Annotated in this window: 27 protein-coding genes and 3 pseudogenes; 14 read left to right on the top strand and 16 right to left on the bottom strand. The window is 40.5% G+C overall.

Features of this window, described 5'->3' with window-relative positions; translation table 11 throughout:
* Nucleotides 1–62 precede the first annotated feature (62 nt).
* From I593_RS21095 to I593_RS19465, 4 genes are all read left to right on the top strand, one after another.
* On the top strand, nucleotides 63–8,879 hold the full coding sequence (locus tag I593_RS21095) for a DUF5801 repeats-in-toxin domain-containing protein (RefSeq protein ID WP_228130598.1): 8,817 nt from the start codon (nucleotides 63–65) through the stop codon (nucleotides 8,877–8,879).
* Between the two features lie 214 nt (nucleotides 8,880–9,093).
* The gene (locus I593_RS19455; protein ID WP_026441216.1) at nucleotides 9,094–10,551 is read left to right on the top strand and encodes a TolC family protein; all 1,458 of its coding nucleotides are present in this window, start codon (nucleotides 9,094–9,096) and stop codon (nucleotides 10,549–10,551) included.
* Nucleotides 10,548–12,680 carry a type I secretion system permease/ATPase gene (locus I593_RS19460; protein ID WP_016165547.1) on the top strand — a complete coding sequence of 711 codons (2,133 nt, stop codon included), beginning with the start codon at nucleotides 10,548–10,550 and terminating at the stop codon, nucleotides 12,678–12,680. Before I593_RS19455 ends, I593_RS19460 begins: the two co-directional genes overlap by 4 nt.
* Nucleotides 12,680–13,870, top strand: a complete 1,191-nt coding sequence (locus I593_RS19465; protein ID WP_001005358.1) for a beta-barrel domain-containing protein — start codon at nucleotides 12,680–12,682, stop codon at nucleotides 13,868–13,870. The genes I593_RS19460 and I593_RS19465 overlap by 1 nt, the downstream gene beginning before the upstream one ends.
* Nucleotides 13,871–14,065: 195 nt before the next feature.
* On the opposite strand, the gene tnpC is transcribed toward I593_RS19465, so the two are convergent.
* The 3 genes from tnpC to tnpA form a co-directional block, all read right to left on the bottom strand.
* On the bottom strand, nucleotides 14,066–15,655 hold the full coding sequence (tnpC, locus tag I593_RS19470) for an IS66 family transposase (RefSeq protein ID WP_016165548.1): 1,590 nt from the start codon (nucleotides 15,653–15,655) through the stop codon (nucleotides 14,066–14,068).
* A gap of 74 nt (nucleotides 15,656–15,729) precedes the next feature.
* Nucleotides 15,730–16,065 carry an IS66 family insertion sequence element accessory protein TnpB gene (gene tnpB / locus I593_RS19475; RefSeq protein WP_016165549.1) on the bottom strand — a complete coding sequence of 112 codons (336 nt, stop codon included), beginning with the start codon at nucleotides 16,063–16,065 and terminating at the stop codon, nucleotides 15,730–15,732.
* Entirely contained in the window at nucleotides 16,062–16,445 is a 384-nt protein-coding gene (tnpA, locus tag I593_RS19480) for an IS66-like element accessory protein TnpA (RefSeq protein ID WP_016165550.1), read from the bottom strand. The genes tnpB and tnpA overlap by 4 nt, the downstream gene beginning before the upstream one ends.
* Before the next feature lie 436 nt (nucleotides 16,446–16,881).
* Between tnpA and I593_RS19485 the strand changes: the two genes are divergently transcribed.
* A complete protein-coding gene (locus tag I593_RS19485; RefSeq protein WP_016165551.1) occupies nucleotides 16,882–17,814 on the top strand; it encodes an IS5 family transposase in 933 nt (310 codons plus the stop codon).
* A gap of 856 nt (nucleotides 17,815–18,670) precedes the next feature.
* Here the strand turns inward: I593_RS19485 and I593_RS19495 are convergent.
* Both I593_RS19495 and I593_RS19500 read right to left on the bottom strand, forming a co-directional pair.
* Entirely contained in the window at nucleotides 18,671–19,666 is a 996-nt protein-coding gene (locus I593_RS19495; RefSeq protein WP_016165553.1) for an AraC family transcriptional regulator, read from the bottom strand.
* Between the two features lie 46 nt (nucleotides 19,667–19,712).
* Nucleotides 19,713–20,543 carry an oxidoreductase gene (locus I593_RS19500; protein ID WP_016165554.1) on the bottom strand — a complete coding sequence of 277 codons (831 nt, stop codon included), beginning with the start codon at nucleotides 20,541–20,543 and terminating at the stop codon, nucleotides 19,713–19,715.
* Nucleotides 20,544–20,847: 304 nt separating this feature from the next.
* Here I593_RS19500 and I593_RS19505 point away from each other — a divergent pair, with 304 nt between their 5' ends.
* The gene (locus I593_RS19505; protein ID WP_081401269.1) at nucleotides 20,848–22,173 is read left to right on the top strand and encodes an ISNCY family transposase; all 1,326 of its coding nucleotides are present in this window, start codon (nucleotides 20,848–20,850) and stop codon (nucleotides 22,171–22,173) included.
* Nucleotides 22,174–22,319: 146 nt separating this feature from the next.
* Entirely contained in the window at nucleotides 22,320–23,654 is a 1,335-nt protein-coding gene (locus I593_RS19510; RefSeq protein ID WP_035310121.1) for an ISNCY family transposase, read from the top strand.
* 222 nt (nucleotides 23,655–23,876) lie between these two features.
* On the opposite strand, the pseudogene I593_RS19515 reads toward I593_RS19510, so the two are convergent.
* A pseudogene (locus tag I593_RS19515) lies at nucleotides 23,877–24,290 on the bottom strand (recombinase family protein); the annotation flags it as partial.
* 58 nt (nucleotides 24,291–24,348) lie between these two features.
* Between I593_RS19515 and I593_RS19520 the strand changes: the two are divergent.
* The 3 genes and pseudogenes from I593_RS19520 (at nucleotide 24,349) to I593_RS20550 (ending at nucleotide 26,151) form a co-directional block, all read left to right on the top strand.
* A complete protein-coding gene (locus tag I593_RS19520; protein ID WP_001067783.1) occupies nucleotides 24,349–25,053 on the top strand; it encodes an IS6-like element IS1008 family transposase in 705 nt (234 codons plus the stop codon).
* A 56-nt stretch (nucleotides 25,054–25,109) separates the two neighbouring features.
* Nucleotides 25,110–25,901, top strand: a pseudogene (locus I593_RS19525) (HAD-IC family P-type ATPase); the annotation flags it as partial.
* Nucleotides 25,902–26,058: 157 nt separating this feature from the next.
* Entirely contained in the window at nucleotides 26,059–26,151 is a 93-nt protein-coding gene (locus I593_RS20550; RefSeq protein ID WP_151809984.1) for a YHYH domain-containing protein, read from the top strand.
* 155 nt (nucleotides 26,152–26,306) lie between these two features.
* On the opposite strand, the gene I593_RS19530 is transcribed toward I593_RS20550, so the two are convergent.
* The 7 genes from I593_RS19530 to cadR form a co-directional block, all read right to left on the bottom strand.
* Nucleotides 26,307–27,011 carry an IS6-like element IS1006 family transposase gene (locus tag I593_RS19530; protein ID WP_001067784.1) on the bottom strand — a complete coding sequence of 235 codons (705 nt, stop codon included), beginning with the start codon at nucleotides 27,009–27,011 and terminating at the stop codon, nucleotides 26,307–26,309.
* Between the two features lie 81 nt (nucleotides 27,012–27,092).
* Complete coding sequence (locus I593_RS19535; RefSeq protein ID WP_016165559.1) at nucleotides 27,093–27,992, bottom strand: cation diffusion facilitator family transporter; 900 nt, start codon at nucleotides 27,990–27,992, stop codon at nucleotides 27,093–27,095.
* Nucleotides 27,993–28,077: 85 nt separating this feature from the next.
* On the bottom strand, nucleotides 28,078–31,236 hold the full coding sequence (locus I593_RS19540) for an efflux RND transporter permease subunit (RefSeq protein WP_016165560.1): 3,159 nt from the start codon (nucleotides 31,234–31,236) through the stop codon (nucleotides 28,078–28,080).
* Nucleotides 31,226–32,461, bottom strand: a complete 1,236-nt coding sequence (locus I593_RS19545; protein WP_016165561.1) for an efflux RND transporter periplasmic adaptor subunit — start codon at nucleotides 32,459–32,461, stop codon at nucleotides 31,226–31,228. The genes I593_RS19540 and I593_RS19545 overlap by 11 nt, the downstream gene beginning before the upstream one ends.
* A gap of 1 nt (nucleotide 32,462) precedes the next feature.
* Nucleotides 32,463–33,830, bottom strand: a complete 1,368-nt coding sequence (locus I593_RS19550; RefSeq protein WP_004781067.1) for a TolC family protein — start codon at nucleotides 33,828–33,830, stop codon at nucleotides 32,463–32,465.
* 49 nt (nucleotides 33,831–33,879) lie between these two features.
* Complete coding sequence (locus I593_RS19555) at nucleotides 33,880–34,290, bottom strand: hypothetical protein (protein ID WP_004733191.1); 411 nt, start codon at nucleotides 34,288–34,290, stop codon at nucleotides 33,880–33,882.
* A gap of 141 nt (nucleotides 34,291–34,431) precedes the next feature.
* Nucleotides 34,432–34,824 (bottom strand): Cd(II)/Pb(II)-responsive transcriptional regulator, encoded by a 393-nt coding sequence (cadR, locus tag I593_RS19560; RefSeq protein ID WP_004281856.1) that lies wholly within the window; start codon nucleotides 34,822–34,824, stop codon nucleotides 34,432–34,434.
* 89 nt (nucleotides 34,825–34,913) lie between these two features.
* On the opposite strand from cadR, the gene I593_RS19565 reads away from it, so the two are divergent.
* From I593_RS19565 to feoB, 3 genes are read left to right on the top strand one after another with little or no spacing between them, the layout of a single operon-like run.
* Nucleotides 34,914–36,194 (top strand): cation efflux transmembrane domain-containing protein, encoded by a 1,281-nt coding sequence (locus I593_RS19565; protein WP_010700353.1) that lies wholly within the window; start codon nucleotides 34,914–34,916, stop codon nucleotides 36,192–36,194.
* An 11-nt stretch (nucleotides 36,195–36,205) separates the two neighbouring features.
* Nucleotides 36,206–36,466: a FeoA family protein gene (locus tag I593_RS19570; RefSeq protein ID WP_004665962.1), complete on the top strand. Its 261-nt coding sequence runs from the start codon at nucleotides 36,206–36,208 to the stop codon at nucleotides 36,464–36,466.
* A complete protein-coding gene (feoB, locus tag I593_RS19575) occupies nucleotides 36,456–38,285 on the top strand; it encodes a ferrous iron transporter B (RefSeq protein ID WP_004281858.1) in 1,830 nt (609 codons plus the stop codon). The genes I593_RS19570 and feoB overlap by 11 nt, the downstream gene beginning before the upstream one ends.
* 122 nt (nucleotides 38,286–38,407) lie before the next feature.
* Here feoB and I593_RS19580 read toward each other — a convergent pair whose 3' ends face one another.
* The 3 genes from I593_RS19580 to I593_RS19590 form a co-directional block, all read right to left on the bottom strand.
* On the bottom strand, nucleotides 38,408–39,364 hold the full coding sequence (locus I593_RS19580) for an arsenic resistance protein (RefSeq protein WP_004665958.1): 957 nt from the start codon (nucleotides 39,362–39,364) through the stop codon (nucleotides 38,408–38,410).
* 10 nt (nucleotides 39,365–39,374) lie between these two features.
* Nucleotides 39,375–39,941, bottom strand: a complete 567-nt coding sequence (locus I593_RS19585) for a recombinase family protein (RefSeq protein WP_004758168.1) — start codon at nucleotides 39,939–39,941, stop codon at nucleotides 39,375–39,377.
* Between the two features lie 545 nt (nucleotides 39,942–40,486).
* Complete coding sequence (locus tag I593_RS19590) at nucleotides 40,487–41,464, bottom strand: TerC family protein (RefSeq protein WP_004761028.1); 978 nt, start codon at nucleotides 41,462–41,464, stop codon at nucleotides 40,487–40,489.
* Nucleotides 41,465–41,607: 143 nt separating this feature from the next.
* Here I593_RS19590 and I593_RS20290 point away from each other — a divergent pair.
* Nucleotides 41,608–41,759: pseudogene (locus tag I593_RS20290) on the top strand (IS4-like element ISAba33 family transposase); the annotation flags it as partial.

Below are 41,759 nucleotides of genomic sequence, written 5' to 3' on the forward strand. Positions count from 1 at the left end.
TACTTCTGAGTGGCATTCCACTGAGTGTCACAGATGCAGGAGGGGTAACCACAACAGGTAGTCTGGTTGTACAAGTGATTGATGATGTTCCAACTGCTGTGAATGATAGCAATAGCATTCCTGTAGGTAGTTTGGCAGTAGTTACTGGTAATGTGGTCAGCAATGACACGAAAGGTGCAGATGGCGCACGAGTAACTACAGTAAAAGCAGATACTGCTAATGGGTTAGATGTCACGATTGATCCAGTTGGTAACTATCCGGTTGTTGGTAAATATGGCACATTAACGATCCATTCTGATGGTAGTTATAGTTATGCACGTAATGCAGGTTCAGCTGGTGGTGTAAGTGACGTATTTACTTATACTTTAACGGATGGCGATAACGACACATCAACAGCACAATTGACAATCAACATTGCTGATGCAACCCCGACCAGCGCAATACCAACGGCTGGTGGTGCAACAACGACAGTCTATGAATCTGGTTTAAATGATGGTACAGAAGCTTCAACCAATAAAGAAACCACCAGTGGCACAATTAGCTTTACCTCTCCAGACGGTCTGGCAGTCAGTGATGCAATCAAGCTGGGTGGGCATACTTTAACTACCACGAATCAGACCTTTTCAGATGGTCTAACTGCGCGTTATGAATACAATGCAGCAACTGGAACGGGGACGATTTATTATAGTTATACCTTGCCTGCAAAAACGAGTGGCGATAATACAACAGCTACTTTCGCTGTTGAAATCAAGGATGCTGATGGAGATAGTGCAACAGCAGGGAATTTGGTCATCAATATTGTTGATGATGCACCAATCACCGTAGCGGATACAGGAAGTGTTACAGAAGGCGCGCTTTTGACCAAAGATGCAGCCAGTGGTGTACTTTCTAACGACCAGTCAGGCGCAGATGGTTGGGCTATTGGTGGCGGTGTAGTCGGTGTTGCTAAAGGCAATACAGGTACAACTTCGAGTACTGGAGTAGGAACAAGCATCACAGGTGATTATGGTACGCTTACATTAAATGCCAATGGTAGTTATAGCTATAAAGCGGATCCAAACAAAATAACAGCCAATGTACAGGATGTATTTACTTATACAGTGCGTGATGCTGATGGTGACTTAAAAACATCTACCCTTACCATTAATGTGCAGGATGTTACAGTCAATCCATTAACTACAGTGGGTAGCGTACGTGAGGATGGGATCGATGCCAATGGTACTCAGCCTGCGGGAACAGAGGCGAGTAGTTCTAGCAATATTATTAATGGTGATTTGAATCTACAGACGGGTTGGACAGCACAAGCAAAAACAGGCACTACAGCAAATGGAACGTATACCGTCAATTCAGATGGTACTTATAGCTTTACTTTAACTTCAGCAACCAAAGATTTAGCAGGCAATGAAACCAATAGCTTCACTTACACTGCTGTAGACCAATATGGCAATACGGTCACTAATACCATAACTATTAGCATTGTTGACGATAAACCTAAAATCAGTGAGAACGATGCAAATGTTGGTCGTGTAACTGTTGATGAAACTAATTTTGTCTCAGGTTCTGTTTCTGCAACAGATGCTAATTTTGTCAAAGATGTATTCACCCCTGTGTATGGTGCAGATGGTCAAGCTACAAGTAATGCGTTGATTTATGCACTTAACATTAGTTCCAATGGTGTGGATAGCGGATTAGATACCACCAGCGGCCAAAATGTCTTGCTGTATAAAGTAGGTAATCAGATTGAAGGATGTGCGGGTAGTGCATCAGGCGATGTGGTATTTCGTATCTCCATTGATCCGACCACGGGTGCTGTTACCTTAACTCAATCAGAAGCACTTAAACATCCCGTGGGCGGTTCTTCTTATGATGAAAGTCTTTCTATCAGCAATGCAGGTTTAATTACCCTAACTGCAACTGCTACAGATGGTGATGGTGATGCGGTCACCAGTGATCCTGTTGCGGTAGGTGATCGTTTTATCTTTAAGGATGATGGGCCATCAATTGGTTCTGCGCCAGCAGTAACTTCTGTAGATGAAAAAGGTCTAGCGACAGGAAGTGAACCAAACATATCGTTACTCACCGCAGAAGGCAATTTGAGTGTGAGTTATGGTCAGGACGGTTCAGGTAATGGCGGTGGTTTAAGCTTTGCTGCAAATCAAACTGCTTTAAAGGCAGTGCTAGATAGTACAGGTAATAGCGGTATAAGCTTTAGTATTAATGCGGCAGGTAACGTACTGACAGCCACGCGTGGCGGCAGTGATGTGTTCAAAGTCACTTTGGATACGACTACAGGCAAATATACCTTTGAACTATTGGGTTCATTAAACCATCCAAGCCATACTACACCATTGAATCTGAATTTTGACTTTATTGCCAAAGATGGTGATGGCGATACGGCATCTGGTAGTTTCGTTGTTCAAGTGATTGATGATGCACCAAAAACTGAGATTGTGATCACGATGGATGAGGATCATAGTTATGGTCCGTTCACCACCTCAGCTGATTCACGACTTGAGAATATTACCATTCAGGATGCGAATGGTAATACCATTGCTGGAACAGATAACGGTAATGGAAGCAAAAGTTTCAGTGTTGCACATGGCACTGTGACTGTAGATGAGGCTGGTCGAATTACTTATAAACCTGCCGATAACTATAGTAACTATGATGGAAGCTCTTCGACCAGTCCCGATACATTTAAAGTACTAGTTACTGATGACAGTGGGCAAACCACAACAACCAATGTGACTGTAAATGTAAATCCAGTCGCAGATGCACCAAATTTAGCCGGAACAACGGGTGTGGGTGGTAATGTAACACTAGCAAATGTGACTACGAATGAAGATACGGCTGTTATATTGGGTCTGAAAGCACCACGTGTAATCGATGCTATTGATCAAAATGGCAATACAACAACGGGTGATAGCCCAGAACGTCTAGGCGTGATTACCTTAAGCGGTATTCCTGCTGGCGCAGCGCTCTTATCTGGTACTGATGCTACATTATTCACATCGAATGGCGGCAATATCTCCATTTGGTTAACCGATGTTAATCATCCGACTGATGAAACCAAACCAGCAAATGCTTTGGAGATGACGTCTGCTGAGTTTGAAGCATTAAAGGTTTTACCACCTGCGGAAAGTCATGCCAACTTTACCGTAACGGTAAGTGTAACCAGTTATGAAGTTAACGATAGCGGTACTAAAGTTTCTGGTGTTAACGGTGCAACCAGTACTGCAACAGTCGTGGTCAATGTTCAGGCGGTTACGGACGGTATCGATCTGAAAATTTCAGATGGCAATAGTTTTGTTGATACAAGCAGTGCAGCACCTGTGGTTCAAACCATTGCGGAAGATACTGCACTTAATTTGACTAATTTGTTGAAAGTGACATTAGCGACTACTGGCGATAACAACACGACTGCTGACATCGACGGTAGTGAGCAACGCTGGATGACCATTACGGGGCTACCAGAAGGTACAACCTTAACTGTAGGTGGACAGCCTCACACCATTACTGCAACAGAATCGTCGGATGGCTATCGAATAGACATCCCAAATAATTACAATGGCGTTTCACCAAGCTTACCATCGATTACAGTGACACCACCAAAAGACTTTAGTGGTGACATTAACAATATCCAGATCACGCTACATGCGCAGGACCAAGATAGTGATGGTGCAGGTAATGGGCCGACTACTGGAACTGAAATTACTGACAGTGTTTATTTAAATCTACATGTTACGCCAGTAGCAGGTGATGTCGCAGCAGGTGATGTTTTTACCAATGAAGACACAGCAGTTGCTTTCCTGCAAAATGTAAGAGTGACGGATACGGGTACTGGTACAGAAGTCATTACACAAGTCGCATTTGAAATTCCTACAGGCTGGCTAGTGACTGCTCCAAGTAATAATGGAGGGTGGAGTGTAAGTGGAGATGGTTCGAGTGGATCTCCATATACCATCACTTTTGACAATACCTTGAATGAAGTGCAACGTGAGGCTATCTTGGACAGTTTCACAATCTTGCCGCCAGCCAATAGCAGTAAAGATGCAACGATTCAACTTAATATTACATCAACAGATACTAATGGTTCTGATACAAATACCCAGACTAAACCACTTGATGTAAAAGTCACTGTAAATCCTGTTGCTGAAATCATTGGTAATATTCCTGGTTCAGGTGATTCTGACAACGATGGTACAGCTGACCTGACCATGACAGGTGGTCACACTTACACGACAGCAGGTGCAGAAGACACATGGTATACACTGGGTACTGAGAGTGGATTTAACCTTGCCAATGGCTGGACGAATCAGGACGCAGATGAACTGACTTATGCACATTTAACTCCTGAGTTAGTTTCAGGGGATAGCTATGCGACAGTCATCGGATCACAATTCAAATGGACAGTTTCTGGTGTTGACTATACTGCAACTTATACAGGCACACCAATTGATGTACCTGTTAGTGCATTGTCAACATTACAGTTCTTGGCTCCTGAAAATGTATCGGGTACCTTTAAAATCAAAGTTGAAGCTTATACAGTAGACTATGATGATGACAATGAAGGGACGGGTACACCAGCGACAGCAGTATCAGGTGAAGCTTGGTTAGAAGGTATTATCATCGCACCTGTTGCTGATGGTATTAATACCTTGTCATTAAATGGTCGTGCGATTGGTTTGGAAGATACGCCAATCCCACTGTCTATTACGCCAAGAAGTTCTGATCCATCAGAAACCTTTAATATCACCATTTCAGATATTCCTGCTGGTGCAAAAATTATCTATGGCGGCGTAGAACAAACGATTACTAACGGTTCAGTCACGATCTCTAACTTTAGTACATCTACGCCACTGACGATTACTCCACCTTTTAACAGCAATGTAAACTTTACCTTAAGTGTTACTGCGACGGCGACGGATGGTAGCGTCATATCTGCTTCATCTAGTCCGCTCTCTATACCTGTTACAGTTTATGGTGTAGCAGATACACCGACAATTACCTTAAAAGATTATGACAGTAATCAGTCTGGTGTACAGTCTTATACAACCACTGAAGCTAATCTGGATGGTACTGCCCAGCATAAAGTGTCACTCTCTAATTTGATTGAAAATGTTTCATCGATTGATAATACAGATGGCTCAGAAAGCTTTACCCTTCGTATCACTGGCTTAGCCAAAGATTTCAATCTGGGTGGACGAGCCACTGTTTTGGTCACTGGCACAGGTGAAGAACGTGTCTGGGTGATTAAACCAACAGATTTAAATAATGTATTTATCACAGTACCAGAGAATTACAGTGGCAATGTGAATTTCAAAGTTGCAGGCGTTTCTACTGAAAATGATGGTGATTCCAAAACTGGTGCATTAACTGACGTTAATTTCACAGTGACACCTTCTGCCGAAGCAGAAGCAACGACCAGTGCGACACTGGTTGAAGATGAAATTACGACCCTGAATTTTGGCATTGTTCATGTAAATGGTGACAATGACGAAACTTTGGGACATGTTTGGATTGCACAGAATCAGGCGGCAGGTGCAAACTATACTTTATATCTAGGTACAGGCACATCGGCTGTTCTCTTAAGTAATGCAGGCTTACCAATCAAAACCATTGATGGGGTGGACTACTACGAATTGACTGCTGAACAAGCTCAAACCTTGGCAGCTAAAGGTGGTGATCAGCTTGATGGTGATCAGGGCTTCTTCACTTATAAATATGAAGTGACCGATAATCATTATGGTTCGGTGCAAACCTCACCAGCGGACACGGTGGTTAAAGATGGAGAATTAAAATTAACGGCGAGTGCAGTTACCGATGCTGTTGAGTTATCTGTTACTGGTATTTCTGGAATAAGCAATACCACTTCATCATCAGATCAACATGCAAATGATGATGCTACTCCAGACACCGCAACACTGACTGCAACGGATACTGTGACCGTTAATCTGAACGTCGCTTCGATTGACCATGATGGCAGTGAACACGTGGTTCGTATCTTGATCGAAAATGTGCCAGAGGGTGTAACTGTACAAGGTGCAAATGTTCAACAGATAGGTGTTGGTACATGGGTACTGGTCTATCAGGCAAATAATGCACCTTCAATCAACGCACAGGGTGGTATTGATGTACCAGTCACTTTCAAGATTGGTTCCGACGCGGGTGGCTTAACAGACCATCCGATTAAGATAACTGTACAGACACAAGATCTAGGGTCTGATTTGACTGCTATAACAGACATCAAATCTGATTCAGTGACATGGTATCTAAATACAGATTTTGCTGAGGCTCCAGGCAGTAAAGCACCGCTTATTGACCAATGGCAATATAATGATGCATCTGCTACGGAAGATACACCATTTAAATTAAGCGATGTGGTAGATCAAGCCATTACCATTCAGGATAATTCGGCAAGCAACTTGTTTACTGTCACCTTGAAAGATTTACCAGCAGGTACAATCGTCAATGGTATGGTACAAACCATGATCGATACAAATAATGATGGTAACCCTGATACCCCAGTATGGACAGCAAGTGTTACGGTAGATCCGAATGCCACTGATGCCGAAGCCGAAGCTGCTTTGCAAAATCTGTTAGACAGTATTGTGATCACGCCACCAGCAGACTGGAATGATAATGGTCAATCTGGACAGTTCCATTTCGATGCGACACTTACGACTTCGGTCTTGGGTGGCGCTACCAAAGAGGCAACGATTCAAGACATGACGATTCCAATCGCTCCTGTGACGGATAATCCGATATTCACCATGTCTGGAGATAGTATGGTGGGTGAGGGTGCGACAGCAATCACAAGTTCTATTACACTCGACCCTGCCGATGGAAGTTTTGGTAAGGTTGTCGATGGTAAAATGTATGTGCAAGTCAATGCTGCTGATACAACCGATGCCATGGAAGGTGGTCAGCTATACATCACGGGTAGTACAACACCACTTGTTTTACAAAGTGTAGATATTGATGGTGATGGTACAACTGATGGTGATTTCTACGTCATTGACATTGGTGAAAATGGCGGAACAGTAGACTTAACGTATACCATGCCAAATGGTGAGAAAACTGTACCAGGTAATGTATCATTTACTGCTTATGCAAACGTACAAGAAGACGGTGCAGATGTTAAAGCAGTCAGTGTCACGGGTTCTGTGGAAGTTCAACTGATCAATAATGGTGTAAATGTTGTTTCACAAAACTTTATTGGTATTGAGTCAGAACTGGCAACTAAAGCCAATGCAATTGAGCTGACTGGTGCAGGTGGACTAAGCGTGAGTTTGAACGATTCAGATGGTTCAGAGTCTTATGGTGCAATTTTGCTATCTGATGTTCCAAATGGCTTCTTGGTTTATGTCGGAAATGATGCGGCATCCGCAACGCTTGCAAGTAATGCAGGTGGTGATGGCACAACCAACACTTGGGTACTCTCAGAAAGTGGTGGACTACCAGCTTATGTTGCGATATTACCGCCGATACACTGGAGTGGTACTGTTGAAAACTTACAGTTGGTTGTAACTTCTGGTGAAAGTAGCTTATCTCCTTTAACTGAAACCAAAGACATTGGAGATTTGGTGGTTAATGCCGTAGCCAATGGCGTTGATATCAAACCGACTCAAACTTTCGGTAAAGAAAATGAGATTATTCCACTTAACCTGAATGCATCGATGCATGATCCAAAAGTTTCAGAAGTTGCAAATGACAGCAGTACTGAAACTATGACCATTAAACTCACAGGTCTGGGTCAATATGCCTCTTTTTATATCGATGGTGTACAGATTTCATCTAGTCAAATTACAGTAAGTGGAACTGGATCAAGTACTACTTATACCATTACAGGTTTAACCCAAAGCAATATAGATAAGTTAGGCTTTAAACAGGCGAAAGCAGCTTTAACTGATCAGGATTCAGCGACTACAGGTACACAAATCGGGGTAGAAGCATGGACAGTTGAAAGTGGTGCTGGAAATAGTGCATCTGCTCATGTTTCTACGAACATTACTGTAAATATGACGGCCCAACAGGCTACAATAGGTAATGATACCTTGCTATATACAGCAAGTAGTATTAATGCTGGAGCAGGTACAGATACGATTCAGCTCCGTTCTGGTGAAACTGTATCAGGTGCTACTTTGGCAGCAAATCTGAAGAATGTTGAAGTGCTGGATTTGTCTGTAAATGGAGCAAATAATATCACTAGCCTGACAGCATCACATGTATTGACCATGACTGATGCGGCACATACCTTGAAGATCAATGGTACTGCTGAGGATACTGTTGGACTTGGTTCAGGCTGGACACAAAGTGCAACCAATAATGGTTATGTGACATACACCAGTACCGTATCGGGTACGGCTGTCACTTTGCTGGTGAGTGAAAATGTTCATACCCAATCTGGAGTAAATCCATTATCAGCGAGAAGCTTCAGCGTAGCTGAAACCAGTTCGGATGATGTGATTGTGGCCAAAGCGGGTAACGATACCATTACGACGGGTCAGGGTCACGATACATTGATTTATAATGTGCTAGATGCGAGTGATGCCAAAGCGGGGCATGGTATTGATCATTGGACAGATTTCGGTTTTGGTTCTACCGCAACAGATAGCAATGCCGAAACGATTCAATTCTCATCAGAATTCTTTAATGATTTGCTTAGTGATAGTGATTTGACATCATCTCATCTTTCACAAGTCGAAAAATTCATTAAGGTTGACTATGATGCAGCAACTGAATCTGCAACCGTGAAAGTAGATCGTGATGGTGAAGCAAATGGTTCAAATTATCAGGATCTTTTGGTCTTAGAACATCAAACTTCGAATGTAACGCTTGCAGAGCTGTTAAATAATCATCAAATTACGATTGGCTAACTTATCGTGTTGATGGATAAAAGTTGCCCCATCCGTGGGGCAATTTTTATGCTAGATGTGAATAATTTCGCTAAATCATTTAATGGCAAAACAAAATTCCAGTACAATGCTTGAGTTTTGATTTTCCTCATCATTATTATAGTCGTGAAACAATATCATGAATAAACGGGATGTATTAATAAAGACGAGTTTATGTTCACTTCTTAGCCTTTATATGCCTTTACTTTATGCAGCGTCTGGTCAGGAAATTGCAACTTCGTTAAAAGATAATTTACAAGGTGTATTTACCCCAAAATCGGATGATCATTTTAATAAAGTAGATCTTAAACAGCTCTCAAATTTTGATGTCGATACCTCAAATTTTGATGAACTTCCTGTTATCGGTTCAACACATTCCAATACGGTCAATACTGCGGGATTGAGCTTGGTAAGCCCCACTTCAAGAACGCTTGATATTTCTGAGGCAGTGAAAATTGCGGTTCAGCGACATCCTGAAATTAGTCAAAATATTGCGAGTCTTGCTTCTCAAAATGCCAATATTGATGTGGCTAAAGCTGCATATTATCCTCAATTATCGGGTGGTATTTCGACTGGAGATATGACTTCTGGCGAACGCGGTCGGCAGTTATTAAGTCTTAATGCGACACAGATGGTCTATGATTTTGGTAAGGTCAAATCCAGTGTGGATATTCAAAAAGCCAGATTAGCATTGCAGCAGGCGCAAGTGCTGGTCAAGATTGATGAGGTTGCACTTGAGGTTGCAAGTGCAATCGTGAATCTAAAACGCTATGAGGAAGTCTGTCGCATTGCACAGCAGCAAGTAGATGGGATTGCACGTATTGCTGAGATTGCCAATTTGCGTGCAAATGCTGGCATTAGCAGTCAGGCAGATCCCGTGCAGGCGAAGTCGTATCTTGAAGCTTCCCAATCAAATTTAATTGCTCAACAAACACAATTAAGACTGTATCAACAAAAATTACGGACTTTACTGGGCTTTGATATCAGTCGGATCAACTGGAAAATACCTGAAAATGTAGTCACTGAATCAAAGATTTTTGAAGCACCTAAAATCAATACGATTCCTACGATTATGTCTGCTCAAGCAGAAGTAAATGTCGCAAAAGCACAGAAAACTCAGACAGATCTCAGTCGTTACCCTACTTTAAATTTAGTTGGAACGCTAAGTCAGGCACTGAATGGTGTCAATCCAAACAATAACAAGGATGACGGATTTGATAGTTCAATTAAATTTGAAGCAAGCAGTAACTTCTTTCAGGGTGGATCAGTGGGGGCGCAAAGTCGCGCTGCAAGTTATGCAGAAGAAGCTGCCAAAGCCAAAGTACAAAATAGTTATATGGATATTCTGGAACAGATTCGCATGACTGAGGAACAAGTCACAAATAAACAACGGCAGATGCAGGTTTTGGTTGCCAGACAATCAACCACCACCAGAACAAAAGAATTATATCAGGAGCAATATAAGCTTGGTACGCGGACAGTAGTGGACTTACTTAATGCTGAACAAGCCATTCATAGTGCAAATATGGAAATTGAAAATAATCGTTATGATATTTATGCAAATCTAGTCCAACTTATCTCGACTACAGGTCAATCACGAGATGTTTATCATCTTAATCGTCTATCCATTCAGGGGGTTAAGGTTCAGCCATGAGTACGATGAATTACCAGCCATATCTTCAGGCAATTTTATTGATTGCCAAACATTATCGTATCGAAACCTCTGAAGAACGTATCCGTTTGCAGATGGATTGGGCAGGGGCTAGTGCAGCAGATGAGGTCGTGAAAACGATTGCACGTCAGATTGGCTTAAGTGTACGTAAAAGTAAATTTTCAAAAGAGATGCTTAATCCATGGCGTTTACCAGTCATCGTGGTATTCAAGGATGGTCAAGTTGGTGTGGTTGATCAGGCAGATGTCGATCATAATGTCAGTATCCAGATGAGTGGTGATCAGGGGCTTGCGCAAAGTTTTGTTGCTTCTGACCTTCAACATGAAATTGAAAGTGTTTATATCCTGCGACCTGAAAAATCAGTTGCAGATGCGCGTATTGATGAATATATCAAACCTTATGAGAGTAGTTGGTTCTGGTCGATCGTGTTACGTGACTGGAAACGATATATCGATATTATGTTTGCATCATTAATTGCAAATATTCTGGCACTGGCAACCATTATATTTTCAATGCAAGTCTATGATCGAGTCGTGCCTTCTCAGTCAATTCCTACGTTATGGGTGTTGGCAGGTGGTGTATTGATTGCGGCAATTTTTGAATTTGTTTTACGTGTAGCGCGTATCTATTTATCAGATATTATTGGTAAACGAGCAGACTTGCGTATTTCAGATCGGGTTTTTGGTCATACGCTCAGAATTAAAAATAGTGAGCGTTCCAAATCAACAGGTACTTTTATTTCCCAAATTCGGGAGTTGGAAGGGGTGCGGGAGCTAGTCACCTCAACGACGATTAGCGCCATTGCCGACTTGCCATTTTTCTTTTTATTTTTGGTTATATTCTGGATCATTGGCGGCAATCTTTTCTGGGTCATGGTACTTGTTGTACCGCTTATGATTATTCCAGCCATATTGGCACAAAGACCACTGGCTAAACTTGCCAGAGAGGGAATGCGTGAGTCTTCGATTCGTAATGCAATATTGGTGGAATCAGTGCAAGGCATAGAGGACATTAAGCTGTTACGCGCTGAATCCAGATTCCAGAATCAATGGAATCATATGAATGAAATGTCTGCCGATATTAGTATGAAGCAGCGTAAAATAGTGGGCGTGATGACTGCATGGACGCAAAAAGTCCAAGGTCTGACTTATGCTCTTGTGGTACTTGTTGGCTGTTTTGCCGTGATTAGTGGAGAAATGACCACAGGTGCATTGGTTGCATGCTCAATTTTATCTTCACGAATGTTGGCACCAATTGCACAAATTACGGGTGTTTTGGGACGTTTACAGCAAGCCAAAGTCGCAAAAAGTAGTCTTGATGAGTTAATGAAAAAGCCAGTTGACCAACCTGATCGGGCGCATTTGATCCATCGCTCAGTATTGTTGGGTGATTATCAATTGAATGGCACTTTATTTAAATATAATCAAGATGATGCAAAACCCAATCTAGCGATTGCTCAACTAGCAATTCGGGCGGGAGAGAAAATTGCAATTTTAGGCCGAAATGGCGCGGGGAAATCCACATTATTGCAATTATTATCAGGCATGCAAATGCCGCAGCAAGGTAATATTTATCTTGATGGTCTTGATTTATCACTGATTGATCCTGCTGATATTCGTCGTGATACAGGGTTACTTAATCAGAGTGCGCATTTGTTTTATGGCACAATCAGGGAAAACCTAACTTTAGGCGCACCTTTAGCCTCAGATGATGACTTGATTCAGGCGCTCAAAATGACAGGAGCTTGGTCATTTGTACAAGATAAAAAAGAAGGTCTTGATCATCTTGTACTTGAGGGTGGCTTAGGTTTCTCTGGTGGACAACGGCAGGCTTTGTTGCTGTCACGCTTGCTTATTCGCCAACCTAATATTGTATTGTTAGATGAGCCAACAGCGTCGATTGATGATGTAGCAGAAAAACAACTTATTGATCATCTAATGAATTGGATGGGGCATCGGACTTTAATAGTTGCAACTCATCGGCGAGCTGTTTTGGCATTAGTTGATCGAATTATTGTCATGAATGAGGGGAAAATTGTGATGGATGGTCCACGCGATCAGATTTTGAGTCAATCAAATAATCAAACTCATCCATCCAGTGGGGCACAATAATGAATGAACAACCACAACAAACAAAACGTCCTGCTAAAGCTTCATTTCATGAACCACCTTTACCTAAATCGAGTATGGTCATCTGGATTATTGGCTTAGGACTTTTGGTGTTCTTTATATGGGCTGCTTTATTTAAATTGGAAGAAGTTTCTACAGGTACGGGTAAAGTTATTCCATCTTCTAAAGAGCAAATTATTCAGTCATTAGAGGGTGGTATTTTGACCAAACTCGATGTTAAAGAAGGTGATATTGTAGAAAAAGGCACCATATTGGCACAACTTGATCCGACTCGCTTTGCATCTAATGTAGGTGAATCGCAGTCTTTGCTCGTTTCTTCATTGGCCACTTCGGCACGTTTACGGGCAGAAGTAAATGGAACTGCATTACAATTTCCCGAGATAGTTCAAAAAGATTCGCAATTGGTTCGTGAAGAAACACAGTTGTATAATACACGACGGATAAATTTAGAAGAGTCAATATCAGATCTAACGACTTCTTTAACATTGGTACAGCAAGAGCTAAGAATGACTGAGCCGTTAGTTGCTAAAGGAGCTGCAAGTGAGGTAGAGGTTTTAAGGTTAAAACGTCAAGCTTCTGATTTACAAAAGCAAATTAATGATACACGTAGTCAGTATTATGTAAAAGCAAGGGAAGAATTATCCAAAGCCAATACCGACGTAGAAACACAACGGCAGATTGTGAAAGGAAAATCAGATACATTAAATCGTACAGTCTTTAGAGCGCCTGTTCGCGGTGTGGTAAAAGAAATCGATGTAATGACTTTAGGTGGCGTAATTCCTCCTAATGGCAAGATTATGACGATTGTGCCGTTAGATGAACAGCTTCTGATCGAAGCTAGAATTTCGCCAAGAGATATTGCCTTTATTCGTCCAAACCAACAAGCTTTAGTCAAAATTACAGCGTACGATTATGCGATATATGGCGGATTACATGGCAAAGTGACCGTGATATCTCCTGATACGATTCGAGATGAAGTTAAACAGGATCAATTTTACTATCGGGTTTATATTCGCACTGATTCAGATAAGCTGCGAAATAAACAGGGTAAGACTTTTGCGATTACGCCTGGAATGGTGGCGACAGTTGATATTCGCACTGGACAGAAAACAGTGCTGGACTATTTGATTAAGCCATTCAATAAAGCCAGAGAAGCGTTAAGAGAAAGATAAAGTCTTAAATTTTATGGATTTTGTAGTGATACAAAATCCTTTTTTTAATTTTAGATATCTCATTACCGCGCACGAACCACAAGCCGATAATACCCAATCAATAAAAAAATACCTGTCGCACAGCTCAAAAATATGAGTTTAGTTAAAACCAGATAAGTTTGAGTGTAAGCGTCCGCTGAACCCCATGCCTATTTTTTAATTTGAGTTGGATTTCCAGCGATGTGTCAGTAATTCTTCTATTTGGGTCGCTTTATGCGTCGGCAGCCTTTTCAGCACATCACTTAAATAGGCATACGGATCCAAGCCATTCAGCTTTGCTGACTGGATTAATGTCATGATATTGGCTGCTCGCTGACCGCTGCGCAGCGAACCTGCAAATAGCCAATTCTTACGTCCCAACGCCCAAGGTCGCATCTGGTTTTCCACCCAATTATTATCTATAGGTAGATTGCCATCATCCAGATAGCGGCTTAAAGCTGGCCAACGCTTCAGAGTGTAATTGATGGCCTTGGCGGTTGGAGAACTCGATGGCACAGTCAGTTGATGTTGGTTAAGCCATTCATACAGTTGTTGCATCACCGGTTGACTATGCTGTTGTCGGTATTCGCGGCGCTGTTCTGCCGTACCATCGGTCTTTTTCCTGAGTTCTGCTTCTATCGCATACAGTTTCTGAATCAGCACCAATGCCTGTTCAGCGACCTGACTTTTCCCGGTCACATGCAGTTCATGGAATTTACGACGTGCATGGGCCATGCAGCCCACCTCAATGACCTGACCTGATTTAAAGCGTGCTTTATAACCACTGTAATCATCACAGACTAGATTGCCCTGCCAGCCATTCAGGAACTCTGCAGCATGCTGGCCTGAACGACTATCCTGAAAGTCATAGATCACCGCCTGAACTGGATTGTACTGTGTAGTGGCATAGGCCCAGACATAACCTTTCTTCGGTTTTTTATCATTCTCACCCATCCGCATGATGGTGACCGGTGTTTCATCTGCATGCAGCACCACCTCTTTTAAGGCATTGGCCAGAGGTTCCAGTTCTACACCGCAGCGACCTATCCAGTCAGATAAAGTTGATCTAGAAAGTTCGATTCCCGCCCGCTGATAGATCAGACGTTGACGGTACAGCGGCAAATGATCGGCATATTTCGATACCAGCACATGGCTGAGCAGTTCAGGTGAAGCAATGCCTTTATCAATCACATAGGCAGGCATCGCTTGCTGAGTCAGGGTGTCACACTGATCACAGACCCATTTGCCACGGACATGCTGTTCCTTGTAGAACTGTGCCGGTCTGAAATGCAGTTTTTCACTGATATCTTCGCCGATACGACGTAACTGGCAGCCACAACTGCATTGGGTTGATGCAGGTTCATGCTCAATACGGATGGTGTGTAGATGATCTGGCAGCAGTCGACGTTTAGGTTTGTTGACTGTGGCTTTCTGTGTCCCTGCATCGGTTTTATCTGCATTTAATCGTTCTAATTCCAGATCAACGGCTGCGATATCTTCTTCGACCGCTTCGTCCCATAGATGGATTTGTTTTGCGGTGAGATGTTCGTTTTTACTGCCGAATTTATGCTTTTTAAACAGCGCCAGTTCATGCTCGTATTTTTGATTGAGAATAGAAAGATGCTGAACTTTGGCATCCAATTGCTGGTTTGATTTTTCTAATTCTTGATTTGATTGTGCCAGAGACTGATGCTGCATCGCCAACTGCCGGGTAAATTCCAGCAGTTGTTCATGGGTCAGTTGGCTTAAGTCAGGCAGCGTATTCATGACCGCAGTATGCCTGAGGTCATGACGCAGAGGAAATAGAACGTTTGGAGAATAGCAGAATAGCCGAGCTTGGTTTAGAGCATTGTTACCACTTGCTGTCGTCCAATGCGCTGCCAGGGCAAACCCTGGATTAATGCCTGTAACTGTTCCGGGCTGAGGGCCACGGTTTCACCTTGGTGAACTTGAGCCCAGTGGAATTTTCCCTGTTCCAGCCGCCTGGCACACAGCCAGATGCCCAGTCCATCATGTACCAGCACTTTCATACGATGGCCACGTTTATTACAGAACAGGTAGGCGCAATGCGGTTTGATTGAGCCAAAGGCTTTCATAATCTGCGCCATGACCGTATCCATCCCTGCTCGCATATCCAGAGGTTGGGTGGAGAGCCAGATTTCATCAATGCAGATCATGTTGCAAGTACCTTGAGTAATTCTGCTAAAGCAGATATTTCTGATACTTGCCATTTCAAGCCAATTTCTGCTTTTGAGTGGGGTAAAGTAATTTGAACCGTTAACATGTCAGTAGGAGTAGGATCTAATGGTGCAGAGCAAGATAAGGCAATAAATGTAGGTTTATTCGGTAGTGGTGAGCGATCATTCCCTGGCTTAGCATCAATTAAGCGAATCCATTTGGATACAAGATTTGTATTCAATCCATGTTGCAAAGCGACTGAAGCAATTGAAACGTCCGGTGCTTTACAAGCCTGAACGATCTGCTGTTTAAATTCAGCACTGTATGTTCTTCGTTTTTTCGCAAGAGATGCGATGGATGTCTGATTATTTGTAGTCATAAATTTAAGTCCCCACTTGTTTCTAAGTGGGGACTAAATTAGGGCTTATAGGATGAATTCATAAGGTGTGTTCAGCGGACGCTTACATTTTTTAAGCTGTATACATCAACGGATGATGGATACCTCCAAAGATTTGAGATAACACCCTATGAGCAATCAGAAGAATACCCAAAATTTAAAAAATCTAAAGAATCAGCACTTAGTATTTTAGAGTTATTGCTGTACATGGTAGAAAACCATGATAGATATCTTGAGCGTGTAGAATATTCTATTAATGAGAATATATCTTTCCCTATGTATCTAGATACTCTACATCCTAAAAATAGATTGGAAACGTATAAACTTTTAGGATTTTCTTCGTTTGATAATTTTAGCTCAGCTTGGCTTTGTTGCACAAACCTATCTCTAAAGGCTTATTCCACAATATAATTTTCAAATGAATAAGCCTACACCCAAAATTTATCGTACAATCAATTGGTCTTCATATAACCGAGCACTCATTAATCGTGGAAATATTGCCATTTGGTTTGATCCTACTACGCAATGGTATGCCCCATCAAAAGGCAAACAAGGACGAAATCAAACTTACTCCGATGCAGCTATCCAATGCTGCCTAATGATTAAATCTCTTTTTCGATTGTCTTTACGTATGGTCACTGGCTTTGTTCAAAGTCTCATCCATCTTTGTGGGTTAAATTGGATAGCGCCAGACTACACTACAATTTGTAGACGACAACAGCATATTGATATTGCGATTAGCTATCAAAGAAGTTGTGATGGACTGCATCTACTCGTTGACTCTACTGGTTTAAAGTTTATAGGTGAAGGCGAATGGAAGCGTAAAAAACATCAGCCTGAATATCGTCGACAATGGCGCAAACTTCATATTGGTATAGATGCTGAAACACTTCAAATACGGGCAGTTCAGCTCACAACCAACAATGTGAGTGATTCACAGGTGCTTGGTCATTTACTTGCTCAGATTCCAGAAGATGAGAGAGTTGACTCCGTCTATACCGATGGAGCTTATGATACCAAACAGTGCCGAAAGGTCATTGTGGATCGGCAAGCACAAGCAGTGATTCCACCAAGAAAAAATGCGAAGCCATGGAAAGATAAAAAGATGGGCTCACTAGAACGCAATGAGTTGCTTCGAACAGTTAAGCGTTTAGGAAGAACTATTTGGAAGAAATGGTCAGGCTATCATCAGCGAAGTTTGGTTGAAACTAAGATGCATTGCATCAAATTATTAGGGGATAAACTCAGTGCGAGAAATTTTCAAAGCCAAGTCAATGAGATTCATGCACGTGTGGCAGTATTAAATAAATTTACAGACTTAGGCAGACCACATACCCGAGTTGTCACTTAAATTAGAGTAGATATGAGAAATCCTAACTTTTAAATCTTTGTGCAACAAAGCCTCTTTCGATTCTTAGCCTCATCCCATTCAAAATACTGTTTTATAAAAAACATTCAAATTTGTATATACAATAGTGTATCATAAATTTGTATTACTCAAGCTAAATAGAGTTTTTTTGGTCAATTTTATTGGCTGAAAGTGACAAATCTGTTCAATAAAAAGCCGACTTGTTTCAAAGTCGGCTTTTTTTGCATTTTTTGGCTAGAGATAAATTTTTAAGTCATTTATTTTTAAATTAATATACAAGTGTATTGTGTATAATCACCATTATGCTAAATGGATCAATTTAAAACCTTTTATCTCTCCAGTACCTAATATCGGTTCTTGACCCAACTCTCAATTTCTTTGTGTATATGGTCCAAATAAACCTGAGCGCGTGCTTTTGAAAAATAATCTATGACCAATCCAGAAAAGCAAAACAATAGAATGACAAAGCAAAGATAGTGAATCGATACGCTCTCAACAAATATCCATGTGAACAGTGCAAGAGCAGAAATGATGATTAATGCCCATGCTGTTTTCGGATACCAACGCATAAATTCATCGGTACGTTTCTTTTCACTTTTTATAAACTCGATAGGATTTTCTAAAAATGAGTGAACCTCCAACCATAAGAAAAATCAAAGCACTCAGTAACAAAGGAATGATCAAAAACTTAGAGTTGGATAGATGTGTCATAGGGAGGATAAAAATACTCAAAATCATTAATGTTAGTGCGTAGATCACGATGATTTTGCCTTCGAGAATTTCGCCCTGACACCAAGCAATTGTATGTTCTATAAAGCTCATTAAATTCACTCCAATATCAAGAATACTGGTGTCTATAGGTATTTGGTGTTGCTCCAGTCCAGTGCTTAAAAGCTCTAGAAAAAGAGTTCACTTCCTGAAAACCTAGTAAGAATGAGATCTCACTCGTACTAATCGAGGATTGTTTTAAATAATATTCAGCCAATGCCTTACGGGTATCATCCAGTATGGTTTTGAAATTGGTATTTTCGTCTTCAAGTAACCTTTGTAATGTGCGTTTACTTAGAGCCAGTCTTTTTGCTACTTCATCAATATTGCCCAATCCAGCAGGTAAACTTTCCAAGAGGATCGCTTTGACCTTTTCTTTGGTTGCAACACTGTGATCAAGTTCTGCTAGGCTTTGTTTTAAGTTGGGTTCAAAAAAAGACCACATTGTTGAGTTGGATGTTAAAAAAGCGCGCTCACTGTCTGTTTTTGAAAACTGAATGGATATACCGTGACTTTCTTGCGGAGCTACTCCAAAAAATTCCTGATATTTTTCAATCTCATTTGGTAATTCTGGCAAATAAATGGCTTTAGGAATGATTTGAGCACGAGTACAAATCCGTGCAAGTTGTGTAAAAAATATCAGTTCCGTCAGTATTAAACTCTTTGGAATTTCTGTATCTACTTCATAAAACTCAATATCTAAACTCAGCACATTTTCATCGACTTTGGGGTGCAATGCGATTGGACCAATTAAGCGTTTAAAGTGTGATAAGCGTTGCAGTGCAATCGTGAGATTAGGACTACAGATGCAAGCAAATATTGCAGGATCAAATAATTCTACTGTAATCATTTGTCCTATCTTTAAGGGAAGATTTTCGACGCCAGATACAGTCTCTATCGCGTTCCAGAAGTCAAAATATTGCGTGGCTGTCACATAAAACTCTTTACGATTAAAGGCATCGAGAGGTAAAGAGGCTAAGCGCAAAACATCTTCTGGTTGTACACCTAAGTCGATTAGAAAGAGTTTCCAACTCGGTTGTAGCATAAACTTTGAAGCATATTTCATGGTAATCCTCCTTTCCTCGCATGACTTTATTTTGATTTTTAGGAAATTACTTAACGACAGACATGACCATTTTGTCGAAGATGCGATCACCAAACCACTTTCTAACAAAAATCATGAGTTTAGCGTATTTTCCACCAACATAACGTGTTTTGGGAGTGTTGGCATGTACCGCTTGCATTAGCATATCTACCACCACTTGCACATTGGATAAATCGCCTTTCTGGACGGATTCCTGTGTAGCATTAGCGACAGCATTTGCCATGTTACTGTAAGGTCCTGTCCCTGATCGTTGTACTAATGGCTTGACCATGACATCGGCAAATTCGGTTGCAATCGCACCTGGTTCAATCACCACGACATCAATGTTAAAAGGTTTAAGTTCTAAACGAAGGCAATCTGACCAACCTTCTACCGCATGTTTACTGGCATGGTACCAACTGCCCATTGGGGTATAAATTTTCCCGCCCATTGAGAAAATATTAATAATGCGACCTTTATTTTTTTGGCGCATCGAAGGCAGCACTTTTTGAGTCAAATATGCCATGCCGAATAAGTTCACTTCAAATTGATAACGAGCATCTTCAATCGAAGTATCTTCCATTGCACCATATAGACCAAAACCAGCACAGTTAATCAGAATATCCACGCCTTTACTGTGTTTTTCAATGTGCTGAATGACTTCATCTACTTCGTGTTGCTGAGTAATATCCATCTTTAAAGTACGTGCACCAAGTGCTTTTAAATCCTCCATTGCATCAATACGACGCGCTACGGAATAAACAGTCAAACCTTGCTTCAGAAGCGCTTTTGTAAAAGCTTTCCCCATACCAGAGGAAGCGCCTGTAACGAGTACAACTTGATCTTGAACTTTCTTCATTTTGATTACCTTTATTGACTATGCTCAACATTCATTAAAGGCATTTTAGAAATTATACGCTTTCAACAGTAAATCGGATCGTGCCAAATGATATGCAAATCACGATAAATAGCTAAATAGTTACTATGTGATAAGAACTTTTTTATAGTTTTAGTTTTCCTAAAATTAACATAATGCACGTTATGCGAAGTAACAATTGTAAGCCCAAAATAGAAATGTCCGGTTTCTCCAAAGTAAAAATGTCCGCTTTTAGAATATGTGTATTTGCAATTTTCTTAGCGGACTGTTTGATATGTTGGTGTCTATGTCGGATAAAGAACTTAAACGATTGTCGGTCTTGCAAGAAATTTGTGATCAACGCATTAGCCAGTCTCAGGCTGCTCAGCTACTTCATATTTCAGAGCGTCAAATCAGACGCTTATTGCAAAAATACAAAGCTCAAGGTCCAGCTGCGTTAGCCCATGCGGCACGTGGCCAAACCAGCAACTCTAAGATTCCTGAAGAACTCAGACTGAAGTGCCTCAATATTGTCTCTGATCAATTTCATGGTTTCGGACCCACCTTAGCCCATGAAAAGCTGACCAGCATTCATGGCTTTGATATTTCCGTGGAAACATTGCGTTCCTGGATGATTGCAGCCAATTTGTGGATTCCTCGCTCTAAACGCCTGAAACGACCCTATCGGCCTCGATATAACCGAGATTGTTATGGTGAACTGATCCAAATTGATGGCTCACACCATGACTGGTTCGAAGGACGTGCTCCTAAATGCTGTCTACTGGTGTTTATCGATGATGCCACAGGAAGCTTACAGCACCTACGTTTCTGTGAATCAGAATCAACCTTTGACTATATGCTTTCAACTAGAGCCTATATTGAACAACACGGTAAACCATTGGCATTTTACAGTGACAAACATTCAGTCTTTAGAGTGAATCAAAGCAGTAAGAAAGACACCAAGATTACGCAATTTGGGCGCGTACTCAACACGCTCAATATCGACATCATCTTCGCCAACTCACCACAGGCCAAAGGCCGTGTAGAACGCGCCAATAGAACACTACAGGATCGTTTGATCAAAGAGATGCGACTGGAAGGGATCTGTTCAATTGAGCAAGCCAATGCATGGCTACCCCGCTTTATTGAGCAGTTCAATCTAAAATTTGCGAAGACAGCCTTTAATCCCAAGGATCTACACCGAAGTGTCACTGAAACCCCTGAGAAATTAGATGATATTTTTACTTGGCGTGAGCCACGTAGAGTCACCAACAGCCTGACCATTACGTATGATAAATGCGTATATATTCTGGAAACCACTGAAGAAAATCAAAGGTTGGTTGGCAAATATGTTGAGTTTCTAGAATATCCAGACGGAACTGTAGCGATTGAATATCAAGGGAGAAAAGTCACTTACAGCATCTTTGATAAATTAAGTCAGCTGAACCAACGAGAGATTGTTGAGAATAAACGTTTGGGTTCTGTGCTAGCCCATATCCAGCAACAACATGAAGAATTAGAACAGCATAACCAACGAAATCGTTCTCAAAAGATGCCAAGCAGACGAGCACAGAAAGCTGCAATTCAACAGAGAAATCTGAATCCTGTGCTTGACTTGGAAATGTCTGTATAGGACATTTCTATTTAGTTATTAGGTAGGACATTTCTACTTGGGAATAACAAACAATGTTAGAACCCATTTAAAGTGTCTATATTCTCACCAATAAAAATGTCTGGTCTATGATGCACATCAACATCATGGACTGGATAAAACTTGAGATGCTGATCACTATGTCTGACAAGGAAATACAACGTCTTGCAGTCCTGCAAGATGTTCGAGATCAACGTATTACACAAGTCCGTGCTGCTGAAATTCTGAATCTTTCAACCCGTCAAATTACCCGGTTATTGCAGAAGCTAAAGAAAGACGGTGTTTCAGGCCTGACACATGCCAGTCGTGGTCAACCTGGCCATCGTCGCCATGATGAAGCCGTAAAGTCTGAATGCCTTTCCATTATTTCTGAACATCTGCTGGGCTTTGGTCCAACCTTGGCTCATGAGAAGCTCAGCAGCATATTCGGTCTGAATATTCCTGTAGAAACGGTTCGACGCTGGATGACAGCCAATGAACTCTGGATTCCGCGATCCAAGCGTCTGAAACGGCCATATCAGCCTCGATATAAGCGGGATTGCTTCGGTGAGCTGATCCAGATTGATGGTTCATATCATGACTGGTTTGAAGGTCGAGCTGCCAGATGCTGCTTGCTGGTCTATATTGATGATGCCACTGGAAAGCTGCTGCATCTGCGCTTTTGTGAGGCTGAAACCACCTTTGACTATATGCTTTCCACCCGAGCCTACATTGAACAATACGGCAAGCCGCTGGCCTTTTATAGTGACAAACATTCGGTATTCAGAGTGAACCAGAAATCCAGTCAGGACAGTCAGATCACACAATTTGGCAGGATTCTGAATGAGTTAAACATTGATATTATCTTTGCCAACTCACCACAGGCCAAAGGGCGTGTGGAACGAGCGAATAGAACACTACAAGACCGTTTGATTAAGGAAATGCGCCTGGAAGGCATCAGTTCGATTGCGGAAGCAAACGCATGGTTACCCAGCTTTATTGAGCAGTTTAACCAGAAGTTCGCCAAGTGTGCGAGAAACTCAAAGAATTTGCATCGTCCCTTAATAGAGTCTGATGCTGAGCTGGATGATGTGTTTACCTGGCAGGAGCCGCGTAAGGTCACGAGGAGCCTGACCATTACTTATGACAAATGTATTTATCTGCTTGAGCCAACAGCGCTGAATCATAAGCTCGTTGGGCAATACATTACTTTCATGGAATATCCAGATGGTACTGTGGCGATAACGCATGAAGGACAGAAGATCAACTACAGTATTTTTAACAAGTTGTCTGGATTACAGCAGAATGAAGTGGTTGAGAATAAAAGATTAGGCTCAGTTCTGGCCCATATTCAGCAACAACATGAAGAGTTGGAAAAACAGAATAAACGTTCCCGTCTCAAGAAAAGTATGCCGAGCCGTAAAGCTCAGAAAGCTGTGATTGAACAAAGAAATTTAAATCCTGTGCTTGACTGTTGTAATTAAAAACAGGACATTTTAAATGGTTTATCGCATAGACATTTTAATTGGTGAATAACAAACAACTTGATATTTATCATTAAATTTCAGTATATTAGATCAAGCCGTTGTGGGGCATAGGGTACCAGAGCGGCTTTTTATTGATTATTTATGTTCCACGCTTAAAATTCGAACAATGTTTCATGATTTTTATAAGTTAAACTAAATTTAGTTGCCAATCCCAATAAGCTATTCACTAACTTGTAAATATCGGTATACCGCCTGACGACTAATCCCAAAAGCTTTTCCTAATGCCATTTTTGATGGATACTTCCCTTCCCTCCATGCTTGTCGTAAAGCTTCAGCTTGGTCAGGCTTTAGTTTATGCACCCGACCTTTGTACTTCCCCTGAGCAGAGGCGAGTTTTATTCCTTCCTTTTGCCGCTCTAAAATGATCTCACGTTCGAACTGTGCAAAAGCACCCATCAATTGCAGCATCAAATTATCCATCGGGGTGGATTCGGCCGTAAAAGTAATATTTTCTTTTACAAACTGGATGGCAATCCCTCGTTTGACCAGTTTATCTACTTCAGTGACCAAATCTTTCAGGCTTCGCGCAAAACGATCCATGGAATGTACAATCACCCTGTCCCCTTCCGGCACTGTTGCAAATAGGCTGACATGATAAGCTAAATATCTTATTTATTTCGAGATACAGCAGATGAATCCCTTCCACGGTCGGCACTTTCAAGGTGAAATCATTCTTTGGGCTGTTCGTTGGTATTGTAAATATGGCATCAGCTATCGTGAACTTCAAGAAATGCTCGCTGAACGAGGCATAAATGTGGATCACAGTACAATTTATCGTTGGGTTCAGCGTTATGCTCCAGAAATGGAAAAACGGTTACGCTGGTATTGGCGTAATCCTACAGATTTACATTCATGGCATATGGATGAGACTTATATCAAAGTGAAGGGGCGATGGACTTACCTGTATCGTGCAGTTGATCAACGGGGTCATACGATTGACTTTTACCTTTCCGCTAGACGGAACAGTAAATCAGCCTATAGTTTTCTAGGAAAGATCTTCAATACGGTGAAAAAATGGCAAATTCCACGGGTCATCAATACAGATAAAGCAGCGACCTATGGCCATGCTTTATCACGATTAAAGCGAGAAGGAAAATGTCCAGTAGATATTGAGCACAGGCAGATTAAGTATAAAAATAATGTCATTGAATGTGATCATGGTAAGTTAAAGCGGATCATCAGGGCCACATTAGGATTCAAATCTATGAAGACGGCTTATGCCACAATTAAAGGTATTGAAGTCATGCGTGCACTACGTAAAGGACAAGCATCGTCATTTTATTATGGTCAGCCTCAAGGTGAAGTGTGTCTAATCAACAGGGTTTTCGGTCTCTAAGCACTTTTAAAAAGGAACTTCATCGACTCAAATCTCTATTTGCAACAGTGCCGGAATTAATCCTGTCTCCTGTTGCTGATTTCAAGTCAGTCACGGGCTATGGAATAGAAGCAACGGTGTCTGAACATTTGGTTCATATTGGTGCAGATCGATATATGGAAAAACTAGGTTTGAATCCTAATGTTTTTTCTCAATTTTCGGATCGTTTGGGAGAAGAAGGAAAAACCCCTCTCTATGTTGCGATTGACCAGAAACTTGCTGCCATTATTGCTGTAGCAGATCCAATTAAAGAATCAACATTTGCTGCAATTGAAGCGTTACATCAGTTAGGTTTAAAGGTTGCCATGATTACAGGTGATAACCGTCATACAGCTCAAGCGATTGCAAAAAAACTAGGTATTGATGAGGTTATTGCAGAAGTCTTACCTGAAGGTAAAATAGAGGCCGTTAAAAAATTAAAAAATCAATATGGTAAACTCGCATATGTTGGAGATGGCATTAATGATGCCCCTGCACTTGCAGAAGCAGATATTGGTTTAGCAATAGGTACAGGTACAGACGTAGCTATTGAAGCTGCTGATGTGGTTTTGATGTCTGGCAACCTGAAAGGAGTGCCAAATGCTATCGCTTTAAGCAAAGCGACTATAACCAATATTCGTGAAAATTTATTTTGGGCATTTGTTTACAATGCAGCTCTGATTCCTATTGCAGCAGGTGTACTTTATCCGCAATTTGGACTGCTACTTTCTCCTGTATTTGCTGCTGGTGCAATGGCTCTCTCGTCAATATTTGTACTAGGAAATGCTTTACGATTAAAACGTTTTAAAGCCCCCCTTGCAATTATTTAACCATTTTTTATATACATTTAAAGTTTTGTTGGCTTTACTTTATATATTTGGAAATAGTCTAAGCCATGTTGGCTTTTATTAAATATCATACAGTTGATATTCTAATTATTTGAGAGGGATTAAGATGAAAAGAATTTTATTAATATGCTTTATAGGCATGTCATTTACCTATGCGAATGCTCATTCTGGGGGAACGAACTCACAGGGTTGTCATACTAACAGTAAAACTGGTGATTACCACTGTCATTAATAGGTGCGCACACAGTTTTTTTATTTAAAAGACTGTGCTTTAAAGTTATAAGTAGCGTTTAACTAAAGCTAAAAATTCATTCAGTTCTTTTTCCTTTATTTCCGGCACTGTTGCAAATAGAGATTTGAGTCGATGATGTTCCCTTTAAAAAGTACTTAGAGACCGAAAACCCTGTTGATTAGACACACTTCACCCTGAGGCTGACCATAATAAAATGACGATGCTTGTCCTTTACGTAGTGCACGCATGACTTCAATACCTTTAATTGTGGCATAAGCCGTCTTCATAGATTTGAATCCTAATGTGGCCCTGATGATCCGCTTTAACTTACCATGATCACATTCAATGACATTATTTTTATACTTAATCTGCCTGTGCTCAAGGTCTGGTGGACATTTACCTTCCCGTTTTAACCGTGATAAAGCACGTCCATATGTGGGTGCTTTATCCGTGTTGATCACTTGTGGAATTTGCCACTTCTTCACATTATTTAAAATTTTTCCAAGAAAACAATATGCTGATTTGGTATTACGTCTAGAAGAAAGATAAAAATCAATGGTATCGCCACGTTGATCGACTGCACGATACAGATAAGACCATCGTCCATTCACTTTTACATAGGTTTCATCAATATGCCACGAGCTCAGATCTGTAGGATTACGCCAATACCAGCGTAAACGTTTTTCTATTTCAGGAGCATAACGTTGAACCCAACGGTAAATAGTCGTGTGATCAACATTCACACCCCGTTCGGCCAGCATTTCCTGCAGTTCACGATAGCTAATGCCATATTTACAATACCAGCGCACAGCCCAAAGAATGATTTCGCCCTGAAAATGCCGACCATGGAAAGGATTCATATGCTGCACCTTTAGCTAAAACAGTCTTCAGCTTACCATTCGTGGTTATTTGCAATAGTGCCATGTAGAAAGAGCAGCACTTTAATGTTTATGCTGTTCCAATGTATTACATTCCGTACTTTCTATTTGTAACGTAATTTCAGTAATACTATGATTATGTTTTAGAACGTCTAAGGCCTTTTGATAGAGCTGATCTGGATCGCTATTAGGAGCAACTAAATGAGCAGTTAAATGAATGTTTTTTGAAGATATAGCCCAGACTTTCAACTGATGAATCCCTTCAACACCCTCTAGCATCAATAAATCATTTCTTAACGACTCAATATCAATCTCATCAGGAACCCCTTCAAGCAAAATATGGATACTTTGTTTTAATAAAACCCAAGTTCGAGGTAAGACCCAGAAGCCAATTAACACAGCGATTAAGGTATCTACCCACATCCACTGGGTAAAATAAATGACCACTCCTCCGATAATCACGCCTATCGATCCCAGTGCATCACTAAGAACTTCTAAATATGCGCCTTTCACATTTAGACTTCCTTCAGCACTCGCAGAAAGGATTTTCATTGAAATCAAATTTATGACCAAACCAATGACTGCGACAATCATCATTCCAATACTTTGAATTTCAGCAGGATTCGTAAAACGTTGGTAAGCTTCATAGACGATATATATCGCCACTACAAAAAGCATCACTGCATTAAACAGAGCCGCTAAAATTTCGAATCGCTGATAGCCAAAAGTTCTTTTATCATCTGCGGCTTTTTTACCAATTTTGATAGCAGCAAGAGCAATAGCTAATGCGGCTACATCAGTAAACATGTGAGCGGCATCAGACAGTAATGCTAAACTTTGGGTAATAAAAGCAGCGACAACTTCTACTATTAAAAAAGTAGTCGTTAAACCCAAAGCAAACATTAATTTCTTACTATTTCCTTCAGTAACAACCGCATGGCTATGATCATGATGTTCTGACATAAAATTTTCCTTATTCAATCCATGATTAGCAGAGATACTTGAGACAGGCTCAATATCTCTGCTAAAAATTGCTTAATCTAATGGATTAAGAAGCTTTCTTTTCATTCATCCAGCGGTACAGTACGGGCAATAAAACCAATGTAAGCAGGGTAGAGGAGATAATTCCTCCAATAACCACTGTTGCTAAAGGTCTCTGTACTTCTGCCCCAGTTCCGGTTGCCAAAGCCATCGGGACAAACCCAAGGGACGCCACACAAGCTGTCATCAGCACAGGTCTAAGACGCAAAATTGCACCCTGCCACGTTGCATAATAAAGGTCATATTGTTGTCGCAACTCTTTGATAAAGGTAAGCATGACTAAGCCATTCAGTACAGCCACCCCCGATAGTGCAATGAAGCCAACCCCTGCTGACATGGATAATGGAATGTCACGCAACCACAACGCGATTAAGCCTCCACATAAGGCAAACGGTACACCACTAAAGACCAGTAAGCTTTCTTTGATATTATGGAATACAGCCATCAATAAAATAAAGATCGTCAACAATGCGAGCGGAACCACCAATTGCATACGCGCTTTTGCAGACATCAGATTTTGAAATTGACCGCCATAATCTATCCAATAACCGCTTGGTAATTCCTGTTTGGATAACGTGCTCTGAAGCTCTGTTACGAATGAGCCTAAATCACGTCCTTCTACATTTGCAGTAATAACCACTCGACGTTTACCATTTTCACGGCTGACCTGATTAATACCCAGGATATTTTCAACGCGTGCCACATCTTGCAGTTGGACTAAACCACCATTCGGCAATTGAATAGGAAGTACCGCTAACTGTTCAGGACTACGCTGGGATTCATCTAGACGGATGACAAAATCAAAACGCTTGTCTCCCTGTAAAATTGTTCCAACATTCTGGCCACCGACACTTGTAGCTACCAGATCCTGAATTGCTCTTACCGACAAGCCATATTGTGCAGCTCTGGACTTATCCACCTCTACATTCAACAAGGGTAAGCCACTGGTCTGTTCTACATTAACGGCTGTCGCGCCTGAAATTGAGTTAATTTTTTGAGAAATTTTATTCGCTTCGCGATTTAGAATCTCCATGTCATCACCAAATAATTTGACACCCACATCACTTCGCACCCCTGAAATTAACTCGTTAAAGCGCAGTTCAATGGGTTGCGAGAACTCACTGTTATTTCCCGGCAATGTCGCTAAGAAAGTAATCATTCTTTGGCGAAGCTCATCAATCGTTTGTTTTGGATCAGGCCATTCATCATGAGGTTTTAACAGTACCACGCCATCTGAAATGTTGGGTGGCATAACATCTGTGGCCACTTCTGCTGTACCGGTACGGGCAAAGATCGCTTTAATTTCAGGAAATTCTTTCAACAGTAACTTTTCAGTATTTTCCTGCATTCTCAGTGACTGTTCTAACCCTGTACTTGGGGAACGCATTTGCTGAACAGCAAAATCACCTTCACCCAGTTGAGGTGCAAACTCGCTACCTGTTTGAGTGGCTAGCACGCCCGTAAGCACTAAAATACAGGCAGCCACAATAGTCACAAATAAACGAAGCTCATAGGCTTTATCTAAAAGCAGTTCATATTTGGTTTTAAGCCAATGCATCCAGCGACTTTCGGTTTCCTTGACTTCTCCAGTGACAAATAGGGCAACTGCGGCTGGCACAAAAGTGACAGATAAAATCATGGCCCCAATTAAAGCCAGTACAACAGTCATTGCCATAGGATGGAAAAGTTTGGCTTCTACACCCGTCAGGGTAAAGATAGGTAGATAAACCACCAAAATAATTAACTGTCCAAAGATGAGAGGACGACGCGCCTGTTTTGCAGCCAAGAAGACTTCTTTAAATCTTTCAGAACGGCTAAGTAAACCACCTTTCAGCTTCTGAGCTTCTGCTAGCCGACGGATACAGTTTTCTACAATAACCACTGCACCATCAATAATAATACCGAAGTCCAGTGCCCCTAAACTCATCAGATTTGCACTAATCTTTTGCTCTGCCATTCCCGTCAAGGTAAACAGCATTGACAGTGGAATAACGCAAGCCGTGATCAGCGCAGCACGGAAATTACCTAGAAAGAGAAATAAAATAACAATGACGAGGATTGCACCCTCAATCAAATTTTTCTGAACGGTTTTGATCGCCCGATCAACCAAATGCGTACGGTCATACACAGTCTCAATCACCACACCTTTAGGTAGCGATTGCTGGATCGATTGCACCTTTTCATCAATGGCTTGAGCAACGGTACGGCTATTTTCTCCCATCATCATCATGGCAATACCCAATACAGTTTCTTCACCATTATAGGTTGCAGCCCCTGTTCTTAAGTCATGACCAATTGAGACATTGGCGACATCTGCCACCCGAATCGGATAGCCGTTTTTATTGGCAATACTGATGTTCTGGATATCTTCAATCGTGTTTAAAGTGCCGGGAACACGAACCGTTAGCTGTTGTCCATTTTTCTCAATATAGCCAGCACCACGGTTTTCATTATTCTCTGTTAAGGCAGTTTGTAAATCAGACAAAGGAATTTGCAATTGTTGCAATCGGTTCAGATCAGGGGCAACCACATAGGTTTTATTAAAGCCACCGATACTGTTGATCTCAGCAACGCCTTTTACGCGCTGTAATTGCGGTCTTACAATCCAATCCTGAATTTCACGTAAATCCATCGCCGAATAAGGGGTTCCATCCGGCTTTTTAGCATTTGGTTCGGCTTTAATCACCCATTGATAGATTTCACCTAAACCTGTCGAAATAGGCGACATGTTAGGTTGCACATCTTCAGGCATTTCTCCCATTGCTTCTTGCAAGCGCTGGTTGATAAGCTGTCTGGCCCAGTAAATATCCGTGCCATCTTCAAAAATGATGGTCACTTGCGATAAGCCGTAGCGTGAAATCGAACGGGTTTGTTCCATTTTCGGCATGCCTGACATGGCATTCTCAATGGGATAGGTAATCCGCTGTTCCATTTCCAAAGCCGTAAAGCCATTGGCTGAAGTGTTAATCTGCACCTGAGTATTGGTAATATCCGGTACAGCATCAATCGGTAACTTTTGATAACTATAAATACCAATAGCAATCCAGGCTGCAATAAACAGCATAATCCAAATGGCGTTATGGATAGAAAACTGGATCAGCCGATCAAACAGCCCTTCAGGTTTTACCGATTCGTGGTCTGGAATGTGAGGGCTTTTAGTGCTCATGTGAAGCCTCTCCTTTTTCCATCTCAGATTTCAGTAAGAAACTGCCTTGAGCTGCATATTTTTGTCCCTGATTAAGCCCATTTACCACTTCAATCCACTGGCTATCCCCAGACGATTGCCCTAATTTCACCGGTTGCGGACTGAATTCAACTTTCTGTCCATGCTGAGTGGCGACAAAAACCACATCTTTTCCATCGACATTCTGAACTGCGGACTTAAGTACCCGTAATGCGGTACTTTCACTGCGTTGTTGCAACTGTACGTTTACCATCAAGTTTGGACGTAATTCGGTTGCATTCGATTCAACTTTTGCTCGCACCTGAAGACGGCCTGTTTGAATATCCGCTTCAGTATTTAAAGTCTGAATAACAGCCTGATAGACCTTTTCCGTTTGCAAGGATTTAAATTCGATCTTTTGATTCGGGGCTAAGCCCATAATTTCAGAATTTGGAACAATAAACTCAAGCCAGAGTTGATCTAACCGGTCTATCGTAAAGAGTTGATCGGCTAACTGAACATTTTCCCCGAGAACCAAATCCTTTTTACTGATCACGCCAGAAATGGGAGCTTTCAAAATATAGCGTCCGTTACTGGCATTCACTGCACCAAATGCACTTAAACGTGATTGGGCCGCTTGAACCTGAATTTGTGCCCGTTTATAGCTGTTATAAGCACGTTGATAGTCCTGTTTTGCTGAAATGCCCTGTGACCAAAGCTGACGCTCACGATCATAGTCTTGTTTCGCCAGTTCAAGGTTGGTTTGTTCAATTTTAAGATTGGCCTGCTGATCAACTAGATCAGGAACAAGCAACGCAGCCAAAGGCTGTCCTTTCTGAACTTTTTGACCGAGTTCTACATAGACATTTTCTACATGACCACTAAAACTCGGTGAGACGTGCGCTTGCTGGTCAGTATTCACATTCAGTTTGGCAGGATAAGAACTTAATTTAACCACCGGGCCTTGATCGACCGCTGATAATTGTATGCCCTGTTCCACCAGTTGCTTGGCAGTCAGGCTCACACCTTCTGCATGCTCTTCGGTTTCACCACCATGTTCTTCTCCCCCTTCTTCCTCGGCATGTTCATCTGATGTTTCAGATTTATTCTTACCCGTTAAGATCAAGAAAATACTGAGGAGTACGGTAGCGCCGATGACCAAACTAATCAGTAGGGGTTGGGAGATTTTTCCGCTCTGTTTTTTTAAGCTGTTTTTAAGATCGAACATGTTAATTTCCCCCACCAATGACAGGCATGGCCTGTATGTCTTGCCATAAATTTTGATTGATTTGTGCAATAGCATCTTTCGACATGACTTCACTTGGGCTAATGCCTAAGCTTAAACTTTCTGCTTCGATGGCCTTTTGCCAGCCCTCCCGTAACAACTGGACTTTACGTAGACGGATGTCTTGTAATTGAAGCGTGGCTTGCTGAACATCGGTTAAAGCAAACTTTCCTGCCAGAAAACCTTGTAAAGTTTTACTTTGAACTTGAGTCGCCAAAGGAATTTGAGTCTCGTCAACGACTTTGAATTGAAGCTCTAAACCCTGCAACTCGGTTAAGATCGTGCCTATTTGCAGCGCATTTTGCTTTAGATAAAAGTCTTTCTGACGCTCTAATAAGTTCATTTTTTCTTGCGCGATTTTTATGCCATTTTGCTGACGATCGAAAATATTGAGCGGTACACTGACTCCAACCACCAGTTGATTTTGTGTTGAGTTATCCAAGGATTGGGTGCGGTTAACGCCCAGGTTTAAAGTAGGATTAGGACGTGACTTTGCTTTCAGCTGATCAACCGTTGCTTGAGACTCTAACACCTGTAAAATCCGATATTTCTCAATGTAGTTATCCGCTAAATATTCTTGAACCTGCCCATGAGTCGATTTTGGCCAAAGCTTTTGCGAAGAGAGGTTTACCTTCAATGACTTATCAGAGGTTCCCCATAAATTTGATAATTGTTGGGTTGCCACTTGTACCTGTAAGTCGGCCTGTCTAAAAAGACGGATATTTTCAGCATGACTTAAACGTGCGCGATTCACATCTACTTGCGCGATACTGCCTGCATTAAAGCGCTTTTCGATTGCTTGAAGGTTTTCTTCGCTCACCCGAAGTTGTTCATTGACAATGTTTTTTTCAAGTTCGGCAATGGCCAGTTGCGACCATACATATTTCACTGCAAGCTCAATTTGTGCTTGATAAATCTTCTGTTTCAGCGCTGTTTTATCTATTGAGAGACTGGCTAATTTTTGGTTTGCTCTTCGCTCACCAAAAATATCCAAAGGTTGTGATATACCGATGGCAAGCTCTTTTTCATTATTTGAACCAAAGCCCGTTTGTTCAACTGACAATTCAGGATTTTTAAACAGCTTACTTTGCTGAAGATTCGTGGCATTAATACTATTTTGCGTTTCCCAGAAATTTTGGGACGCTTGATATTGGTTAACCTGCTCAATAGCTTGCTGCAGCGTTAAATCTTGAGTACTGGCGACTACGGAAGTACTGAAGCTGATCATTGCAGATAGCAAGATACCGCTACCTAAGGCTGACCAGGATAAATTCAGGATGGAGGTATCCTGATGTAATTTGTTTTTTGACATGAAAATGCCCCACGCATAATGAAATTAGGAGTGGTGGGCTTTTATAAGACTACCCCACCAATAGTAGGGGCAAATCGGGAGGCGGGGTTAATTGATCCAGATAAGGGGGTTTATAAAAAGTTATTCCCAAATAAGTTGGGGTAATGCCGGTCTCAAAATTAGCTTTAAGCTTCAGATCATCGGGTGGGTCAATCTGAATCACGATTGTATTTGAGAAATGACTGCACTTTTCGTTAAAACAAACCTTCTGACAATAGTCATAGATTTCTTTATAGTTTTCTAGGGAATAAAGTGCTTGACGAGGACTATCACTCTTTTCGTCTAAATCGATTGGATTAGAGAGTATTGAATTGGGTATGTTTGGCATTTCATGCAGACAAGCAGCCTCTGCCACACTCCAAATATTCTGGAATGTGAATAAGAGTACCAATATCTGGATTAGAAATGTTTTTCTCTTCATACACAAATCTGTATTTAAAACACCAATCGGAAGCTAACCAAAGCTATCTAAGATCTGATCACGAAATTTAAGTCACCTTAATCTTTTTGCAGCCTTAAGTAAAGATATACAGAGTTTTTGAAAAAGCATAGGTCTAGATAATCAAGCTAGATTTTTTAGAACTCCACATTGGTCAATTGTACATAAACCATCACAAGTACCTCTTAAATCAGATAATTGTTCAATAAGCTTTTGTTGCTTGATTATATTTTCTCTGATAGCACTGACATGTAAGTCAATTAATTCATTCACATCTGAACAATTTTTCTTGGGATTATCTTTATAGGTGAGTAATTGACGAATTTCATTCAAACTCATATTTAAAGTTCGGCAATTCAAAATAAACTTAATTCGCTCAACATAGCCTATATCGTAAAGGCGGTAATTTCCTTCCGTTCTTTCGGGTTCCGGAATTAAACCTTCCTTTTCATAAAACCTAATTGTTAATACTGAACATGAGGTTTTTTTAGAGAGTTCACCAATTTTTAAATGCATTGAGTTGGTATTTCCAAAAAATCTTGACTCTATAGTAACTATAGGGATTCTAATATTCAAAGTTTATAAATTTTTTAATGGGTATAACTATGAGTGGCTGTGGATGTAGTAAAGAAACACCATGCGAAGATAAGAAATCTCAACAAGAAAATCATCCATCAATTGCAGAAGCAAGCAATTCAAAGAATTGTGATAATACGCCTAGCTGTTGTGGTGAAGAGGAAGAAGAAAAATCTTCATCTCCTTGCTGTAACACTTCAAACAGTTGTGAAGATACCGCTCAATCCTGTTGTGGTTCTGATCCCAAAGAAAATTTAAGCACTGAAAACGTTTTAAAAGATTCGCACTACATGAGTGAATACTTAGTTCCCAAAATGGATTGTTCTGCGGAAGAACAGATGGTTCGTATGGCGCTATCTTCAATTGATGGTGTTCAAAAACTCATCTTTGATTTACCTAACCGGTCTTTAAAGGTTCTACATAATCAAAAAGATGAAAATATAACTACCAAACTTGAAGCTTTGGGTTTTGGTGCAAAGCTTGTGAAGACTGAAACTTATATAAGCAATCAACAGGCTAAGCAAACAAGTACCTATACCATTCCTAAAATGGATTGCTCTGCTGAAGAGCAAATGGTCCGTATGGCTCTTGCAGATATTGAAGCAGTTAAAGGTCTTACTTTTGATCTTCCCAATCGAAAACTGAAAGTCTTCCATAATGAAGGGATTCAGCAAATTACGGCTAAACTCGAAGGACTGGGTTTTGGGGCGAAACTTGATGAAACACAGCTTTCTTCAGGCGATATACCTAATGAACCTGATCCTGTGAGACAAGCTAAAGTACTTAAACTGTTATTAGGCATTAATGCTCTACTTTTCTTTATAGAATTCATCAGCGGAATTATTGCTGCGTCTACAGGATTGATTGCTGATTCTCTAGATATGTTTGCAGATGCAGCCGTTTATGGTATTGCGCTATATGCCGTCGGAAAAGCTGCGAAATATCAAGTGAAAGCAGCCCATTTCGCAGGTTGGATTCAGTTATTACTTGCTGTCATCGTGATTATTGATGTCATTAGACGATTCATGTTTGGAAGCGAGCCAGAATCAACGCTCATGATTGTTATTGGCCTGCTCGCACTTATAGCTAACGTGACATGCTTATATCTTATTTCTGGTCATCGAGAAGATGGCGCACATATGAAAGCCAGTTGGATTTTCTCGGCGAATGACGTTGTCGTAAATATGGGCGTTATATTTGCCGGTGTACTCGTGGCGTGGACGGGATCAGCTTACCCAGACTTAATCATTGGCATCCTGGTTTCTTTATTCGTGCTTAATGGTGCTCGAAAGATTTTGGCTTTGAAGTAAGAGTATCGAAAATGAATCTATTTCAAGTTAAACAAAATCAGATCGTCAAAATTAGAGATCTCAAAAAAGGTAATCAATACAGTCATACCACTGATCCCGTATTGGAACGGCTCCAACTATTAGGTTTTAGAGAGGGTGAAACTCTACAAGTACTCGCTAAAGGTGTTTTTGGCGGAGATCCTGTTTTAGTTCAAATTGAAACTTCAAGATTCGCATTAAGAAAGAATGAAGCTGAAAGAATTTTTGTAGAGTTAGTATCCAATGAAGATTAAGAACATTGCATTAGTCGGTAATCCAAATTGCGGAAAAACCTCTTTATTTAATACGCTTACTGGTACGCGACAAAAAGTTGCCAACTATGCTGGGGTTACCGTAGAAAGAAAAGAAGGTTCTTTTAAATTACCTTCTGGTGATGCAATACGAGTATTGGACTTACCCGGAACTTACAGTTTAAAACCTAGTAGTTTAGATGAAGAAGTCACCAGGGCAGTTTGTTTGGGCGAGCTAAAAGGTGAAATTCTACCCGATATTTTTATATGCGTTGTAGATGCCACAAATTTAAGCTTACATTTGAGCTTGGTTCTCGAAGTTCGTGCTCTAAATCGCCCTATGATTCTTGTATTAAATATGATGGATGAGGTCAAAAAGCGTGGTATTTCCATTGATAAGGATAAACTGTCTCAACTGTTAGGTATCCCTGTAGTTGAAGCTGTCGCAGTTAAAACAAAAGGAATTCAAGATTTAATTAATCAATTAGATCAAAAAAATCTTTTTATTACTCCTTATCATTCTGAATTAAGTCATTTTGAACAGGTCAAACAAATCACCAAACAAGTTATTTTAAATAATGACAGTGGTGATAAAAGAACCGCATTTCTAGATAAAATTTTTCTACATCCTGTATTGGGTTTAGTAATCTTAACTTTAACCATGTTTGTGATGTTCCAGGCGGTATTTATATGGGCAACGCCTTTTATTGAATTCATTGAAAATTTTGTCGCATGGCTCAGTGATTTTATTGGACCACTAATCCAACATCCTCTATTAAAAAGCTTGGTTGTGGATGGGGTAATTGCTGGTGCAGGTAGCGTGCTTGCATATATGCCTCAGATTTTGATTTTATTCTTCTTCATTTTAATGCTTGAAGAGTCAGGCTATTTACCCCGAGCAGCATTTCTTTTAGATAAATTAATGTCTAAAGCCGGGCTTAGCGGCCGTTCATTTATTCCTCTGCTATCCAGTTTTGCTTGTGCGATTCCCGGAATTATGGCAACCAGAAGTATCAGCTCTGAACGGGACCGATTAGCAACAATTATGATTGCACCCTTGATGACCTGTTCAGCAAGATTGCCAGTATATGCTTTATTGATCGCGGCATTTATTCCGAACCAATTAATCTACGGCTGGTTAAGTCTGCAAGGATTAGTCCTTTTTGGTCTTTATATGTCGGGAATAGTCTCAGCGTTATTAGTTTCAGTGTTTCTGAAATTGGTTCGAAAAGATAAAACTGAAAGTATTTTTATTTTTGAACTTCCCACATACCGAATTCCAGATATTAGAAATATTGCATTAGGCTTATATGATAGGGCAACTATTTTCTTAAAACGAGTTGGTGGCATTATCGTCGCACTGTCTATCTTGTTATGGGTGCTAGTCACGTTCCCTCAACCACCAGATAATGCAAGCATGCCGGCCATTAACTATAGTTTAGCTGGTCAGTTAGGACATTTAATTCATCCTATATTTGCGCCTATTGGGTTTACATGGGAAATATGTATTGCACTCATTCCTGCTATGGCAGCAAGGGAAGTTGTAATTGCTGCTCTTGGGGTGATTTATGCGATGTCAGGTGATGAAGATACAGTAACTCAAAGTCTGTTAAGTCAAATTTCAGGCCCGGATGGATGGGGGTTAGCCACAGGTTTATCATTATTGGTATGGTTTATTTTTGCTCCCCATTGTCTTGCTACGTTAGCAACAATTAGACGAGAAACTGGCAGCTGGAAACAGCCCATCATTATGGCAACTTATTTGTTTGCATTAGCCTACATCTTTTCATTCATCACATATCAAGTTGCGAGTAAGTTTTAATTAGCAAATGAATAAAAGAGGGGGGGAGCTAGCTCCCCCCCCCTTTATTAAATTACTCGATGTAAGCGTGGGCTTCTGAATACTTTTATCTAACTATAACAACTACTTAAATGTTTAAATCTCTAGGTTTTGAATAGTCGAGGTATCAGACGAATATAGATTGGTAAAAAGCATAGTTCAACGATAGTCTGAGTCAAGATTACAGCAGGAATTATGGGCATACTTCCCGGAATTGCAAAAGCTAATGGAAGAATAACAAATGAATTTCTATATGATGCTGAAAAGGACACAGCACTAGCAGAGCCAGATTCTAATCGAAAAATACGAGCAATTATCCAACCCACGAATGGAGCAATAATGGCAAAAGAAATATAAATTGGTAAAGCTTGAAGAGCTGCACTTTTTGCAAGCCCAATTTGAGGCATAACTGATGCTAGGACGATAAACAAAACTAGGGCTGTGGCAGGTACAGGAAATAAGTTTAGGCTTTCAGCCACTTTTTCTGCTTGTTCATTTCTATTCCCAATGAACTGAACTATAGCTGCCATTGCTAAGGGTGCAACAATGAACCATACAAACGCATGGACAAAAGGACCAATTTCAACAAGCTGAGCTACCTCTTCTCCGAGGAGTACACCAAGATAAATTGGTAATAAGATCATTTGGATAAGCAATAATACAGGTGTCATCGCAAGTAATAATCTTGCATTACCTTTCCCAACATGGGTGAAAGTAATCACATAATCAATACACGGTGCTAGTAGAACAAAAAGTACAGCTAAACGAATAAGTGGGTTTTCAGGTAAAAATTGTATTAGACCTGCCGTAATTAAAGGTAAGGCAATAAAGTTAGTAATAAGTAATGCAGAAATAAAACGTAAATTTTTTAATGCCTTGCCAATTTCTGCAATAGGTACTTGTAAAAAAGTAGCAAATAACATTAATGCCAGTGCAGGGTTAATCAAACTTTCTAAAATCGTCGCTCCACTGATGGTTAATCCAAAAATAACTCCGATAAAGATGGTACAGAAGTAGATTTTGACTTGATTATCTTCAAGAAAATTTCGAATATTTTCCATTTTAATTGAGTTACTCACTTGCTTTTAAATAGCGGTATACCGCCTGGCGACTAATTCCAAATGCCTGGCCTAATGCCATTTTTGAAGGGTACTTTCCTTCCTTCCATTCTTGTCTTAAAGCTTCAGCCTGTTCAGGTTTCAATTTATGTACACGCCCTTTGTACTTTCCTTGAGCAGAGGCCAGTTTTATTCCTTCTTTTTGACGCTCTAAAATGATCTCACGTTCGAACTGTGCAAAAGCGCCCATCAATTGCAGCATCAAATTATCCATCGGGGTAGATTGAGCAGTGAAAGTAATATTTTCTTTTACGAACTGGATGGCAATTCCTCGTTTGACCAGTTTATCTACTTCAGTGACTAAATCTTTTAAGCTTCGAGCAAAACGATCCATGGAATGTACAATCACCCTGTCCCCTTCCCGGACATAGTTCAACATTTCCTGAAATTTCGGTCGGTCGGTATTTTTACCCGAAGCTCGGTCAACAAAAATCCGGTCGATTTCAATTCCCTCAAGTTGACGTCCTGTATTTTGCTCGACTGAACTCACCCGGACATAACCTACTTTTTGACCTTTCACTCTTTCACTCCCCAATTGGATAAAAATGAACAATTTCGTAAATTATAAATCTTTAATATCAAAGTTACATGTTATATATGATTAAAAATCATTTAAATGATACATAAAATCCGGGACATTCTGAGTGTTGCTTTAGGGTATACTCTATAGTTACATAAATTTAGATATTAAAAATTTCTCTCCGATAAACCCAGTACGGTTCACCTAAACAGATTGCTACCCCTGAACAAGTTGAACCAGGATCCGAAAAAAGAGGCTTTTAGAGCCGTTTCTTTAAACTTCATGGCTGATCTTACTGTTTACCAAGGCTTATTAAAATCGTGGAACATTGATCATTTAGAGGTCGTGGAACGTGAAAAAATCATAAAAAAAAGCCCACCTTGGGGAGGTTGGGCAAAAAAGAAACTACAGCATTGATTTCTATAGATAATTATAACGAATTTCGTATAAGGTGTATTATGTTAATTTTAGGAAAACTTATAATCAGAATAATTAACAGCCACTGTGTTATTGGTAGCTATTAATTATTTAAAGGATTGTAATTTTTACCTATGAGTACTTTGATCTTTTGTTTTCCAAAGAGAGTATAGAATTCCTGTAAACAAGATGATGAACGTGATCGAAAGGGAGACTGGCGGTGGAATTTTTGCTATACCTAATCCATCAGCTATAAAAATTTTTGATCCAATAAAGACTAACAATACTGCTAATGCGTACTTCAAATAATGGAAGCGGTCGACCATTGCTGATAGGGCAAAATATAAAGCACGTAATCCCAAAATTGCGAAAATATTTGAAGTATAAACAATAAATGGATCTGTCGTAATCGCAAAAATCGCAGGAACACTATCTATTGCAAAGATCAGATCTACAAATTCAATCATGATCAAGGCTAGAAAAAGTGGTGTCATAAACCAGGTTAATTGGTTAGTTTTTGGATCAATCTTTTTCACCCAGAACTTCTCTGCATGAAGCTGCTCAGTGACACGAAATCTTTTTTTAATAAAGTTCAAAATAGGAGAATTTCCGACTTCATATTCTTTATCAACACTTAGCCACATTTTTATCCCTGTAAAAATAAGAAAGGCTGCAAATATATAAAGAACCCATGAAAATTGGCTGACCAGTGTTGCGCCCACGCCAATCATGATAGCTCTTAGAAAAATTACACCTATAATTCCCCAAAATAAGACTCTATGCTGATAAATTCTTGGTATCGAGAAATATGAAAAAATCATTGCAATGACAAAGATATTATCCATCGCTAATGATTTTTCAATTACAAAACCGGTTACATAGTTAATCCCTGCCGTGGGTCCGAGATACCACCACACCCATGCGCCGAAAAGTAAACCTAATGTAATATAAAATGCTGATAGTGCTAAGCTTTCTTTAACACCAATCTCTCTTACCTTACGATGAAATACTCCAAGATCTAGAATAAGCAGGACAAGTACAATAAGGATAAAGAAAATCCACATCCAAACAGGTTTATCTAAAAAATTCGAAAATAGAACGTCCATAGTTTTCCTCTGCTTATACTTGTGCTTACATGAGAAGATATGCTCATTATCAATAATACTTGTCAATATTTACTTTGTACACGACAAAAAAAGATAACTCATTGAAATAATGGCATAATACTTGTTTTCTGACGACGAATATGATGACACATTTCAATGAGTTACATCTCATCTTAAACAAATATCTGAAGTGGAACAAGTCACATGTAAAATGTTTTACACTGATTATGCTTGCATTAATTGTAAAACAGACATGTAATCTTTCTTCTGTATCTAAAGCCTTACCCATCAAGTG

This window comes from Acinetobacter tandoii DSM 14970 = CIP 107469 (genome assembly GCF_000400735.1).
In the GTDB taxonomy this organism is placed as follows: Bacteria; Pseudomonadota; Gammaproteobacteria; order Pseudomonadales; family Moraxellaceae; genus Acinetobacter; species Acinetobacter tandoii.

What these genes read in the sequence shown, in the direction of transcription:
- I593_RS19590 (WP_004761028.1), bottom strand. Translation starts at nt 41,464, where the DNA reads ATGGACGTTCTATTTTCGAATTTTTTAGATAAACCTGTTTGGATGTGG.
- I593_RS19570 (WP_004665962.1), top strand. Translation starts at nt 36,206, where the DNA reads ATGAATCTATTTCAAGTTAAACAAAATCAGATCGTCAAAATTAGAGAT.
- I593_RS19540 (WP_016165560.1), bottom strand. Translation starts at nt 31,236, where the DNA reads ATGAGCACTAAAAGCCCTCACATTCCAGACCACGAATCGGTAAAACCT.
- I593_RS19465 (WP_001005358.1), top strand. Translation starts at nt 12,680, where the DNA reads ATGAATGAACAACCACAACAAACAAAACGTCCTGCTAAAGCTTCATTT.
- I593_RS19495 (WP_016165553.1), bottom strand. Translation starts at nt 19,666, where the DNA reads ATGAAATATGCTTCAAAGTTTATGCTACAACCGAGTTGGAAACTCTTT.
- I593_RS19535 (WP_016165559.1), bottom strand. Translation starts at nt 27,992, where the DNA reads ATGTCAGAACATCATGATCATAGCCATGCGGTTGTTACTGAAGGAAAT.
- I593_RS19510 (WP_035310121.1), top strand. Translation starts at nt 22,320, where the DNA reads ATGCTGATCACTATGTCTGACAAGGAAATACAACGTCTTGCAGTCCTG.
- tnpB (WP_016165549.1), bottom strand. Translation starts at nt 16,065, where the DNA reads ATGATCTGCATTGATGAAATCTGGCTCTCCACCCAACCTCTGGATATG.
- tnpA (WP_016165550.1), bottom strand. Translation starts at nt 16,445, where the DNA reads ATGACTACAAATAATCAGACATCCATCGCATCTCTTGCGAAAAAACGA.
- I593_RS19455 (WP_026441216.1), top strand. Translation starts at nt 9,094, where the DNA reads ATGCCTTTACTTTATGCAGCGTCTGGTCAGGAAATTGCAACTTCGTTA.
- I593_RS19460 (WP_016165547.1), top strand. Translation starts at nt 10,548, where the DNA reads ATGAGTACGATGAATTACCAGCCATATCTTCAGGCAATTTTATTGATT.
- I593_RS19580 (WP_004665958.1), bottom strand. Translation starts at nt 39,364, where the DNA reads ATGGAAAATATTCGAAATTTTCTTGAAGATAATCAAGTCAAAATCTAC.
- I593_RS19505 (WP_081401269.1), top strand. Translation starts at nt 20,848, where the DNA reads ATGTCGGATAAAGAACTTAAACGATTGTCGGTCTTGCAAGAAATTTGT.
- feoB (WP_004281858.1), top strand. Translation starts at nt 36,456, where the DNA reads ATGAAGATTAAGAACATTGCATTAGTCGGTAATCCAAATTGCGGAAAA.
- I593_RS19550 (WP_004781067.1), bottom strand. Translation starts at nt 33,830, where the DNA reads ATGTCAAAAAACAAATTACATCAGGATACCTCCATCCTGAATTTATCC.
- I593_RS19545 (WP_016165561.1), bottom strand. Translation starts at nt 32,461, where the DNA reads ATGTTCGATCTTAAAAACAGCTTAAAAAAACAGAGCGGAAAAATCTCC.
- I593_RS19555 (WP_004733191.1), bottom strand. Translation starts at nt 34,290, where the DNA reads ATGAAGAGAAAAACATTTCTAATCCAGATATTGGTACTCTTATTCACA.
- tnpC (WP_016165548.1), bottom strand. Translation starts at nt 15,655, where the DNA reads ATGAATACGCTGCCTGACTTAAGCCAACTGACCCATGAACAACTGCTG.
- I593_RS19565 (WP_010700353.1), top strand. Translation starts at nt 34,914, where the DNA reads ATGAGTGGCTGTGGATGTAGTAAAGAAACACCATGCGAAGATAAGAAA.
- I593_RS19485 (WP_016165551.1), top strand. Translation starts at nt 16,882, where the DNA reads ATGAATAAGCCTACACCCAAAATTTATCGTACAATCAATTGGTCTTCA.
- I593_RS19520 (WP_001067783.1), top strand. Translation starts at nt 24,349, where the DNA reads ATGAATCCCTTCCACGGTCGGCACTTTCAAGGTGAAATCATTCTTTGG.
- cadR (WP_004281856.1), bottom strand. Translation starts at nt 34,824, where the DNA reads ATGCATTTAAAAATTGGTGAACTCTCTAAAAAAACCTCATGTTCAGTA.
- I593_RS19530 (WP_001067784.1), bottom strand. Translation starts at nt 27,011, where the DNA reads ATGAATCCTTTCCATGGTCGGCATTTTCAGGGCGAAATCATTCTTTGG.
- I593_RS20550 (WP_151809984.1), top strand. Translation starts at nt 26,059, where the DNA reads ATGTCATTTACCTATGCGAATGCTCATTCTGGGGGAACGAACTCACAG.
- I593_RS19500 (WP_016165554.1), bottom strand. Translation starts at nt 20,543, where the DNA reads ATGAAGAAAGTTCAAGATCAAGTTGTACTCGTTACAGGCGCTTCCTCT.